The organism is Bradyrhizobium manausense (assembly GCF_018130615.1).
In the GTDB taxonomy this organism is placed as follows: Bacteria; Pseudomonadota; Alphaproteobacteria; order Rhizobiales; family Xanthobacteraceae; genus Bradyrhizobium; species Bradyrhizobium manausense_A.
In genome coordinates this window covers 55,514-111,636 of record NZ_JAFCKB010000024.1, presented here as the reverse complement: position 1 = coordinate 111,636, position 56,123 = coordinate 55,514, and the positions used below count along the sequence as shown (strand labels likewise).

General features: G+C 64.4%; 56 protein-coding genes and 1 pseudogene (2 of these 57 running past the window's edge). 28 read left to right on the top strand and 29 right to left on the bottom strand.

What is annotated here, in order from left to right:
* The 9 genes from JQ587_RS32130 to JQ587_RS32090 form a co-directional block, all read left to right on the top strand.
* Positions 1-789: the 3' portion of an LPS-assembly protein LptD gene (locus JQ587_RS32130; RefSeq protein ID WP_212428008.1), read on the top strand. The gene continues 1,698 nt to the left of window position 1, outside the view; only the last 789 of its 2,487 coding nucleotides appear in the window; the start codon falls outside the window, past its left edge; the stop codon is at positions 787-789.
* Positions 790-831: 42 nt separating this feature from the next.
* On the top strand, positions 832-1,764 hold the full coding sequence (locus JQ587_RS32125; protein WP_212428007.1) for a peptidylprolyl isomerase family protein: 933 nt from the start codon (positions 832-834) through the stop codon (positions 1,762-1,764).
* A complete protein-coding gene (pdxA, locus tag JQ587_RS32120) occupies positions 1,764-2,774 on the top strand; it encodes a 4-hydroxythreonine-4-phosphate dehydrogenase PdxA (RefSeq protein ID WP_212428006.1) in 1,011 nt (336 codons plus the stop codon). The genes JQ587_RS32125 and pdxA overlap by 1 nt, the downstream gene beginning before the upstream one ends.
* Positions 2,774-3,628, top strand: coding sequence for a 16S rRNA (adenine(1518)-N(6)/adenine(1519)-N(6))-dimethyltransferase RsmA (gene rsmA, locus JQ587_RS32115; RefSeq protein ID WP_212428005.1), 855 nt, complete (start codon positions 2,774-2,776; stop codon positions 3,626-3,628). The genes pdxA and rsmA overlap by 1 nt, the downstream gene beginning before the upstream one ends.
* 25 nt (positions 3,629-3,653) lie before the next feature.
* Complete coding sequence (locus tag JQ587_RS32110) at positions 3,654-4,712, top strand: alcohol dehydrogenase (protein WP_212299394.1); 1,059 nt, start codon at positions 3,654-3,656, stop codon at positions 4,710-4,712.
* Between the two features lie 74 nt (positions 4,713-4,786).
* Entirely contained in the window at positions 4,787-5,014 is a 228-nt protein-coding gene (locus tag JQ587_RS32105) for a hypothetical protein (protein ID WP_212428004.1), read from the top strand.
* Between the two features lie 446 nt (positions 5,015-5,460).
* A complete protein-coding gene (locus tag JQ587_RS36810) occupies positions 5,461-5,925 on the top strand; it encodes a hypothetical protein (RefSeq protein WP_249154624.1) in 465 nt (154 codons plus the stop codon).
* 206 nt (positions 5,926-6,131) lie between these two features.
* Positions 6,132-6,323: a hypothetical protein gene (locus tag JQ587_RS32095; RefSeq protein ID WP_200299952.1), complete on the top strand. Its 192-nt coding sequence runs from the start codon at positions 6,132-6,134 to the stop codon at positions 6,321-6,323.
* A 275-nt stretch (positions 6,324-6,598) separates the two neighbouring features.
* Positions 6,599-6,862: a hypothetical protein gene (locus tag JQ587_RS32090; protein WP_212299391.1), complete on the top strand. Its 264-nt coding sequence runs from the start codon at positions 6,599-6,601 to the stop codon at positions 6,860-6,862.
* On the opposite strand, the gene JQ587_RS32085 is transcribed toward JQ587_RS32090, so the two are convergent.
* Both JQ587_RS32085 and JQ587_RS32080 read right to left on the bottom strand, forming a co-directional pair.
* The gene (locus JQ587_RS32085; RefSeq protein WP_212428003.1) at positions 6,854-8,299 is read right to left on the bottom strand and encodes a DUF535 family protein; all 1,446 of its coding nucleotides are present in this window, start codon (positions 8,297-8,299) and stop codon (positions 6,854-6,856) included. The two genes, JQ587_RS32090 and JQ587_RS32085, sit on opposite strands and share 9 nt — an antisense overlap.
* A 159-nt stretch (positions 8,300-8,458) precedes the next feature.
* Positions 8,459-9,199 carry a methyltransferase domain-containing protein gene (locus JQ587_RS32080; protein WP_212428002.1) on the bottom strand — a complete coding sequence of 247 codons (741 nt, stop codon included), beginning with the start codon at positions 9,197-9,199 and terminating at the stop codon, positions 8,459-8,461.
* A gap of 486 nt (positions 9,200-9,685) precedes the next feature.
* On the opposite strand from JQ587_RS32080, the gene JQ587_RS32075 reads away from it, so the two are divergent.
* The 3 genes from JQ587_RS32075 (at position 9,686) to JQ587_RS32065 (ending at position 12,964) form a co-directional block, all read left to right on the top strand.
* Positions 9,686-11,029 (top strand): caspase family protein, encoded by a 1,344-nt coding sequence (locus tag JQ587_RS32075; protein WP_212428001.1) that lies wholly within the window; start codon positions 9,686-9,688, stop codon positions 11,027-11,029.
* Positions 11,030-11,069: 40 nt separating this feature from the next.
* Positions 11,070-11,576: a hypothetical protein gene (locus JQ587_RS32070; RefSeq protein ID WP_212428000.1), complete on the top strand. Its 507-nt coding sequence runs from the start codon at positions 11,070-11,072 to the stop codon at positions 11,574-11,576.
* Between the two features lie 152 nt (positions 11,577-11,728).
* Positions 11,729-12,964, top strand: coding sequence for a hypothetical protein (locus tag JQ587_RS32065; RefSeq protein ID WP_212427999.1), 1,236 nt, complete (start codon positions 11,729-11,731; stop codon positions 12,962-12,964).
* Here the strand turns inward: JQ587_RS32065 and gmk are convergent.
* From gmk to JQ587_RS32020, 9 genes are all read right to left on the bottom strand, one after another.
* Positions 12,897-13,556 carry a guanylate kinase gene (gmk, locus tag JQ587_RS32060; RefSeq protein ID WP_212299376.1) on the bottom strand — a complete coding sequence of 220 codons (660 nt, stop codon included), beginning with the start codon at positions 13,554-13,556 and terminating at the stop codon, positions 12,897-12,899. The genes JQ587_RS32065 and gmk overlap by 68 nt on opposite strands.
* Positions 13,557-13,559: 3 nt before the next feature.
* A complete protein-coding gene (locus tag JQ587_RS32055) occupies positions 13,560-14,447 on the bottom strand; it encodes a YicC/YloC family endoribonuclease (protein ID WP_212428019.1) in 888 nt (295 codons plus the stop codon).
* Positions 14,448-14,585: 138 nt separating this feature from the next.
* Positions 14,586-15,860, bottom strand: a complete 1,275-nt coding sequence (mltG, locus tag JQ587_RS32050; protein ID WP_212427998.1) for an endolytic transglycosylase MltG — start codon at positions 15,858-15,860, stop codon at positions 14,586-14,588.
* A 124-nt stretch (positions 15,861-15,984) separates the two neighbouring features.
* The gene (fabF, locus tag JQ587_RS32045; RefSeq protein WP_212299373.1) at positions 15,985-17,250 is read right to left on the bottom strand and encodes a beta-ketoacyl-ACP synthase II; all 1,266 of its coding nucleotides are present in this window, start codon (positions 17,248-17,250) and stop codon (positions 15,985-15,987) included.
* 108 nt (positions 17,251-17,358) lie between these two features.
* Positions 17,359-17,598 carry an acyl carrier protein gene (locus tag JQ587_RS32040; RefSeq protein ID WP_008130699.1) on the bottom strand — a complete coding sequence of 80 codons (240 nt, stop codon included), beginning with the start codon at positions 17,596-17,598 and terminating at the stop codon, positions 17,359-17,361.
* Between the two features lie 310 nt (positions 17,599-17,908).
* The gene (fabG, locus tag JQ587_RS32035; protein ID WP_212299372.1) at positions 17,909-18,646 is read right to left on the bottom strand and encodes a 3-oxoacyl-[acyl-carrier-protein] reductase; all 738 of its coding nucleotides are present in this window, start codon (positions 18,644-18,646) and stop codon (positions 17,909-17,911) included.
* A gap of 12 nt (positions 18,647-18,658) precedes the next feature.
* Complete coding sequence (gene fabD / locus JQ587_RS32030; RefSeq protein ID WP_212427997.1) at positions 18,659-19,618, bottom strand: ACP S-malonyltransferase; 960 nt, start codon at positions 19,616-19,618, stop codon at positions 18,659-18,661.
* A 329-nt stretch (positions 19,619-19,947) separates the two neighbouring features.
* Complete coding sequence (locus JQ587_RS32025; RefSeq protein ID WP_212427996.1) at positions 19,948-20,973, bottom strand: fatty acid desaturase family protein; 1,026 nt, start codon at positions 20,971-20,973, stop codon at positions 19,948-19,950.
* Between the two features lie 3 nt (positions 20,974-20,976).
* Positions 20,977-21,681, bottom strand: a complete 705-nt coding sequence (locus JQ587_RS32020; protein WP_212427995.1) for a TetR/AcrR family transcriptional regulator C-terminal domain-containing protein — start codon at positions 21,679-21,681, stop codon at positions 20,977-20,979.
* 330 nt (positions 21,682-22,011) lie between these two features.
* Here JQ587_RS32020 and rpsF point away from each other — a divergent pair, with 330 nt between their 5' ends.
* From rpsF to rplI, 5 genes are all read left to right on the top strand, one after another.
* Positions 22,012-22,506 (top strand): 30S ribosomal protein S6, encoded by a 495-nt coding sequence (rpsF, locus tag JQ587_RS32015; RefSeq protein WP_057757987.1) that lies wholly within the window; start codon positions 22,012-22,014, stop codon positions 22,504-22,506.
* A 5-nt stretch (positions 22,507-22,511) separates the two neighbouring features.
* Positions 22,512-22,751 (top strand): 30S ribosomal protein S18, encoded by a 240-nt coding sequence (gene rpsR / locus JQ587_RS32010; protein ID WP_007592020.1) that lies wholly within the window; start codon positions 22,512-22,514, stop codon positions 22,749-22,751.
* A gap of 286 nt (positions 22,752-23,037) precedes the next feature.
* Positions 23,038-23,700 carry a PEP-CTERM sorting domain-containing protein gene (locus JQ587_RS32005; RefSeq protein WP_212427994.1) on the top strand — a complete coding sequence of 221 codons (663 nt, stop codon included), beginning with the start codon at positions 23,038-23,040 and terminating at the stop codon, positions 23,698-23,700.
* 282 nt (positions 23,701-23,982) lie between these two features.
* Positions 23,983-24,951 carry a DUF2232 domain-containing protein gene (locus JQ587_RS32000; protein ID WP_212427993.1) on the top strand — a complete coding sequence of 323 codons (969 nt, stop codon included), beginning with the start codon at positions 23,983-23,985 and terminating at the stop codon, positions 24,949-24,951.
* A 48-nt stretch (positions 24,952-24,999) separates the two neighbouring features.
* Positions 25,000-25,605, top strand: a complete 606-nt coding sequence (rplI, locus tag JQ587_RS31995) for a 50S ribosomal protein L9 (protein WP_212427992.1) — start codon at positions 25,000-25,002, stop codon at positions 25,603-25,605.
* 37 nt (positions 25,606-25,642) lie between these two features.
* On the opposite strand, the pseudogene JQ587_RS36805 reads toward rplI, so the two are convergent.
* Positions 25,643-25,853, bottom strand: a pseudogene (locus JQ587_RS36805) (hotdog family protein); the annotation flags it as partial.
* A 4-nt stretch (positions 25,854-25,857) separates the two neighbouring features.
* Positions 25,858-26,865, bottom strand: coding sequence for a hypothetical protein (locus JQ587_RS31990; RefSeq protein WP_212427991.1), 1,008 nt, complete (start codon positions 26,863-26,865; stop codon positions 25,858-25,860).
* 273 nt (positions 26,866-27,138) lie between these two features.
* Here JQ587_RS31990 and JQ587_RS31985 point away from each other — a divergent pair, with 273 nt between their 5' ends.
* The 3 genes from JQ587_RS31985 (at position 27,139) to alr (ending at position 31,976) form a co-directional block, all read left to right on the top strand.
* A complete protein-coding gene (locus tag JQ587_RS31985; RefSeq protein WP_212299361.1) occupies positions 27,139-28,389 on the top strand; it encodes a cyclopropane fatty acid synthase in 1,251 nt (416 codons plus the stop codon).
* A 751-nt stretch (positions 28,390-29,140) separates the two neighbouring features.
* Positions 29,141-30,652 (top strand): replicative DNA helicase, encoded by a 1,512-nt coding sequence (locus JQ587_RS31980; RefSeq protein ID WP_212299360.1) that lies wholly within the window; start codon positions 29,141-29,143, stop codon positions 30,650-30,652.
* A gap of 40 nt (positions 30,653-30,692) precedes the next feature.
* On the top strand, positions 30,693-31,976 hold the full coding sequence (alr, locus tag JQ587_RS31975; RefSeq protein WP_433995313.1) for an alanine racemase: 1,284 nt from the start codon (positions 30,693-30,695) through the stop codon (positions 31,974-31,976).
* A gap of 12 nt (positions 31,977-31,988) precedes the next feature.
* Here alr and JQ587_RS31970 read toward each other — a convergent pair whose 3' ends face one another.
* Positions 31,989-32,210 (bottom strand): cysteine rich repeat-containing protein, encoded by a 222-nt coding sequence (locus tag JQ587_RS31970; RefSeq protein ID WP_212427989.1) that lies wholly within the window; start codon positions 32,208-32,210, stop codon positions 31,989-31,991.
* A 38-nt stretch (positions 32,211-32,248) separates the two neighbouring features.
* Between JQ587_RS31970 and JQ587_RS31965 the strand changes: the two genes are divergently transcribed.
* A complete protein-coding gene (locus JQ587_RS31965) occupies positions 32,249-33,019 on the top strand; it encodes an exodeoxyribonuclease III (RefSeq protein WP_212299357.1) in 771 nt (256 codons plus the stop codon).
* A gap of 43 nt (positions 33,020-33,062) precedes the next feature.
* Here JQ587_RS31965 and JQ587_RS31960 read toward each other — a convergent pair whose 3' ends face one another.
* Complete coding sequence (locus JQ587_RS31960) at positions 33,063-33,431, bottom strand: GFA family protein (protein WP_212427988.1); 369 nt, start codon at positions 33,429-33,431, stop codon at positions 33,063-33,065.
* Between the two features lie 256 nt (positions 33,432-33,687).
* Here JQ587_RS31960 and JQ587_RS31955 point away from each other — a divergent pair, with 256 nt between their 5' ends.
* Complete coding sequence (locus tag JQ587_RS31955; RefSeq protein ID WP_212427987.1) at positions 33,688-34,413, top strand: sulfite exporter TauE/SafE family protein; 726 nt, start codon at positions 33,688-33,690, stop codon at positions 34,411-34,413.
* Between the two features lie 3 nt (positions 34,414-34,416).
* Here JQ587_RS31955 and JQ587_RS31950 read toward each other — a convergent pair whose 3' ends face one another.
* On the bottom strand, positions 34,417-36,471 hold the full coding sequence (locus JQ587_RS31950; RefSeq protein ID WP_212428018.1) for a putative bifunctional diguanylate cyclase/phosphodiesterase: 2,055 nt from the start codon (positions 36,469-36,471) through the stop codon (positions 34,417-34,419).
* Entirely contained in the window at positions 36,471-37,628 is a 1,158-nt protein-coding gene (locus JQ587_RS31945; protein ID WP_212427986.1) for an ABC transporter substrate-binding protein, read from the bottom strand. Before JQ587_RS31945 ends, JQ587_RS31950 begins: the two co-directional genes overlap by 1 nt.
* 202 nt (positions 37,629-37,830) lie before the next feature.
* Between JQ587_RS31945 and radA the strand changes: the two genes are divergently transcribed.
* The 5 genes from radA (at position 37,831) to JQ587_RS31920 (ending at position 43,975) form a co-directional block, all read left to right on the top strand.
* Entirely contained in the window at positions 37,831-39,279 is a 1,449-nt protein-coding gene (gene radA, locus JQ587_RS31940; RefSeq protein WP_212427985.1) for a DNA repair protein RadA, read from the top strand.
* A gap of 168 nt (positions 39,280-39,447) precedes the next feature.
* Positions 39,448-40,077, top strand: a complete 630-nt coding sequence (locus JQ587_RS31935) for a CvpA family protein (protein ID WP_027535210.1) — start codon at positions 39,448-39,450, stop codon at positions 40,075-40,077.
* A gap of 29 nt (positions 40,078-40,106) precedes the next feature.
* Positions 40,107-41,618 (top strand): amidophosphoribosyltransferase, encoded by a 1,512-nt coding sequence (purF, locus tag JQ587_RS31930; RefSeq protein WP_212299352.1) that lies wholly within the window; start codon positions 40,107-40,109, stop codon positions 41,616-41,618.
* 166 nt (positions 41,619-41,784) lie between these two features.
* Positions 41,785-42,525 carry an SDR family NAD(P)-dependent oxidoreductase gene (locus JQ587_RS31925; protein WP_212299351.1) on the top strand — a complete coding sequence of 247 codons (741 nt, stop codon included), beginning with the start codon at positions 41,785-41,787 and terminating at the stop codon, positions 42,523-42,525.
* 220 nt (positions 42,526-42,745) lie between these two features.
* Complete coding sequence (locus tag JQ587_RS31920; RefSeq protein WP_212427984.1) at positions 42,746-43,975, top strand: ABC transporter substrate-binding protein; 1,230 nt, start codon at positions 42,746-42,748, stop codon at positions 43,973-43,975.
* Positions 43,976-44,053: 78 nt separating this feature from the next.
* On the opposite strand, the gene JQ587_RS31915 is transcribed toward JQ587_RS31920, so the two are convergent.
* From JQ587_RS31915 to JQ587_RS31880, 8 genes are all read right to left on the bottom strand, one after another.
* A complete protein-coding gene (locus JQ587_RS31915; RefSeq protein ID WP_212427983.1) occupies positions 44,054-45,304 on the bottom strand; it encodes a TCR/Tet family MFS transporter in 1,251 nt (416 codons plus the stop codon).
* Positions 45,301-46,683 (bottom strand): ribosome biogenesis GTPase Der, encoded by a 1,383-nt coding sequence (gene der, locus JQ587_RS31910; RefSeq protein ID WP_212427982.1) that lies wholly within the window; start codon positions 46,681-46,683, stop codon positions 45,301-45,303. Before der ends, JQ587_RS31915 begins: the two co-directional genes overlap by 4 nt.
* Positions 46,684-46,733: 50 nt before the next feature.
* The gene (locus JQ587_RS31905) at positions 46,734-47,288 is read right to left on the bottom strand and encodes a hypothetical protein (RefSeq protein WP_212427981.1); all 555 of its coding nucleotides are present in this window, start codon (positions 47,286-47,288) and stop codon (positions 46,734-46,736) included.
* A gap of 60 nt (positions 47,289-47,348) precedes the next feature.
* Positions 47,349-48,002, bottom strand: coding sequence for a tetratricopeptide repeat protein (locus JQ587_RS31900; protein WP_212427980.1), 654 nt, complete (start codon positions 48,000-48,002; stop codon positions 47,349-47,351).
* A gap of 171 nt (positions 48,003-48,173) precedes the next feature.
* Positions 48,174-49,769 carry a class I adenylate-forming enzyme family protein gene (locus tag JQ587_RS31895; RefSeq protein ID WP_212427979.1) on the bottom strand — a complete coding sequence of 532 codons (1,596 nt, stop codon included), beginning with the start codon at positions 49,767-49,769 and terminating at the stop codon, positions 48,174-48,176.
* 73 nt (positions 49,770-49,842) lie between these two features.
* Positions 49,843-50,427, bottom strand: a complete 585-nt coding sequence (locus tag JQ587_RS31890) for an NnrU family protein (RefSeq protein ID WP_212427978.1) — start codon at positions 50,425-50,427, stop codon at positions 49,843-49,845.
* A gap of 71 nt (positions 50,428-50,498) precedes the next feature.
* Positions 50,499-51,077, bottom strand: a complete 579-nt coding sequence (locus JQ587_RS31885; protein ID WP_212427977.1) for a UCP034077 family protein — start codon at positions 51,075-51,077, stop codon at positions 50,499-50,501.
* A 103-nt stretch (positions 51,078-51,180) separates the two neighbouring features.
* Positions 51,181-52,800: a peptide chain release factor 3 gene (locus JQ587_RS31880; RefSeq protein WP_212299342.1), complete on the bottom strand. Its 1,620-nt coding sequence runs from the start codon at positions 52,798-52,800 to the stop codon at positions 51,181-51,183.
* Positions 52,801-52,970: 170 nt separating this feature from the next.
* Here JQ587_RS31880 and sugE point away from each other — a divergent pair, with 170 nt between their 5' ends.
* The gene (sugE, locus tag JQ587_RS31875) at positions 52,971-53,285 is read left to right on the top strand and encodes a quaternary ammonium compound efflux SMR transporter SugE (RefSeq protein ID WP_212299341.1); all 315 of its coding nucleotides are present in this window, start codon (positions 52,971-52,973) and stop codon (positions 53,283-53,285) included.
* Here sugE and JQ587_RS31870 read toward each other — a convergent pair.
* The 4 genes from JQ587_RS31870 to JQ587_RS31855 form a co-directional block, all read right to left on the bottom strand.
* The gene (locus JQ587_RS31870; RefSeq protein ID WP_212299340.1) at positions 53,278-54,282 is read right to left on the bottom strand and encodes an inorganic phosphate transporter; all 1,005 of its coding nucleotides are present in this window, start codon (positions 54,280-54,282) and stop codon (positions 53,278-53,280) included. The two genes, sugE and JQ587_RS31870, sit on opposite strands and share 8 nt — an antisense overlap.
* A 13-nt stretch (positions 54,283-54,295) precedes the next feature.
* The gene (locus JQ587_RS31865; RefSeq protein ID WP_212299339.1) at positions 54,296-54,940 is read right to left on the bottom strand and encodes a DUF47 domain-containing protein; all 645 of its coding nucleotides are present in this window, start codon (positions 54,938-54,940) and stop codon (positions 54,296-54,298) included.
* Positions 54,941-55,096: 156 nt separating this feature from the next.
* Complete coding sequence (locus JQ587_RS31860) at positions 55,097-56,065, bottom strand: branched-chain amino acid ABC transporter permease (RefSeq protein WP_212299338.1); 969 nt, start codon at positions 56,063-56,065, stop codon at positions 55,097-55,099.
* A gap of 1 nt (position 56,066) precedes the next feature.
* Positions 56,067-56,123: the 3' end of a branched-chain amino acid ABC transporter permease gene (locus JQ587_RS31855; RefSeq protein WP_027557529.1), read on the bottom strand. 807 nt of this gene lie beyond the right edge of the window; the window shows 57 of its 864 coding nt (coding positions 808-864); the start codon falls outside the window, past its right edge; the stop codon is at positions 56,067-56,069.

The window sequence follows — 56,123 nt, the reverse complement described above, 5'->3', positions numbered from 1 at the left end:
GGCTCGACGACCATCGAGCCGATCGCGCAGATCATCATCCGCCCGAACGAAACCTATGCCGGCAAGCTTCCGAATGAGGATGCGCAGAGCATGGTGTTCGACGCCTCGAACCTGTTCAGCGTCGACAAGTTCTCCGGCTACGATCGCGTCGAGGGCGGCGGCCGCGCCAATGTCGGCGTGCAGGCGACCACGCAGTTCGACAGGGGCGGCGCCGTCAAGGTGCTGTTCGGCCAGTCCTACCAGCTGTTCGGCATGAACTCCTACGCGGTGCAGGACTCCATCAATACCGGCATCAATTCCGGCCTCGACAAGCCGCGCTCGGATTACGTGGCGAGCGCCGCCTACTCGCCGAACAGCACCTATACGTTCAGCGTCCGCTCCCGCATGGATGAGCAGACCTGGAACGTCCAGCGCTTCGAAGCCGAAGGCCGCGCCAACTTCAATCGCTGGTCGGTCGCCGTGATGTACGGCAATTACGCGCCGCAGCCGGAACTCGGCTACCTGACCCGCCGCGAGGGCATCCTGACGTCGGGCTCGATCAAGGTTGCGACCAATTGGGTGGTGACGGGCTCGGCCCGTTGGGACCTCGAGGCCAACAAGATCAATCAGTATGTGCTCGGCGCCGGCTATGTCGACGATTGCTTCGTGCTGGCGGCGAACTATGTAACTTCGTATAGCTATTCCGCGGGCACCACGCCGCCCGTGCTGAGCCACGCGTTCATGTTCCAGATCGGCCTGCGAACGCTGGCAAACTCCTCGGGGACAAGCGGTTCGAGCTACACGCCGTGACCCGATCGCGTGCCCTGCTCGGCTGACATGCGAGCGACAACCATGACGACCCCATTGCCTGTTTTCCGTCTCCTCCTTCTCGTTCTCGGTACCGTCCTGGCTCTCGCCGGCGCGCCAGCGCGAGCGCAGAACATCGTCGTCATGGTCAACGGCGATCCCATCACCGATTTCGACGTCGAGCAGCGCTCCAAGCTCGAACAGTTGACGACGCAGAAGACCCCGAGCCGGCAGGACGTCATCAACATGCTGATCGACGACAAGATCAAGTTGAAGGAAGGCAAGAAATACGGCGTCGACCCCACTGCTTCCGATGTCAACCAGTCCTACGAAGGCATGGCGCAGCGCATGCGCATCTCGCCCGATCAGCTCACCAAGTCGCTCGAGAGCAAAGGCGTGCGCCCCGACACCATCAAGAGCCGCATGAAGTCCGAAATGGTCTGGACCAGCCTCGTGCGCGGCCGCTTCAAGGAGAAGCTGTTGATCGGCGAGAAGGACGTCGCCGACAAGGTGCGGGAAAGCGGGGACGAGAAGCTCCAGATCGAGGGCACCGAATACAAGATGCAGCCGATCGTGCTGATCGTGCCGCGTGGCTCGTCCTCCGCCTTCCAGGAGACGCGGATGAAGGAAGCCGAGCAATATCGCGCGCGTATCGGAAGCTGCGAGGAAGCCAATTCGCTGTTCCGCTCGACGCCGAACGCCACCATTCGCGAGAGCGTCACCAAGACCACCGCCGACCTGCCCGAGCCGCTCCGCAAGGTGCTCGACGACACGCCGATCGGCCACCTCACCGCCCCCGAGGTGACCAAGGCGGGCATCGAGATGGTCGTGCTGTGCTCGCGCAAGCCGACCACGATCGATACGCCGAAGAAGCGCGAGATCCGCGAGAAGATGTATACGGAGAAGTACGAGAAGACCCAGAGGGCCTATCTCGACGAGCTCCGCAAGGCGGCGATGATCGAATATCGCAACCGCTGATGGCCGCTCCCGCAAAGCCCCTCGCACTGACGCTCGGAGAGCCGGCCGGCATCGGCCCCGACATCACCATCGCGGCGTGGCTCAGGCGCCGCGAGCTCGGGTTGCCCGCATTCTACCTGCTCGGCGACGACGCATTGATCGCGCAGCGCGCCAGCGCCCTCGGTGTTGATATCCGCATCGCGGCCGTGAGCCCGGCCGAAGCCGCAGCCGCCTTCACTGACGCCCTGCCCGTGGTTGCGACCGGCGAGCATGCGACCGCCGCCCCGGGCAAGCCCGATGCTTCGAGCGCGCCGGCTGCACTCGCCTCGATCCGTCAGGCTGTCAGCGACGTGCGCGCCGGCCGTGCCAGCGCCGTCGTCACCAACCCGATCGCCAAGAGCGTGCTCTATCGCGCCGGCTTCCGCCATCCCGGTCACACCGAATTCCTGGCCGAGCTCGCAAGCACGGACGGCCACGTACCGCAGCCTGTGATGATGCTGTGGTCGCCACGGCTCGCGGTCGTGCCGGTGACGATCCACGTATCCTTGCGGGATGCTCTCGCCCAGCTCACCAGCGATCTCATCGTCTCAACCGTGCGCATCGTCGCGACCGAGCTCAGATCTCACTTCGGCATTGCCCGTCCCCGCATTGCGATCTCCGGGCTCAATCCCCATGCCGGCGAGGACGGCTCGCTCGGCCATGAGGAGCAAACCGTGATCGCACCGGCGCTCAAGGCGTTGCGCAACGACGGCATCGACGCCAGGGGCCCGCTGCCCGCCGACACCATGTTCCACGAGGCCGCACGCGACACCTATGATTGCGCGGTCTGCATGTATCACGATCAGGCGCTGATCCCGATCAAGACCGTGGCGTTCGACGATGCCGTCAACGTCACGCTCGGCCTGCCCTTCATCCGCACCTCGCCCGATCACGGCACCGCCTTCGACATTGCCGGCACCGGCAAAGCGAACCCCGCGAGCCTGATTGCCGCGCTGAAGCTGGCGAGCCGCATGGCGGCTGCGACGCCCTGATGAGCGCGATCGACGACCTCCCGCCGCTTCGCGAGGTCATTCGCCAGCACGCGCTGTCGGCGCGCAAATCGCTGGGCCAGAACTTTCTGCTCGATCTCAATCTCACGGCACGCATCGCGCGCGCGGCGGCGCCGCTCGAAGAGAGCACCATCGTCGAGATCGGTCCGGGCCCGGGCGGGTTGACACGCGCGCTGCTCGCGCTCGGCGCCAGACGCGTCATCGCGATCGAGCATGACGAGCGCGCGATTCCCGCCCTGCAGGATATTTCCGCGCGCTATCCCGGCCGGCTCGAGATCGTGCATGGCGATGCCATGAGCTTCGATCCGCGCCCGCTGCTCGCGGGCGAGCGTGCCAAGATTGTCGCGAACCTGCCCTACAACATCGCGACCCAGCTTCTGATCAACTGGCTCACCACCGAGCCTTGGCCGCCCTGGTACGACATGATGGTGCTGATGTTTCAGCGCGAGGTCGGCGAGCGCATCGTCGCGCGCGAGGACGAGGAGGCTTATGGCCGGCTCGGTGTGCTCGCCAACTGGCGCTGCGAGACAAAGATCCTGTTCGACATTTCTCCATCCGCCTTCGTGCCACCGCCGAAAGTCACCTCCTCCGTCGTGCGCCTCAAGCCGCGCGCGGAGCCTCTGCCCTGCGATCGCAAGATGCTCGAACAGGTCGCAGCCGCCGCGTTCGGCCAGCGCCGGAAAATGCTGCGGCAGAGCCTGAAATCGCTCGGTGTCGATCCCACACGGCTTGCGCAAGCGGCCGGCGTCGATGCGACGCGGCGCGCCGAGACCATTCCGATCTCCGGCTTTGTTGCCATGGCGCGTGAATTGGCGGATATACGCAGCGAAACCTGACAATTCATATTCCGGAGGAAAGAAAATGGCGTTGATGCGTCGGCAGTCGCTGGTCAAGTTCGATGCGCCCTTGTGCGAGACCATCGTCGATACGCCGAAGCCGCAGGGACGTGAGGTGCTGGTGCGCATCGAGCGCTGCGGCCTCTGCCATTCCGACCTGCACATCCAGGACGGCTACGCCGATCTCGGCGGCGGCAAGAAGCTCGACACCACGCGCGGCATGTCGCTGCCGTTCACGCTCGGCCACGAGATCGCCGGCGTCGTCGACGAAGTCGGGCCCGACGTGCCGGCGAGCCTCGTCGGAACCAAGAAGGCGGTGTTTCCCTGGATCGGCTGCGGCCAGTGCCGCGACTGCAAGAATGGCGACGAAAATCTTTGCGCCAAGCAGCGTTTCCTCGGCGTCTCCATCGACGGCGGCTTCGCCACCCACGTGCTGGTGCCCGACGCGAAATATCTGCTCGATTACGATCCCCTGCCCGTCAACCAGGCCGCAACCCTGATGTGCTCCGGCGTTACCGCCTACGGTGCGCTCAAGCGCCTGGTCGACCGTCCGCGTCAGCGCAACTTGCTGCTGGTCGGTCTCGGCGGCGTCGGCATGATGGGCCTGTCGTTCGCGCAGGCGATGTTCAAGCAGCCGATCACGGTTGCCGATCTGTCGCCGGCCGCGCGCGACACCGCGCTGAAGAACGGCGCGGCCAACGCCTACGATCCGTCCGAGCCCGACGTGATCAAGCGTATCCTGAAGGAGACCGACGGCGGTTTCGACGAGGTCGTCGATTTCGCCGGCAACGAGAAATCGATGGCTTTTGCGGTCGCGGTCGCCGCGCGCGGCGGCAAGGTCGTGGTCTCCGGCCTGATGGGCGGCCAGTTCACGCTGCCGATGGTGCAATGGGTCTACAAGCGCCTCACCGTCGAAGGCTTCATGGTCGGCACGCTCGCGGAAGCCCACGAACTGATGGCGCTCGCCCGCGCCGGCAAGATCAAGCCGACGCCGATGCGTGAAGAGCCGATGGGCGATGTCCAGAAGTGGATCGACGAGCTCCGCGCCGGCAAGGTCGTCGGCCGCATCGTGCTGAAGAACTGAGTTTCAGCCGGCCGCGAGAGGCTCGTCTCGCGGCCGCGCACGGAACGGCTGCGCCCGCATCGCGTTGGCAGCGCATGTCCATTCGCTGCACCGTCGAGAGCGCATTCTTCATCGCCTGGAGCTTCCTCGAGAAGACCGGCGAGCTCGGCCCGCCTGACGCGTCCGCCAACATTCTTCTCGATGCGATCGAGGCGCAGCTCAAGACCGGCGAGCGCCGGCCGCTGATGCTCGCCAACAAAGCGATCGACGCATACCGGAACTCGAACCGCCCGCTGGCCGCGCGCGAAGCCCGCCTCGGCTAGCGGCGTCAGGCAACGCCTTCGGACCTGCCGGCCTGGCGGCGTGACGTAGGAGGCCAGCGATCCGTCGGGCAGAGCGGGTGCGACTCGCGCATGCCCTATGTTCACTCCTGAGCGCGTGCTCCGGTATAGAATTCCGTAGTTCTCCGGCCGTGAACAGAGTTCGAGGCGTGGCAAGCATGCAACGCGGACTGCGCCCCAGCGCCTTAAAACCCTCAAGACGCATCGTCGCAAGCCACCGCGGCGTCATCTTGACCCTTGACCTGCCTGTGCCAGGCCGGCGGCTGCCGCCCGCGTAAGGAATCGTTAATGCGAATTACCGGGCACGCCTCGATGGCATCGAGCCGATGGGTTCATACTGGCGATGGCGACGCGGCCGTCTCGTTAACGCGTTGACCGCGAATCAGCAGTCGGATTGGTGGCCGACATCGATCGTTTGAGTTCCGAGGATGGACCCGCATGCGCCCGACTTTTCGCGTCCAGCCGTGCTGAACACCGATAGTCGTCCTTTCCCCGAAACTTACGTTAATCGAAAGCACAACTTGCATTGGCGCGCGAACCGCCGTTCAATGGTCCTGCAAATCGCCAGCACATTTCTTTTCTTTGCCTTTGGTTTTTCAATGCAGACCGTGCTCACCGTCCTCGGCATCTGGCTCCTGATCAACGTGCTCTTCGTCGTGATCTTGATCCCACCGCGCAAGCCGCGGAAGCTGGATCAGGCGCGCGCTTCAAGCGGACTCGCGTCTGTTCCGATCGACCGGAGTGCCTATGCCTTCGATGAGGATGAGAAGATCTCGCTGCGCCACACCATCTTTGCCATTGCGATGGGGACGCTGTTCTCCCTGACGCCGCTTCTGCTGGAAGCCATCGACGGCATCAAGCAGACGATCGGAAAGTACCGCAAGCGCGGCTAGCGGCGCGCGAGGGTAACGAACGATCCCCCGAGACGGTTCGCAGAGAGCCCCGTGCCGGGACAGCGTGACGCCAGCTGACGGATCCTCGTCCCGCAAGCAGGAGGTCCTCAAGCACGAGCGCCTGATCACTTCGGACTTCGGCTTGGAACACCCTGCGCGTCCCGTGCGTTGGCCTCCCGTCAAGGCAACGACGGAGTCTGAATTGCATGACGAAGCCGCTGACAAAAACGGTGCAGCCAGTTCCCGACGAGAACCAGAGCCACAAGGGCGCCGGCAGTGCGCCGACAGTTCCCGTCGACACCACCAAGGGCCATCGCGACGACGAGAAACAAAACATCCGTGAGCAGGCCGCGCACGGCAACCTTACCCAAAACACCAGCAACAGGCGCATGGGATAGCCAGATACCAGGGGGATCGAACACAGGAGACACGACCTTGATCAATCCGGGAAAATGGTACGATCCGATCTCCGAGCGTTGGATCCCGCCGCGCGAACTCCACTCCAAAGCAACATCCCCCCACGCGACCGAAAACCACGTCCTCGAGCTTCAGAGGACGGTCGAGATCCAGCGCATCTGGCGCTTGCTGGTCGATTGCTGCGCAAGCAAGTGACGCTCTTGCGCGTGCGTGACGGCGGAGAAGCGCGCCGTCCGCCGCATGATTGTCTCCCCGCATGACTGATCCCGCATCACCCGCCAGACCCGTCGCAATCGCAATCCGCTATCTCGCGGCCCTTGCCGGCTGCGCCTGCCTGCTGCTCACCGCCATCTGCTTCGCCATCGCGTGCCAGGTCTTCATCCAGACCGGCGTGTTTGCGCAGTCCTACGCAATTGTGGGATTGATCAGCGGCGTGCTGGGACTGTTGGCGCTGAAGCTGGCGAGCGTATGGAAATCGACCCTCGCAGCGCCTTCTCGGTCCCCGCCGCGATCATCTTGAGCCTTGCGGCTGTGGTGCGTTGCGCGGCGATTCCCCCCTCCTCCGAACTGCGGACAATTCGACCGAGACCAAGAGGAGTCGCGGAATGATGATGACGATCGCGGCCATGGCACTGAACACAAGCATGTCCAGCGCATCGTCCCAGTCGTCGACCGCAAGACTGAATCTCGGGGGCAGGTGCAGATAATTGAGCCCAACGACACATGCCGCGCATACGACCAGCGTGACACGAGTCCCAAGGCAAAGCGAACTCAGGAACACCAGGATAAAGTAGAGCTTGAATATTCTACCGAGCGCGCGACCTGAATCCAGCTCGAGATCCAAAGCGAATCCAACGGAGAGGATAACCATCGCCACCAATATGCGTACAGCCAGGGGACTCTGCCTCAACGCGGCCAATGCCCGAATGCGCCTTGCGGTCGACTCGGGGATATTTCCCTTCAGTATCCAGTAAGTGGCATGAACGAAGGCTAAACCCACAGCGAACCCGATCCAGGTTCCTCCGAAGAGATTGGTCGCAGCCAAGACAAAGATGGCGCTTGCATAGGCAAGCATCCGCAACAGCATATCCAGACCACCCGTTTCGGCCTGGGCGTGACTCTCGCCGACCGCCGGACGCAGCTTCTCCGGCTGGCGTGTCGCAAGACATTCGAACAGCCGCTGCTCGATGTCCGCGAACATCGCGGCTCGTTTCTTGTACAAGCTTCTTTTCTTCGCCGGAATCTCGTCTTCGGACTTCATCGAAACGCCGACTGGCAACGCGTAAAAGCCATCGCCATCATATGTGCCACCGCGCTCCTGCCAGACTTCATCATAGGCGAGAGAAAACCCTCCGCTCACTCCCGTAAGAGGATGATTGTCCTGCGAAACGGCAAGGATCCGATGGACCCCGACGACCTTGCAAAAGACCTTGAAGACTTCCAGCGTGAAGTCGCGCGGGCGCGCGCCATGCGCGTTCTTCGTGAAGCGCCTGTAACGCTCGAGGACGTCCTCCTCACCTTCGACCTGGCGCCGCCCCTGGATGCCGCCGATAAACGCCGTCCGTATTCCGTCATCGGTCCGCAACGAGAAGCTTACGCTGAAGATTCGGTCATCTCGCTCCCAGATGCTGAGCGCAAGTTGGCCGTCCCGCAGAAGCCACCGTGGCTGATCGAGACTGATCCGATATTCAGGTGAAAATGGCAGCTCGATAAGATCGGCAACCGCTTCAGGCTCAACGTCGGCGATCCCGCCGATCGCGGCGACCGTCTCGACATGGCTTTGAGCAGTACGCGTCTTCGTCGCGGCATCCCAATTGGCCGCAATGAAACGACCATAGACGATCTCGATGATCTCCGGGCGAGCGCGAAGATAGCGGCCGAAACCACTGGTTCGCGATGCAAAGATCCATGGCAACAGGAGATTTGCGTGCCTCAGCAAGGCAAACGCGAGCGCCAAGCTCGTTGCGACTCTTGCACGGGCCAATCGCGACAAATAGTGAGAAAGCATAACCTTACAAAACCAGAAGAGAGAAAAAAGCCTCACCGCGTGATCCGCACGCAGAACTTCAAATGGCCAACGATTCAAACGTCACAAAAGGCACGAAGGTAATTGGTGTCAGGGCTGACAGGTCAACGCGACCCAACCGCTCCCCTCGGTCATGAATTGCCAACCGCAACTCGTAAATTCGATCAGGTGCACAGGGTTCGCATAGACCACGACAAGCTGGCGGCGATCCTCCCGGTACGACTCCCGCAAGTGAAGGGCGACCTTCCCGACCACGTGTGAGCCGAACGGGTTGTAGAGGTAAATGAGTAACGCGCCGGACGGGAGGACAAACTGCGTGGCATCGCCCACCACGACCTCGATGTCACCACGCAGACCGCGCAACGCAGCAGCGTTAACGTTGTTGCGTGCGGCCGCGACGAACGACGGCACGAAATCGACTCCGATGATCGTCTTGAATGGGAATTGAGCGGCAAGCAGCAGTGCTCTTCCTTTGCCGCATCCGAGGTCGACGAAGGTATAGTCGGAAATCGGCAAATTCAGAGCATCCATGATCTGCCTGAATTGGAGCGGATCGGACGCGATGTGCGCAAGACCGTGCTTTGCGTTCTCGCCGACAATGCCGTGCTCACCAGCGAGATTCTGCACACCTGCCGTATCAGTACCGAACTTCCGATCAAATTCGGCGTCCGCTTCCAACTTCTGCTTTCGCCACGCCGCCAGTTCGCGTCCACCAAGACCAACACGCCTGAGCAGCCGCACAATCAGCTCGCGCAGTCCGAATTCCGAGCGGATCACCAGCGCGCGCTGTAGGTGGAATGACAAAGAACCGACGAGGCTTTGCTTATTCATCAATTATCTCGGGTCGGCATGAATGCTGAACAGTGACCCAGATGATCGATCGCGGCAAGATAGGCGGCGCGACCAACCACAACCCTAGTTAATCTCTATCGACTTAGATGTCTCGATGTCATGTTGGTGTAAGGTTCCAGCAATTGCGCCACCGTCCAGACGAGACTACCGGCGCCGGCGCGATCGGCTGCGCTCGCGCGATGCGGTTGACGGCTAAGCATTGAATTACCTTTGGTCCGTCGGGCCAGCAAAACACCTCGTCACCTCTCAATCAAAATATTCCAATTTATCGAATTTCGGATTTATCCCACAATCGCGACGTCCCGACCCTGCCAAAAAGGGGCGTTTCGCAAAGCGGCCGCGGGAATGTGAACCATGCGCCCTTCCCGGCCCGATGCGCCTCTGATGTCACCGGCAAGAACGTCGCACCGCTTTTCGCCCACGCAGCCAGCTGGTAGATTGGCATTGTTGTCTTGGGGAATTTTGATGCACGCGAGGATTTTCAATCGCGTCCTGATGCTGGCAGCACTGGTTGCGGCCACGCTCACCGTCGCGCAACCAGCAGCGGCCGAGAAGCGCATCGCCCTAGTGGTCGGCAACTCCGCCTACAAGAACGTCACGCCGCTCGACAATCCCTCCAAGGACGCGAGCCTGATGGCGGAGACGCTTGGCTCGCTCGGCTTCACGCTGGTCGGCGGGCGCGCCCAGCTCGATCTCGACAAGGGCGCGATGGACCTCGTGGTACAGAGCTTCGGCCGGCAGGTGCAGGGCGCCGACGTCGCGCTGTTCTATTATGCCGGTCACGGCGTCCAGGTCGCCGGCTCGAATTACCTGGTGCCGGTCGGTGCCAATCCGACGCGCGAGGCCGACGTCGATTTCCAGATGACCGACGTCAACCTGGTGCTGCGGCAGATGCAGGGCTCCGGCACGCGGCTCAACCTCGTCATCCTCGATGCCTGTCGCAACAACCCCTTTGGCTCACGCGGCCTTCGTTCCTCCGAGGGCGGCCTTGCACAGATGCGCGCGCCCGAGGGCACGCTGATCTCCTACGCGACGCAGCCCGGCAACGTCGCGCAGGACGGCAGCGACGGCCACAGCCCCTACACCAAGGCGCTTGCCGCGACGATCCGCACCGCGGGCCTCGACGTGTTCCAGACCTTCAACCAGGTCGGCCTCGCGGTGAAGCGCGCTACGTCAGGTGCGCAGCAGCCCTGGGTGTCGTCCTCGCCGATCGACGGCACCTTCTACTTCGTGCCGCCGACCCAAACAGCGCCGCCGCAGGTCGCGGCAATGCAGCCCGATCCATTGCCGGCGGACCGGCTGCGCGCCGATCCCGACCGCGTTCCGCTGCGCGACGCCGCGCTGCTCAGCGAATTGAGCGAGCGGCTCTATGAACTCAATTTCGATCCGGATACGCCGGACGGGCTGACCCGTGCGATCACGAAGCTGCAACAGCGGATTTCCATGGCGCCGACGGGCGAGCCAACCGAAGGTCTGCTGCTGCGGATGCGCAAGATGGAGGACCTCAAGCCGTGGGGCTCAATCGTCTACGGTCCCGACAGCAGCAAATGGGGCATCTCGTGGAATCATGCCTCGCGGCGCGCGGCGGTGGCGGATGCGCGCGGCAATTGCGGAGGCGCCAAATGTCCAATCGAACTCTCCTTCTATGGCAAGAGCTGCGGCGCGTTCGCGATCTCCGACAAGTCCTGGTCGCTGGTCCAGCGCGACAGCGTACAGCGCGCGAAGGACGCCGCGCTTGACGAGTGCGGCAAGGCTGGCAAAGCTTGCCGCATTGTTGGAAGCGTTTGTGCCGACGGCTCCGGCCGCTGATTTCGCCGCTGTCTTTTTCATGATGATGGATTTCTGGCTCATGTCGAACAATGCAAGCCGTTTTGCCCTCGCCGCGCTTCTGCTCGCTCTCGCCTCCCCATCGGCCTTCGCGCAATCCGGCAGCGCCGGCGGCTCGATCGGCAATGACGAAAAATCGCTGTCCGGCTCGCGCCAGGATAGTTCTTCAGGCCGCTCCGCAGAACCCGCGCCATCGGCGCGCCGGAGCAAGCCAGCCGCCGACGAACAACGCTCGTCGTCGCGACGTGGCGGTGGTGTTGGTGGCGGCGGCAGCTTCGACGGCGCCTGGGCCGTCACCAGTGTCGGCTGTGGCGGCACGTCCAGCGGCGCGACCGTCGTGACCTCGGGCCGCGTGATCGGCCAAGGCGTCAGCGGAACCGTCAGCGCGAATGGCTCGGTGCGCACGTTTGGACAGGGTGAAGGCGGCATCACCTATACCGGTGCCGGCCGCCTGTCCGGGCGCGGCGGTTCCGGCACCTTCCACCGCTCCGACGGCTGCTCGGGAACCTGGACCGCGAGCAAGCAATAGCGCCGGCAAAAAGCCTGAAATCGCGACGGAACGAACGCCGCGCAGGCCCGATTCAGGCCACATCCTCTCCGGATTTGCGGCTCATTGCCACCTAACTCTTTGTCGAGAAAGGGAAGGTAACAAGTTGCGTCATGCGTAACCGGGAGACCAGGATGGGCAACCGCACCGCAAAGTTCATATCCGCGCTAGTCGGCAGCGTCATTGCCGGCGCACCGCTGGCCGCTGTTTCGCAGAACGCCCCAAGCGCACCCAGCGCCGCGAGCACGGCGAATGCCGCGAGCGACTGCCTGACCTCGCCGAAGGATGCCACGCCGCAGGGGCAGCATTGGCATTATCGCGTCGAGCGCGGAACCAAACGGCAATGCTGGTATCTGCGTGCCGAAGGCGGCAAGGCCACACCGAGCGCGCAGGCGACCGACGCAACGAACGCGGCTCCGACTGCACCGCCATCGGTACAGGATGCGCGTGCTGAATATGTCGGACCGCAAACCAGCCCCGCAGCGAATGCACCGCCGCCGGCACCGGCCGCAACTGCGCAAGCTCCGGGCGCCACCACGGATGGCAATGCGCCGCAGCCCGCTGTCGCCACGCGCTGGCCCGATGCCGCCCCGGCAGCCGTTTCGCCCGCGCCGCAATCTGCGCCCGTCTCTGCAGCTGCAGCACCGGCCGACGCGCAGCCAAGCGCACAGCCGTCCGCATCCCCTGCCCCGGTGGCACTCGCCGCGGCGGATAGTGCGGCCGACAAGCCGACCGGGTCGGTGCAGATGCTGCTGCTCGTCATCGGCGGCGCACTGACGCTCGCCGGCCTGCTCGCCAGCGTGATCTATCGCTTCGCGGGTGGGCGTGGGCGTGTGCAGGCCGCCGATCGCCGCGTGAACTGGGACCATCAGCAGGATCACGACGACAGCCGCGCGCCGTGGCTCAATGCAGTACCGCCACGCGTGGAACGCCCGCGTCCGGTAGACTTCGACGCCGTGCGTCCGCAAGCCCGGCCGATCGCCGCATTCGGCGACGCCATCGGAAGGATCGCTGCGCAAGGTCGTCCCGCCGAGGTTGCGGCCGTAGAGCCCGACGAGACCGAGATCGACTATTTCGACCGCGAACTGGAAATCGAGGCGACGGCACCGCAGCTCGCGGCCGAGAGCCATGACGACGAAGATACCTTCGGTCACGTGGATGCGCATCAAGAGCCCGTCCGCAACGCGGACGCGCATGAAGACGATGCACGCGACGAAAACGCCGTGGACATCGACATCATCACGGCGATGCTGGAACGGCTGGCGGTCGAAGGGCCGCGGCTGGCGCAGCCAAGCCTTGAGCTTAGCCTTGAAGCTGACCTTGCAGCCCTCGCACGAAGCTCACGAGGCCGGTCCGCCGCTCGCGCTTGAGGCGCTCGGCCTTCAGGATCGACTGCACCTCGGCGAAGGCATCGTCAACATTGTGGTTGATGACGATGTAGTCGTACTCGGCCCAGTGGCTCATCTCGTGACTGGCGCGGCTCATCCGCTTACGGATGACCTCGTCGGAATCCTGCGCGCGCGAATGCAGGCGCTTCTCGAGATCGGCAGCTGAGGGGGGCAGGATGAAGACGCTGACGACATCCGCGCGCGCCTTCTCGCGCAGTTGCTGCGTGCCCTGCCAGTCGATATCGAACAGCACATCCTGACCGGCCGATAGCGCAGCCTCGACGGGGCTGCGCGGCGTGCCGTAGCTGTTGTCGAACACGGTCGCCCATTCCAGGAGCTCATCGCCCTTCACCATGGCGTCGAACTTGGGCTTGTCGACGAACAGATAGTCGCGGCCGTCGACCTCGCCGGGCCGCATCGCCCGCGTGGTCGCCGACACCGACATGCGCAGGCCCGGCATGCGATCGATCAACAAGCGTGACAGCGTGGTCTTGCCTGCGCCCGATGGCGAGGACAGCACGAACATCAATCCGCGCCGCTCGACACCGTCAGTTCCGTGACCGCTCGTCGTCATCGATCACTCCAGATTCTGGACCTGTTCGCGGAATTGCTCGACCACGTTCTTCATGGCGAGCCCCGTGTTGGTCAGCTCGATGTCGTTCGACTTCGAGCAGCAGGTGTTGACTTCGCGGTGAAACTCCTGCGCCAGGAAGTCGAGCTTGCGGCCGATCGGGCCGCCCTTGCCGATCAGCTCGCGCGCCTGCGCGATGTGCGACGCGATACGGTCGAGCTCCTCGCGGATGTCGGCCTTGGTCGCGATCAGGATCGCCTCCTGCATCAGGCGGTCGGAATCGAACCGGTCGGACGTATCCAGCAGCGCGGCGATCTGCTCGGCGAGCCTCGCCTTGATCGCCTCCGGCTTGCGCCCCGGCGAGCCTTCCGCCTTCTTCGCGAGCTGCTCGACCTCGTCGACCCGCTGGGTCAGGATCTGCCCGAGCGAGGTGCCCTCGCGCTTGCGCATTGCCACAAGTTCATCGAGCGCCTTGTCGAACGCGTCAGCAGCCGCGGCACGCGCGGCCTTGTCCTCTTCCTCATCGCCCTCGGGCTCGGCGACCTCGACGACGCCCTTGATGGCGAGCAGGCCGTCGATGCTCGGCGCGACCGCGTCGACCTTACCCGCGATCACCGCGGCGGCCTTGAGCACGGCGTTGAGCACGTCCTCATTGACGCGGACAGAGGCGGCGGCATTGGCGCGCTTGACGTTGAGATTGGCGTAGACGGTGCCGCGCGACAAAAGCTCGCCGGCGCGCTTCTTGGCGTGGGCCTCGAGCTCGTCGAACCCCTGCGGCAGCCGCACCCGCAAGTCAAAGCCCTTGGCGTTGACCGACTTCAATTCCCATTCGAACGTATACGGCCCGCTTGCGCCGTGGCTTCGGGCAAAGCCGGTCATGGACGACAGCGCCATCAGGTCAAATTCTCCGACAAACATGGGATTCGCGAGGCCATCAGGCCACGCGAATCTTAAGACTATTTTGCAGGAAAGTGGAATCCGCAAAGTCCGCAGGCAGGTCTGCTCTGCACCGGGCCTGAGGCCGGACCACGCCTAGCGCTGGATCACCGGCGGCGACGGCTGCACCGCGCCCTGCCGGGCGGGGGCGGGATTGCCGGGCCGCGCCGGCGGCTTCTTCTGCTGGGTCGGCCGGGCTGGCGTGGTTGCGGTCGGCGCCGTGTCTGCGGCCGCGGGCGCTGCGACGGCCGGCGCCTGCGCGTCGTCGGCCGGCTCGACCGTATCGTTCTGGATCTGCTTCTCCATCGCGCGCAGCTTGGCGACGTTCTTCTGGTGCGCGTCGTAGGTCTCGGTGAAGGCATGCCCGCCGGAGCCGTCGGCGACGAAATAGAGGTCGCGGGTGCGGGCCGGATTGGCGGCGGCCTCCAGCGAGGCGCGGCCAGGATTGGAGATCGGGCCCGGCGGCAGGCCCTCGATCACATAGGTGTTGTAGGGCGACGGCTGCGTGATCTCGCTGCGCTTGATCGGGCGCCCCAGTGTGCCCTTGCCGCCGACGAGGCCGTAGATGATGGTCGGATCGGACTGCAGCTTGATCTTCTGCTTGAGACGATTGACGAACACGGCAGCGACCCGGCTGCGCTCGTCCGGCTTGCCGGTCTCCTTCTCGACGATCGAGGCGAGCGTCTCCAGCTGCTCCGGCGTCTTGACCGGCAGGTCCTGGCTGCGGCGCTCCCATATCTCCGCGAGCACGCGCTTGTGTGCCTGCTGCATGCGCTGGATCACCTGGTCGCGCGGGGTCCCGCGCGGGAACTTGTAGGTCTCGGGCAGCAGCGTGCCCTCGCGCGGCAGCTCGCGCACGCTGCCGGTGAAGATGTCGTTGTCGGACAACCGCGCCACGATCTGCTCGGAGGTCAGCCCTTCCGGAATCGTGACGGCGTGCTGCACCACCTTGCCCTCGACGATGGTGGCGATGACGTCGCGCAAGGAGGCGTTCTTCTGGAACGAATATTCACCCGGCTTCAGGTCCGAGCTCGCCTTCAACGCGGCCACCGCGGCGATGAACACCCACGGATTGACATCGGTCACGCTTTCCTTGTTCAGGGTCTCGGCGATGTCACGCTTGCCGGCGCGCTGCGGGATGTTGACGATCTTGTCTTCCTTCAACGGTCCCGGTGCCTCGAGCACCTGCCGGCCGTAATAATAGGCGCCACCGGCACCGAGCATGGCGATCAACAGCAGGGTGATGATGGCGTTGCCGACCACGACGAAGGGGTTGCGCGCCCGCTCCGAACGCTTCGGCGGCGGCGGGACCTGCTCGGGCTCGAGCGCTGCCCGCGGACTCCGGGGCGAAATGGGCGGCCTTTCACTCATCGAAGCAACCTGAATCCTGCCGGTTCAATCGCAGCCTGACAATCGCTTGCCGAGCCAATGCACGCGCCCACAGACATGACTATCGCCGAATACGGCAAAACGGTGGATTCGTCGCAAATACAAACTATTGGGCCAGACGCCGGACGATCACCGACGCATTGGTACCGCCGAAACCAAAAGAATTCGACAACGCGACGTTCACGTCACGCTTCTTCGCCTTATGCGGCACGAGATCGATCGCGGTCTCCACCGACGGTGTATCCAAATTGATGGTTGGCGGAACGACATTATCGCGAATCGCGAGGATGGCGAAGATCGCCTCGATCGCGCCGGCCGCACCGAGCAGGTGGCCGGTCGACGATTTGGTCGAGGACATCGCGACCTTGGAGGCGGCATTGCCGAGCAGGCGCTCCACCGCACCGAGCTCGATCTCGTCGCCAAGCGGCGTCGAGGTGCCGTGCGCGTTGATGTAGTCGAGGTCGGATGCCGCCAGGCCGGCGCGCTTGAGCGCGGCCGACATGCTGCGGAAGCCGCCATCGCCGTCGGGCGACGGCGATGTAATGTGATAGGCGTCACCCGACAGGCCATAGCCGATCACCTCGGCGTAAATCCTGGCCCCGCGGCGCTGCGCATGCTCGAGCTCTTCGAGCACGAGGACGCCGGCGCCCTCGCCCATCACGAAACCGTCGCGATCCTTGTCATAGGGGCGCGAGGCCTTCTCGGGCGTGTCGTTGAAGCCGGTCGACAGCGCGCGCGCGGCGTTGAAGCCGGCAATGCCGATGCGGCTGATCGGCGACTCGGCGCCGCCGGCGACCATCACGTCGGCATCGCCGAGTGCGATCAGGCGGGCGGCATCACCGACCGCATGGGCGCCGGTCGAGCAAGCCGTCACCACCGAATGGTTCGGCCCCTTGAGGCCGTGCGCGATCGAGACGTAGCCGGAGGCGAGATTGATCAGGCGGCCGGGAATGAAGAACGGCGACACCCGGCGCGGGCCGCGCTCCTTCAGGAGAATGGCGGTGTCGGCAATGCCGTTGAGGCCGCCGATGCCGGACCCGATCATGGTGCCGGTCGCGCATTTGTCCTCTTCGGTCTCGGGATGCCAGTTGGCATCGTCGAGCGCCTGGCCGGCTGCGGCCATGCCGAAGATGATGAAGTCGTCGACCTTGCGCTGGTCCTTCGGCTCCATCCACTTGTCGGGATTGAAGGTGTCGTTGCTGCCGTCGCCACGCACGACGGTGCAGGCGTATTTGGTCTGCAGATCGGAGACATCGAAGCTCTCGATCCTGCGCGCACCGCTTTCGCCGTTGAGGATGCGTTTCCAGGTCGGCTCGACGCCGCAGCCGAGTGGCGACACCATACCGAGACCAGTGACGACAACCCGCCTCATATCCGAAAACTCCGCATCGAAAGATTCACGGCCAATAACAAGAAACCGGCTGACCGCTGGGAAGCGGCCCGTCCGGTTTCAATGTTGTCCCCGCGAAAATGAAGAGCCTTAGCTCTTCGCGTTCTTCTCGAGAAACTTCGTGGCGTCGCCGACGGTGAGAATCGTCTCAGCGGCGTCGTCCGGAATCTCGCACCCGAATTCTTCTTCGAACGCCATCACCAGCTCGACGGTGTCCAGACTGTCGGCGCCGAGGTCGTCGATGAAGCTCGCTGCGTCGACAACCTTCTCGGGTTCAACACCAAGGTGTTCGACCACGATCTTCTTAACCCGTTCGCCAATGTCACTCATTGCATAACCTCGTGTTGTTCCCTGTAGACCCGACCCCCCGGGACGATACGAGCCGTCGTGGTCGTTGACTGCCTTCGCTTACGAACTTTGATTTGGCCCCACCTTAATCGATGGAGGCCCGGCGAACGACGGCCAAGGCTCCGCATCGCCAATATACAGGGTTTCAAAAACCTGCAATGGCGTTCTTTGCCCATCCGTTGAGCGCCCGGTTATCATACTTCAATTGCCTTGACTACACGCCTCAATTCGCTCCGGAAACGGCCGTTTGCCGCATCTGGCCCCGCCCATGTGGGCAGTGCGGAACGAGGTATCAGATCATGGCCATGCCACCGTTGACGTGGATGGTCTGGCCAGTGACATAGGCTGCTTCGTTCGAACTCAGGTAGACGGCGGCTGCCGCAATGTCCTCGGGCGTCCCCAGGCGGTTGGCCGGAACCTTAGTCAGAATCGTCTCGCGCTGCTTGTCGTTGAGCGCATCCGTCATCGGCGTCTTGATGAAGCCGGGTGCGATGCAATTGGCCGTGACGCCGCGCTTGGCATACTCGGCGCCGAGCGTCTTGATCATGCCGATCAGGCCGGCCTTCGACGCGGTGTAATTGCCCTGCCCGGGATTGCCGGTAACGCCGACCACCGAGGTAATGGCGATGATACGGCCGAAGCGCTTGCGCATCATCAATTTGGTGGCGGCTCGCGCCAGGCGGAATGTCGCGGTCAGATTGACGTTGATGACCTCGTCCCAGTCCTCGTCACGCAGCTGAACGAACAGATTGTCGCGCGTGATGCCGGCGTTGGCGATGAGAATGTCGACCTGGCCCATTGCCGCTTCCGCAGCCGGCACCAGCGCCTCGACTTCATCAGCCTTGGAGAGATTGCAGGGCAGCACATGGGTGCGCTCGCCGAGCTTGCCGGCAAGCTCGTCCAGCACTTCCTTGCGCGTTCCCGAGATCGAAACGGTCGCGCCCTGCGCATGCAGCGCCTGCGCAATGGCACCGCCGATGCCGCCGGTCGCGCCGGTGACGAGCGCCTTTTTGCCAGTCAGATCGAACATTGAAAAACTCCTCTAGCCCTGCTTCGCAGCGGCCAACGCATCCTTCGCGGCGGCAATATCGTTCGGACCGCCGACTGACACGCCGACGGCGCCGTCGGCAATGCGCTTGACTAAACCCGTCAGCACCTTGCCCGCGCCGATCTCGAAGAAACGGGTGACGCCCTGCCCCGCCATATAGGCAACCGACTCGCGCCAGCGCACCGTCCCCGTAACCTGCTCGACCAGGCGGCGGCGGATTTCGTCGGGATCGGTGATGGCGCTTGCCAGCACGTTCGACACCAAAGGCGCGGCCGGCGCCTTGATCGTGACCTTGGATAGCGCTTCGGCCATTGCATCCGCCGCGGGCTGCATCAGCTGGCAATGGAACGGTGCGGACACCGGCAGCAGCATCGCGCGCTTGGCGCCCTTGGTCTTGGCGATCTCGACGGCGCGGTCGACCGCGGCCTTGTCGCCGGAGACGACCACTTGTCCGCCACCATTGTCGTTGGCAGCCTGGCAGACTTGACCCTGCGCCGCCTCCTTGGCGACCTCCATGGCCGCGTCGTAATTGAGGCCAAGCAGCGCGGCCATGGCGCCGGCGCCGACGGGCACGGCTTTCTGCATTGCGAGACCGCGGGTGCGAAGCAGGCGCGCGGTGTCGGAGATCGTCAGGCTACCGGCCGCGGCCAGCGCCGAATATTCGCCGAGCGAGTGGCCCGCCACGAAAGCCGCATCCCGCCCCACGGAAAATCCGGCTTCAGCTTCCAGCACGCGCAGGGTGGCCACAGACACCGCCATCAAGGCCGGCTGGGCGTTTTCGGTGAGCTGAAGGGTTTCGGCCGGGCCATCCCAGATCGTGGCCGTCAGCTTCTCCCCAAGCGCGGCATCGACCTCGTCGAACACGGCGCGTGCCACCGGAAAGGCGTCCGCCAGGGCCTTGCCCATGCCAACCGCCTGGGAACCCTGCCCCGGAAATGTGAATGCTGCCGTCATCGGCGCTCCCTGGATCGCTCGAGCCGTGTGCTTCGAGAACCCGGCAGCCGATTACGTCCCGGCCCGCGCCTTGGTTCCCGACCATGCTCCGAAAGGGGCCGTAGACCCGTCTAGGGCAAAAATGTCAAGCCGAGATGGGGTAACACCCGCCCGGTACCTGGTGTCATCCCGCGAAGGCGGGGATCCATATCCCCAGGATGCAGTTGTGGCGCGACGCTGCAACTACGAATCCCCGCAGCCACGACTGCCTGTGGTGATGGGGCCCGGGCTCGCGCTTCGCGCGCCCCGGGGACGACGAGCGGAAAACGAGGCGCGAGCGCCTGTCCGCCTCAAAACCCGCCGGCCTTCTGATCCGCACCGACCTCGGCCCCGGCCTGCGCGCGACGCGCGCTGTTCACGAGCTGGCCCGGACGGTCATCCCGATCAGGCTTTGCGGTCGCGAGCCGCAGCACCGCAGCGTAGCCCGGCTGCACCTCCATCCGGCCGGCATGGCGGCTCTCGCTCAGCAGGCGATGCACCTTCGGCAGATTGTAGCAGGGCACGTAGAACAGCAGATGATGTTCGAGGTGGTAGTTCACGTAATACGGCGCGATGAAGAGACGCTCGAGAAAGTTGGCGTGCGTGGTGCGCGTGTTGCGCAAGGGATCGCTGCTGTCAGGGACGACGGCGTGCTCGGCGATGTTGCGGATGCGGGTGATGACCATCATCCAGGTGAGCAGCGGCACCAGCCATAGCAACGGATAAGCCCACCACGCGCCGGCCGCCGCGCACGCGGCAAACATCGCGGCGTTGACGAGGCATTGCGGGCCGAGCTTGTCCCAGAAATGCGCGGCGCGCTGCCGCCACGACCAGTCCTTCGGTCCAAGCGCGTTGAGCAATTGCGCCTTGCGCTGCTGGTAGCCGGTCTGCCCGGTGATGTCGCGAATGAACTTGCGGCGATAGCTGAGCCTCGTGATCGGAAACGGCGCCGACAGCACCAGGTCAGGGTCGTCCTCCTGCTGGGTGCGTGCATGGTGCTGCAGGTGGTAGCGCCGATAGCTGCGCGTCTCGGCAAAGAGCGGATAGGCACAGAGCCATTGGCTGAGGGCCAGGTTGGTCTTCTCGTCAGCGGACAGACAGCCATGGGCGCCGTCATGCATGAGGATCGCAAGTCCAAGCTGGCGCGAGCCGATGACAGCGACGGCAAAAATATACGTGATCGGATTGGGCCGCCACGCGACGAGCGCGATCGCGCCAATGATCAGTGCCCAGGCGTGTGCGATCATCGCGACACCCTTCCAGGTCACGCGCTGGCGCACGTCAGCCAACTCATCGTCGGTCAGGAAATCGCGGGCTCGCATGCGAAGCGCGGTCATGGCCTACCCCTCTTCGTTCGATCGGCTTGAAGCATCGCGCTCGTCGACGAGACGCAGGCGCCCGGTGTCACCGCCAGATTTTGCCTGCTCGCCGAGCACACGCAGCATTTCGGCACACAACGCCTCGGGCGAGCGCCCCATGGCGTAGCCTTCGAGCATGACCCCGATGGCGACGGCCCAGAACCGCCGCGAGCTTTCGTCCGGCGCGCGCAGCGAGCGCCAGCCATGGCGCGCCACCTGGCCCGCATAGGCGCGCGCGCCTTCACCGTGCAGGCGTTCGATGGTGCGCTCGACCAGCGGCGCGAGATCCTGGCGCCGCCGCGTCAGCGTCAATGCCTCGGCGAAGAAGGCGATCGAATCGCTCGCGGTCACGGTCTCGGCCAAAGCGTGGGTGTACTCGCGCGGCGTGCGCGCCTTCAGCGCCGCCTGCTCGGTCGCGCGCGCCAGATACAGGAGATCGCGGCAGGCGCATTCGACGAACAGGGCTTCCTTGGTGCGGAAGTAATAGGTGATCTGGCTCGGGAATGCGTCGGCGGCGGCTGCGATGTCCGTGATCGCGGTGCCCGACAGCCCCCGCTCCCGAAATAACGGGCTCGCGGCATCCAGCAGCATGGAACGCATCTTGCGGCCGGCCGAGCGAGTCGCCCGCGCCGCATGCTTGGGGTCACCCGCCGCCTCAAGCGGTTCCTGAGCCGACTTTTCCGCCATCGGATCCTCCCTGACTTATTTGTATGATATACAAACAAATGGATCAAGCCGAATATGGTAAGGGAGGACCGGTCGCCAGCCCGCACCGGGACGAAAGCGCGGCGGCAAACCTTGCCAAGCCGGCCAAAATCCGTATAACGCGCGCATCCGCAGACCCCGGCCGGGAGCTGAACGGACGGTCTCAGCAAGTCATTCGTGATTTTGGTGTGGCAGGGCCAGTCGGCCCGTCGTCCCGTGTTTCCGCCTTCTGAGCTTAATCCCAGAGTCCTTTCCGAAGGTCTCTTAAGGGCTTGACGCCGGGCGATGCGCTAACACGAGGAAAGGACGACAATGGCTCTCTATGAGCATGTTTTTCTCGCGCGCCAAGACGCGAGCACGCAGCAGGTCGAAGAGCTGACTGCGCAGATGACCGGCATCGTCGAGGGTCTCGGCGGCAAGGTCACCAAGACCGAGAATTGGGGCGTTCGCTCCCTCACCTACCGCATGAACAAGAATCGCAAGGCGCACTTCGTGCTGCTCAACATCGACGCGCCGTCCGCGGCGATCGCCGAGATCGAGCGCCAGGAGCGCATCAGCGAGGATGTGATCCGCTATCTCAGCGTCCGCGTCGAAGAGCTCGAGGAAGGCCCGTCCGCGATGATGCGCAAGGCCGACCGCGATCGCGAGCGTGACGACCGTGGCGGCGGCTTCCGCGGTGAGCGCGAAGGTGGTTTCCGTGGTGACCGCGAAGGCGGTTTCCGCGGCGGTGATCGTGACGGCGGCTTCCGCGGCGATCGCGGCCCGCGCCGCCCGCGCGACGAAGCTGAAACGACGGATGGGGAGTAAGAACAATGGCTGAAGCTGGTGCACGCCGCCCGTTTTTCCGTCGCCGCAAGAGCTGCCCGTTCACGGGAGCCAATGCGCCGAAGATCGACTACAAGGACTCCAAGCTCTTGATGCGTTACGTCTCCGAGCGCGGCAAGATCGTGCCGAGCCGCATCACCGCGGTGTCCGCGAAGAAGCAGCGTGAGCTCGCCCGCGCCATCAAGCGCGCGCGCTTCCTGGGCCTGCTGCCCTACGTCATTCGCTGACAGGACCAATTCGACCGGCGGCTGTCGGGCCGCCGGTTGCCCTGCTCTGCATTGGCGAGATTTGAATTGGAGAGCCGCCCTCGGGGCGGCTTTTCTTTTGAAGGTTTGCCCGAACATGATTTTGTCGGGATCTCGGATCCCGCATCCGAGGCCTGCGTCGCTTCGCATGCGCCTCGCGACTTGCGGCGCGGAAAGCAATACTTCTGGCGCGCCGCGCAATTGACAGGAATTGCAACGATAAAATACTGCGCATCTTGCTGATCCGACCAAATTGAATGGAGGCAGAATGCGCACCGTATTTTTAGATGACGTGAGGATTTTCGCGACCAGGATTCTCACGCTTGCCTCGTTGAAGCACGCGGCAACGGCGTTGTTCATGTCGGCGATACTGGTGAACGTCTCTGCGTCACCGTCCACGGCCTCGACCTGGAACAACCAAACCCTGACCTTCAATTATTACTTTCCGAATTACGGAGATGTATTCCCGGGCAGCCCGATCACCTTTGTTGCCGACGGGTCACAGCACCTCAGCACGTTTGCCAACAAATTTCCGGCGACGTTCTCGGTCGTCGGGATTGGACCCGATGAGGTGCAGATCAGCTACTACTACCCGATAGCCGACTATCCGAAAGGCGTGGGGCTGAGCGTCTATCCGTTCAACGGATTCAACATTTCGGGTCCCAATGGACTGTCGCCGATCATCTCAGCGTTCGTGGATTCAAACAGCAACGTGACCGGTTTGACCGATTCCGATATCGCCTTCACGGCCAACTCGGTCTCGGTCAACCTGGCAGGGGTCGGATTTCCGGCCGGCTCGGCCGGTCTGATCGACATCCAGTTTGCAAGCGCGGTGCCGGAGCCGTCGACCTGGGCCATGATGATGCTCGGGTTTTGTGGTTTCGGTTTTCTCCTCCATCGCCGCAAGAGCTCAGCGTTGGGCGCAGCCTGATCACGTCAAGCCGGGAACCTTCGACGACCCGCACGACGCCGCCCATCAAATTGGGGCGTTGAATATCCGGCCGAAAATGGATAGAAGGCCGGCATTGGTTTGGGGCTCCCGTTGGGAGCCTCAATCGTTTGCGACTGCCGAGAGGTAGTTCGCAGGGCTGAGCGAGCTGAGGTTTCTGCTGCGGTTTCTGCTACATAGCATTGATCGGCCTGCATAAACTTCTGATAATACTAGCGTTTCCGCTGGTCTCGCTCTAACCGCTCGAAGGGAGCGGGACAGCTGATGATGGTATTTGGACTGATAGCCCTGATCGCCGGCGCCGCGTCGGCCCTGATGTTCGCCTCGATGGCGTCAGGGGCGCCGATCTCGCTCGTCCTGGTTTACCTCGCTCCTCTGCCCCTGATGCTTGCCGCGATCGCCTGGGGACCGCTCTGCGGCGCGATTGCCGGCCTTGTCGCAACGCTCCTTATCGCCACGGCGCTCAGCCCGCCCCTCGCGCTCGGTTACGGTCTTGCGTTCGCGCTGCCGGCCTGGTGGCTTGGCCATCTCGCCATGCTGGGAAGGCCAGCGGCTGACGGCGTCGCAGACAGCGATGCGGCGCCGCTGCAGGTCGAATGGTATCCGCTTGGACGCATCCTGCTCTGGATTGCAGCGCTGGCCACGCTGCTGACCGCTGGATCTCTGTTTTCGCTAGGAAGCGATGCGCCGGCCATTAGTGAGGCGATGCGCCGCGGCTTCGCCAAGGTTCTTTCACTGGTGAGCGAGACGACCGTTACCGAGAGTGATCCCGTTGTCGGCTTGATGGTGGCAGTCATTCCGGTTCTGGTAGCCGCATCGCAGATGGCGACCCTGACCTTGAATCTCTGGCTTGCTGCCAAGGTCGCGGCTGTCTCAGGGCGGCTGCATCGGCCCTGGCCCGACCTCAGCGGCACGAGCTTGCCGCCAATGACCCTCGTGGCACTCTGCGTCGCGCTTGCCTTCAGCTTCTTCGGCGGAATGACCGGCCTGCTCGCGGTCGTCGTCACGACCGTCTTGATGATGGCCTATGCGCTGATCGGCCTTGCCGTTCTGCACACCATCACGCGCGACCTCGCCAATCGCGCGTTCTGGCTCGCTGCCACCTACGTCATCATCCTCATGTTCAGCGTGAGCCTTGTCCTGCTGACCGGCCTTGGGCTCGCGGACGCCGTGTTCGGCTTCCGCGAGCGCTTCCTGCGCAACCGGCAACCGCCGCCATTGCCGATATCTTAAGTCCAACCCGAAAACTGAAAACCCAGAGCATCTCAAAGGAGAACGAATATGGAAGTCATTTTGCTGGAACGCGTGAGCAAGCTCGGCCAGATGGGCGAAGTCGTGAAGGTTCGCGACGGCTATGCCCGCAATTTCCTGCTCAAGCGCGGCAAGGCGCTGCGCGCCACCGCCGACAACCGCGCCAAGTACGACGGCATGAAGGCCGATCTCGAAGCTCGCAATCTTGCCTCGAAGGGCGAGGCGTCCAAGGTCGCCGAGAAGATCGAGGGCAAGAACATCATCGTGATCCGTCAGGCGTCTGAAGCCGGCCAGCTGTTCGGCTCGGTCACGGTGCGTGACGTGGTTGCTGCTTTCGAGGCCGACGGCGTGTCGCTCGCCCGTCCGCAGGTGCAGCTCGATGCGCCGATCAAGACCATCGGCAAGCACTCGATCACCGTCGCGGTTCACCCCGAGGTCGAGGTCGAGGTCACCGTCACGGTTGCGCGCAGCCAGGACGAGGCCGAGCGCATCAACCGCGGCGAGGACATCTCCACCCGCAACGAGGACCGCGACGCGGCCGCCGAGGCGATCGCCGCCGCCGGCGAATTCTTCGATCCGGAAGCCCAGCACGACGACGTTGCGCCGGCTCCGGCTTCGGACGAGACTGAGAAGTAAGCCTCGCATTCATGCAAGGCTGCGGAGCCCGGCTGCCTCAGGCAGCCGGGCTTTTCGTTTTTGCGCCGACATCCTCGCTCAGCATCGCAATCGAGGCGAGCGCCGTTGCCGTGTGCTTCTCGACACCGTTGCTGACGCAGAAACATGTCGGCCGCGACCACGGAGACCTGACGGCCCGGCTTGATCACCCTGGCACGACGGATCAGCTTGTCGCCAACCGCTGGCGACAGCAGATTGAGCTTGTATTTCTGCTTATCGCGAGATCGGAGGAGCCGGCGGACCGGAGGACTCGGCGGGTGCTGGCGACGGCGCCGCGGCGGGCGCGGGCTCAGCCGGCTTGGCTGCCGGCTCGGCCGGTTTGGCAACGGCCGCTTCCGTCGGCTTCGGCGCAGCCGGTTCAGCCGGCTTCTCGACCGGCTTGGCGGAGGCCGCCGGGGCCGGCGTTACCTGCGGCACCGGATCCGGGCGCAAAGCCGGCGTGTCGCTGCTGCTCGGCTCGACCTTGGCGCTCTCAGGCCTGGCTTCCGCCGGCCTCTCGGCGGGCTTGGACTCGTCACGACCGGCATCGACCTTGGCACTCTCGTTCTTCGGTTCTGCCTTGGTGTCGGTCTTCGGTTCAGCCTTCGGCTCAGTCTTGGGCTCGATCTTGGAATCGACCTTGGGCTCAACCTTCGGCGGGGCTGCGTCTTCGGTCTCCGGCTTGCCGCGCTTGCTCAGCCGCTTACCCTTGCGGCCCGCAGACGGCTGCTCGGTGGTGGCCTCAGGCTTCGCGCCTTCCTTGCCCTCCTCGCTCGGCCGCGCGGCGCGCTTCTGACGACCCTCAGCCGCCGGATTCGCAGCGCCCTCGCCCTCCGGCTTGGCAGCCTCCTGCGAGCGCTGGCGGCGCCCCTGGTGCTCAGGCGGCTGCCCAGGATTCGTGTTGGCGTCCTTCTCCCTGGCGCCGTCCTTCTTGTCCTTGCCGCCATCCTTGGACTGGTAGCGGGCGTCGGTAGCACCGTTGGAAATGAGGTAGGAGGCCAGCACGCCGGCCATGTCGGAGCTGGTGGTGTAATGCTGACGCAGGAAGCCGGGCAGCGAGCCCGGCGCGACCGTTTTCAAGAGCCCCCGCGGGCTCTTGTGGCAGGCGTTGCAGGTCTGCGCGAAGATCTGGGATGGGGCCTTGCCGGCCTCGAGGTTCGTCGCCTGCGCCAGGACGGCATCGGAGGCGCCGAAGCCAATCAGAAACAGCACCGTGGCGAGACTGAGCGCTCGGCTCGACATTCCCATCATCTCCATTGAATTCCGACAGATACGGCCGGCACCCGGCGCGGCGGCGGTCACCTTTTAGCCGATTGCGCTGCGAATGGAAGCGCACTCATCAAGCATGTGAACACGCGATTTTCGAATATCGGCTTTGAACACAATGCAATAGCCGGACGGGAATAGGCTGCCTAGATTTACATGCGAACGCATGGGAACCATTGTACACTCCATGCGTCGGTGTGACGGCCGGGTAGTCGCATCTTTTCGGGTTCGCTCGAGAGGTTGGTGTCTATGGACCGCTTGTTGCGTAGGTTCTTGTCTCAATTCATCCGCCGCGGGTCGATGACGGTCACGACGGCGGGAGGATTGAAATTCAGCGTCGGCGACGGCTCGGGTGAGCCGGTGGAAGTCCGCTTCGTCACGGCCGACGCACAAAGGAGAGTTCTCATCAATCCCGAGCTTGGGCTTGGCGAGGCCTATATGAATGGCGAGTTCGTCGTCCAGCGCGGCAGCGTAGCTGATGCCCTCGCGATCCTGCTCGATCAAGCCGACCTGTTGCCGCATTGGGCAAGGCCGTGGTGGCACCTGCGCTATCTCACCCGCCACCTGAAGCAGTTCAATCCGCGAATACGCTCACGCAACAATGTCGCGCATCATTACGACCTCGATGCGAGGCTCTATTCGCTCTTTCTCGACGCCGACAAGCAATATAGCTGCGCCTATTTCGAGACGCAGGACGCCACGCTCGACGACGCGCAACTCGCCAAGAAACGGCACGTCGCTGCAAAGCTGCTGGTCAGAAGCGGCCAGCGCCTGCTCGACATCGGCTCGGGTTGGGGCGGGCTCGGCCTCTATCTCGCCGAGATCGCCGGCGCCGACGTCACCGGCGTGACATTGTCGACGGAGCAGTTGCAGGTTGCGAACGCGCGCGCAGCCGAAAAGGGTCTGGCGCGACAGGCACGTTTCCTGCTGCAGGACTATCGCGACATCGACGGCCCCTTCGACCGCATCGTCTCGGTCGGCATGTTCGAGCATGTCGGAGCCAGGTTCTACGACACGTATTTCCAGCGCTGCGCCGAACTGCTCAGCAAGGACGGCGTCATGCTGCTGCACTCGATTGGCCGTTCGCAGGGCCCGGATTCGACCAATCCATGGATCGCCAAGTACATCTTCCCCGGCGGCTACATCCCGTCGCTGTCGGAGGTGCTGCCCGCGATCGAGCGCGCCGGGCTGTTGGTCTGCGACATCGAGATTCTGCGCCTGCATTATGCAGAGACGCTCAAGGCCTGGCGGGAACGCTTCATGGCGCGCCGGGAGGAAGCCGTGCAGCTGTACGACGAGCGCTTCGCGCTGATGTGGGAATTTTATCTCGCCGCCTGCGAGATGACGTTCCGCAAGCAGGACATGATGAACTTCCAGGTTCAGCTCGCGCGCCGCCAGGGTGTGGTCCCGATGACCCGCGATTATATTGCAGGTGAAGAAGCCCGGCTGCGCGCCCTCGAGAGCGGTGCCAAGCCGAAGCTGAAACTCGCTGGTGAATGAATCCTAATGACGCAGGGTCGAAATCGGCGATACCCGGAAAGACGCCGGTAACGCTAGCTGGGCGCGCAATCCCGCGAGGGTTTCGGGTGCGACCGGCTGACGCCGGATTTCAGGCTGTTCGGCGTGCTCCATGGCCGCGATCAGCCCGGACAGCCAAAGCCGGCTGCCTGCCTCGCTTCGCCAAATCTGGCGCTGCCGTTCTGGCCGCATCGCTTGCCTCGTTCCCTGTTGGCGGGTCGCTGGAGACAATCCCCGGCTCCACCGCCTGTTCCCTGTCCTACTCCCGAAAGAATCCGGGGAGATGTGATCTGGTTCACATTCCTCTCGACGGGCCTGCCTTAGACCGTCGCCATGAGCAAAGAGACCCAAACCTCATTCGACGTGCAGGACGACCTCCGCACCGATTACGCGCTGATCGCCACCGGCGTCGGCGCGGCCCTGGTGGCGCTGGTCTACCTCCTGCTGGTCTGAACCCGCACTTGGTGCGCCAGTGCGTCCTGTCGCGCGCTCTTAAATAGGTCTGCACGGCAATTCATTAGGTTCACCGCATCCGGATTTTTCCGTGGCGCGATCGCGGCCACTTTGGCTCGAGTTCCGCAAAAATCCGTCAAGCGCGGCGCATGCTGCGGCTGCTAATCATCCACCGCTTTTAAGATCGGTTGATAGCGACGAGCTTTTGCTTCCGCTTTGGACTGAGGCGGCGCTTTATCCCGGCCCCGCATCCGCCCCAGAAAATTGCTATCGCTCGACCATGGCCCTGACTGATTCGAACGTCCTCAAACTTGCTCCCGAACCGGGAACCCCCGCCTATCGGAGCGCGCCGCACAACATCGAGGCGGAACAGAGCCTTCTGGGCGCGATCCTGGTCAACAATGATGCCTTCTACCGGGTCTCCGACTTCCTGGAGCCGAAGCACTATTTCGAGCCGCTGCACCAGACGATCTACGAGACCGCCGGCAGCCTAATCCGGATGGGCAAGATCGCCACGCCCGTGACGCTGAAGACGTTCCTGCCTGCGGATACCGACGTCGGCGGCATGACCATCGGCCAGTATCTTGCGCGGCTCGCAGCCGAAGCCACCACCATTATCAATGCGCAGGATTATGGGCGTACCATCTACGATCTTGCGCTGCGGCGGGACCTCATCGGCATCGGCGAGGACATGGTCAACGTCGCCTATGACGCCCCCGTCGACTTCGCGCCGCGGGCGCAGATCGAGGACGCCGAGCGCCGGCTCTACGAGCTTGCCGAATCCGGTCGCTATGACGGCGGCTTCCAGAAATTCTCGCAGGCACTGGCGGTCGCGGTCGATCTCGCGGCAAAGGCGTTCCAGCGCGACGGCAAGCTGTCCGGCATCTCGACGGGCATGCGCGACCTCGACACCAAGATGGGTGGGCTGCAGCACTCCGATCTCATCATCGTCGCGGGCCGTCCCGGCATGGGCAAGACCTCGCTTGCGACCAACATCGCCTACAACGTCGCACGAGCCTACGTTCCGGAACTCCAGGCCGACGGCACCACCAAGGCCGCCAATGGCGGCGTCATCGGCTTCTTCTCCTGCGAAATGTCGGCCGACCAGCTCGCCACGCGTATCGTGGCCGAGCGCACCGGCGTTCCCTCCTCCCACATCCGCCGCGGCGGTATCTCGGAAGCCGATTTCGACAAGATCCGGGAGGTCTCGATCGAGCTGCAGTCGCTGCCCTTCTATGTCGACGCGACCGGCGGCCTGTCGATCGCGCAATTGATGGCGCGCGCACGCCGGCTGAAGCGTCAGAAGGGCCTCGATCTGCTCGTGATCGACTACATCCAGCTGCTCTCGGGCTCGGGCAAGCGCTCCAGCGACAGCCGCGTGCAGGAAATCACGGAGATCACGACCAGCCTGAAGGCGCTTGCCAAGGAACTCAACGTTCCCGTGATCGCGCTGTCTCAGCTCTCGCGTCAGGTCGAATCCCGAGACGACAAACGGCCGCAGCTTTCAGACTTGCGTGAATCCGGCTCGATCGAGCAGGACGCCGACGTCGTGCTGTTCGTGTATCGCGAGGAATACTACCTCGCGATGAAGGAGCCCCGTCCAGGCACGCCCGAGCACGAGAAGTGGCAGCTTGACATGAGTCTTGCGCACGGAAAGGCCGAGGTCATCATCGGCAAGCAGCGCCACGGCCCGACCGGCACCGTCGATCTGGCGTTCGAAGCCTCGGTCACGCGGTTCGGCGACCTCGCGCCGGACAGTCAGCTGCCGGCACGCAGCGGCAACGACTACTGAGTTTCTTGAACCCGGCCTGCCTCTTGCGTAAAACGGCGCCATGACAATGGCGTCCGACCCAAACATGCCCCCGCAATCCGGCCTCCTCTCCGCGGAGGCCAATCAGGCTGCCGCGCTCGCAGCCTACGGCGGCGTGCTCACCGTCGATCTCGACGCCATCATCGCCAACTGGCGCAGGCTCGAGAAAACGGCGGTGCCGGCTGAGTGCTCGGCGGTGATCAAGGCCGACGCCTATGGCTGCGGCACTGCCGAGGTCGCGCACGCGCTGAACAAGGCCGGCTGCAAGACCTTCTTCGTCGCCACCATCGAGGAGGCGCGCACCGCCCGCGGGGCGGTGCCGGATGCCGCGATCTACGTGCTCGGCGGCTATTTCCAGAACACCGGCGAGCACTACGCCAAGATCAACTGCCGTCCCGTGATCGGCGACCTCAATGAACTCGCCGAATGGGACGTGTTCTGCCGCCGCACCGGCTGGTCCGGCGGCGCCGCGATCCACATCGACACCGGCATGAACCGGCTCGGGCTCACACTTGCGGAGGCGCAGGCGATCATCCCCCGCATCAATGCCGGCGATCACGGCATCACGCTGGTGATGAGCCACCTGGTCTCGGCCGAGCAGCTCAACAGCCCCGTCAACGCCAAGCAGCTTGCAGCCTTCCGCGGCATCGCCAGCGAATTCTCCGGCGTGCCGGCAGCGCTGGCCAATTCGTCAGGCATCTTCCTCGGTGCGCCCTTCCAGTTCGATCTGGTACGGCCGGGTGCCGCGCTCTATGGCGTCAATCCGACGCCGGAGGCTGACAACCCGATGCAACAGGTCGTCGACCTGAAGGCGCGCATCGTGCAGATCCGCAGCATCGAGCGCGGCGAAACCGTCGGCTACGGCGGCACCTGGACGGCGCGGCGGCCAACGAAGCTCGCGATCATTGCGGTTGGCTATGCCGATGGCTATTTCCGCGCCGCCAGCTCCAACGACGGCACCCGTGGTGCCGAGGTGATCGTTGCCGGCAAGCGCTGCCCGGTCGCGGGCCGCGTCTCGATGGATTTGATCGCGATCGACATCACCGATCTGCCACCGAACGCGGCGCGGCGCGGCCACATGGTGACGCTGCTCGGCGAGGGCATCACCGTCGACGAACTCGCGCATCATTTCGGCACGATCGGTTACGAGGTGCTCACCAGCCTCGGTCACCGCTACGCCCGCGTCTACAAGGGCGGCAACGTGGTCGAGCCGCTGGCGAAGCCCGAGCCCGCACAAGCGGCCGAGCAGCCGCTCTCACCGCCAACGATCGAGCAGCCGTCGGCCCCGCCGCCGCTGCCGAGCTGACAGACGCACCGCTTATTTCTTCTGCCTGCTATCCAGCGCCGCCTTGCAGGTCGCGCTGAGCTGGTCGCGCTTGCCGTTAAGACAGGCGACGATACGGCCGCCGCCCGGCGCGATGCCGGCGCAGAATTTGTCATAGTCCGCCTTGCACGCACCGCGCGGATCGGCCGATTGTGCGGAAGCGGCCCCGGAGAACGCGACGGCGAACGCAATAGCGGCAAAGCTCAGTTTGGACATTGTATCTCCGGGTACGAGGCAGGAGCCGGTAGCTCTACATGAAGATTGCGACATTCAACATCAACAACATCAACCGCCGTCTGCCCAATCTGCTCGCATGGATGCGCGCGGCGAAGCCCGATGTTGTCGCGCTTCAGGAATTGAAGGCAAGTGATGGCGAATTTCCGGCAGCCGCGATCGAAAAGGCCGGCTACGGCGCAGTGTGGCGCGGACAGAAGACCTGGAACGGCGTCGCTATCCTCGCCCGCGACGCCGAGCCCGTGCTGACGCGCGACCGCCTGCCGGGACGCCCCGATGACCACGAGGCGCGCTACATCGAGGCCGCCGTGCGCGGCGTCATCGTCACGAGCATTTACCTGCCGAACGGCAATCCGCAGCCCGGGCCGAAATTTGACTACAAGCTCGACTGGTTTGCGCGACTGAAGCGCCACGCCAAAACCTTCATCAAGCAGGATCTGCCCGTGGTGCTCGCCGGCGACTACAACGTCGCACCAACGGAGATCGACATCTATCCGACGCGCTCGTGGGACAAGGATGCCTTGATCCAGCCGAAGAGCCGCGCGGCGTTTGCGTCACTCATCGAACAAGGCTGGTGCGACGCGATCCGCGAGACGCACGGAGACAAGCGCATCTACACGTTCTGGGATTACAAGCGGAACCGCTGGCCGCGCGATGCGGGGCTGCGGCTCGACCATCTGCTGCTGAGCCCTGCCCTCGTCTCACGCCTGGCGAAGGCCGATGTCGACAAGAGGATTCGCGGCGAGGACGGCGCGAGCGATCATGCGCCGGCCTGGGTGGTGTTGAGATAAGCCGGGTGCCGTGATATCCGAAATGCAGCAGAGCCGATCGTGCTCACCACAAGTTCTTGCCGTCGATCACGCTCACCGGCACCGCGTCGAGATCGAAATCGTCGAACAGGCGTGCATTGACACCGACCTTGGGCCTCTCGAAATCGGGTTTTCCGGTCGACCAGTCCGGCGATTCCGAGAACGTCCCGCAGCCGCAGCTCGCGCAGAAATGATGCTTGACGGTGCGGCTGCCCCAGAGATAGGTCGCGACATTATCGGCGGGTGACAGCAGGCGAAACTGCGCCGGCGTGTAATAGGCCCACAGCGCGCCGCGCTTGGCGCAGAGCGAGCAGGTGCAGCGCGTCACGCTCGAAGGCGCCTCCGTCACCTCGAACACCGTCTCACCACAATGACAGCTTGCCTCGACCGGCATGACCCACTCCCTGTTTTGTCAGGGGCGGTCATAGCCCGCCCCTGCTGCCAACATGCTGTCAGCAGTGCGGCACCAAGAAAAATCATGAAAAACAACCCCATGCACAGTAGCCAACTCCCGCCAGATCAGCAGACTGCTGTTATTCCGAAATTTTGTTTGACTTGTCGGGCAAAACACTGGCAGGATGTCTCGTGGACGAGCTCCCGTGCGCAGCGAGCACTGATCGGGAACCCGTCAATTTCCCGGAGCCCACCTCTTGGCCTTCCTCTTCGTCCTCAGCGTCGGCCTGATCGCAGGCACCATTTCCGGCATCGTCGGCACAGGCTCGTCGATCATGCTGATGCCGGTGCTGGTCTATGCCTACGGACCGAAAGAGGCCGTGCCGATCATGGCGGTCGCCTCCGTGATGGCGAACTTTTCGCGGATTCTGGCGTGGTGGCGCGAGGTCGACTGGCGGGCGTGCGCAGCCTATTCGGTCACGGGCATCCCGGCTGCGGTGCTGGGCGCGCGGACCCTGCTCGCCCTGCCCTCGCACGCGGTCGATCTCGCTATCGGCGTCTTCCTGATCGCGATGGTGCCGGTGCGGCATTGGCTGGCACGGCACGACCTCAAGGCCAATCTCTGGCATCTCGCAATCGGCGGTGCGGTCATCGGCTATCTCACCGGCATCGTGGTCTCGACCGGGCCGCTCAGCGTGCCGCTGTTCCTGTTCTACGGCCTCTCCAAGGGCGCCTTCCTCGCGACCGAAGCCGCCGCCTCTCTTGGCCTCTACTTCGCAAAATCAGTGACGTTCGAGCGCTTCGGCGCGCTGACGCTGGACGTCTTCATCAAAGGCCTGATCGCGGGCTCCTCCCTGATGGCCGGCGCCTTCGTCGCCAAGCGCTTCGTGATGCACCTGAAGCCGGAGATGTTTCGCCTGGTGATGGACGCGATCATGATCGCGGCCGGCCTCTCGATGCTCTGGAACGCGACGCAGCCGTAGCACTCAGGCGGCGAATTCCGGCGCAATCGACGGGCTGTCGGCCAGCACGCGCTCTTCGCCAGCGCCGGCTTCGGCAAGCCCGCGCAACACCGCATCGAGCGGCTGCGGCCTGTGATACAGGAAGCCCTGGCCGAGCCTCACACCCATCTCGCGCATGGCCCGCGCCTGCTCGGCGCGCTCGATGCCTTCCGCGACCAACGTCAGTCCGAGCGTGCCCGCGAGCGAGGCGATGACGCCGACGATCGCCTTGTCCTCGGCACTATCGGGAATTTCGTGGATGAACGCCTTGTCGATCTTGACCTTGTCGAGGGGAAAGCGCCGCAAATGCGCGAGTGAGCTGTAGCCCGTGCCGAAATCGTCGAGCGCGATGGTGGCGCCGAGGCGCCGCAACCGGCGCAGCGTATCGGATGCGCTGGCGATATTGTTGATCAGCGACCCCTCGGTGATCTCGAGTTCGAGCGACGAGGCGGCGATGCCGAACCGCTCGCAGGTCTCGCGCAACTCGGCGGCGAACGAATGATCGGCCAGCTCGGACGGCGGCAGATTGATCGCGATCCGGATCTGAGGCCTGCCTGCAGTGGCGAGCTGCTGCAGCGCGCGGCAGGCATCGGTCAGCACGTAGCGTGTCAGGCGCGCGTTGTTGCCGCTGCGTTCGATCAGCGGCAGGAATTCGCCGGGGCTGATCACACCATGCTCGGGGTGACGCCAACGAATGAGCGCCTCCAGACCGATGACGTCCTGAGTCATCATGTCGACCTGGCTCTGATACCAGACCTCGAATTGCCGCTCAGAAAAGCCCGCGGGAATGGCGAGTTCGAGATCCCTGCGCCGGCGATAGTCGCGCTGGAGCGCTTCGTCCAGCACAGCAACCGTGCCGGGCGCCTTGCTCTTGGCGTGGTAGAGCGCGATGTCGGCCAGCGCCGGCAAATGCGACAGCTCAGGATCACCGGCACGGCGCACGGCAAGCCCGATACTGGCACGCGGCACGACCTGCTTGTCATGGAGCAGGATCGGCGCGGAAATCGCCTCCAGCAATTGCCGAGCGAAGACTTGCGCGGCCGCTTCATTGCTGACTTCCGGGCGAATGACCACGAACTCGTCACCGCCGAGCCGCGCGACCCAATCCTCCCATTCGACCATGCCACGAAGCCGCTCGGAGATATGAACCAGGAACTTGTCGCCGGCATCGTGGCCGAAGGTGTCGTTGACGCCCTTGAAATCATCGAGATCGATGAAGCAGAACGCAATCAGCGCGTCCGGCGAGCCGGCATCGCGGCTCAAGGTCACCAGGCGTTCGGACAGTGAGCGGCGGTTGGGAAGCCCGGTGAGCGGATCGTGCGAAGCCATATGCCCGAGCCGGTCGAGCGCACCTGAGGTCGTATGCTGCATCGCGTTGAAGGCGCTCGCCAGCTGGCCGAATTCGTTCGACGATTTGACGTCGGCCGGATAGGCGCGGCCGTCCTGCTTGCTGCGCTGGATCGCCGACATCATTGCGGCCAGCGGCCTGCCGATGAAGATGTTGGCAGAGATCCGCATCGCGATCATGGTCGCGAGCGTCCCGAGCAGGCCCACGACCAGAAGCAGTCCCAGCCTGCTGCCGGTGTCCGCATAGAGCGTCGCGTAGGAATAGGCGATCACGATGCGGCCGGCCTGAACGGCGATGTTGCCGTTGCTGTAGGCGACCGGACGCGAGACCTCGGTAAGAGCCTGCACCGAGGGCCGTGCCACCACGCGGGCGATCACGGCGCCCGTGTCATCGTAGACGGCGGCGGCCACGATGGTCTCGTCGTGCATCACCTCGTTGAGCACCCCCGTGACCTGGTCATAGCGCATCTTCCAGAGCGGCTCGGCGATCAATTCGGCGCGGCTCTCAGCGACGCGCGCAATGCGGGCATCGAGCTGCCTGATCTGCGACCAGAAGCTCGAGACCTCGACGCCGGCGGATGCGAGCAGTTGCACCAGCAGCAGAACGGGCACGGTGGCCCAGATCATCGCACGGACGACCGAGCGCGATGGCGCAGGCTTCGTCGGGCCGTTCATCCCGTCACCGTGCCGCATCATTCACCGGCGCTGCTTGGGGGCGACAACGATGAGATCAGCGTGTCCACCGAAAAGTCGTGTTGGCCGCAACGCCCCGGTTTGGCCCTGAACCGCGCGAAGTCGATCCGGTCGAAGGCCCGGCTCTTGATCAGCCCGGCGACGGAGCCGAGATTGTCGCGCGTGATCGCCGACGTCTTGACCTCGACATGCGGCGAGCCCGCTGCAAAGTCGCATCCGTCGGCATAGTCGCGCAGCAGCACGATCGACCAGCCGCCGAGCAGGAAATGACCGCCATCGGTCAGGAGCAGACGACCGGCTTTGATTTCGCGTAGCGCGTCCTCCGACCAGTTGAGGCCGACCACCTGGATGCTCTCGCCGGGTGTGATGCCGGCGGCCGCGACGGCCTTGAGCGCGCCCAGCGCCATCGGATCGTTGCCAGCCCAGATCCCTGCGGGACGAATGCCCTTGCGCTGCGCCCAGCTGAGATAATTGGCCGCGACCTGCTCGGCTTCCGATTGTGTCCAGTTCGCGAACAGCATCCGGTCCACGACGACGTCGGGCGCCGCCGCGACCGCGAGCTGGAGGCCGGCATTACGGGCGATCGAGGCCGGCGTGATCTCGTCACCACCGATCCCGAGCAGATGAATCTTGCCGTCCGGGCTTTGCCATTTTTCGTTGCGCGCCGCGCCAATCAGCGCATTCGCCATCCGCGCGCCCGCGGTCGTCAGATCGGTCGTGATGTCGCCGAGCCAGTTCTTGAGCGTCCGGCGCGGCGGTCCGAGACGCACCGCATCCTCGCCGATCAACGTGTTCGACAGCAGAAGCGTCTTGACGCCCGCGGCCTCGGCCGCCTCCAGGATCGGAACGGCGGCGGACTCCTCGTTCGAGAGAATGAGGAAATCGGGCTTGTCGGGCCGAGCGACCACGCCGAGGCCAAGCTCCTGCATCGTGCGGTAGTTGCGTTCGCTGGTCAGCACCTCGACATTGGCATTGAGCTTGCGGCCGGCGGCCTGCATGGTCTGCGCCACCATGTCCCAGTAGACCTCACCGGTCTTGCCCGGGTTCACGAAGACGATATTGAGCGGCTTTGCATCGGCCGCAATCACGCGACCGGCTGGTGCGAGAACGCCAAAGGCCATGCCCACAGCGAGCAATATGCGTAAGACTGCCATCATTCGTTTCGCCACCCCGTCCTGGTTCCGAAACTGGACTTGCGTCCGCTAACATTTGGCAAAGTCCGGCGCGGCGGGGCGGCGTAGGGCTAACGAAGGGTGTATCGGCCGCGGTGAATTGCGCTAATTGGGGCGCTGACGGCTGCCCGCGCAGCCTGCCGTTCCGTGCTATCAGCACATCAGAAACCTCCGACTCGCTGTCCCCATGGCCAAGAACACGCTTTCCTTCGTCTGTCAGAACTGCGGCGCGGCCTATAACCGCTGGCAGGGCAAGTGCGAGTCCTGCGGCGAGTGGAATACGCTGGCCGAGGAAGATACCAGCGGCAGCGTGCCGGTCTCGATCCGCTCCAAGCGCAAGGGCCGGACGTTTGCGCTGGAGAGCCTTGCCGGCAAGAGCCCGGATGCGCCGCGCATGTCGTCGGGCATGACCGAGCTCGATCGCGTCACCGGCGGCGGCTTCGTCCGCGGCTCGGTGCTGCTGGTCGGCGGCGATCCCGGCATCGGCAAGTCGACGCTGCTGACGCAGGCAACCAGCATGATGGCGCGCGCCGGCCACCGCATCGTCTACATCTCCGGCGAAGAAGCCATCGCTCAGGTGCGGCTGCGTGCCGAGCGGCTCGGACTGTCGGATGCGCCGGTGCAGCTCGCCGCCGAGACCTCGGTCGAGGACATCGTCTCGACCTTGTCGGAAGGCGCCGTCCCCCGGCTGATCGTCATCGACTCGATCCAGACCATGTGGACCGACACGGTGGAATCGGCCCCCGGCACGGTGACGCAGGTGCGCGCCTCGGCACAGGCGCTTATCCGTTTTGCCAAGAAGACGGGTGCCGCCATCATCCTCGTCGGCCACGTCACCAAGGACGGCCAGATTGCGGGCCCCCGCGTCGTCGAGCACATGGTCGATGCCGTGATGTCGTTCGAAGGCGAAGGCTCGCAGCAATTTCGCATCCTGCGCGCCGTGAAGAACCGTTTTGGTCCGACCGACGAGATCGGCGTGTTCGAGATGACCGGCCTTGGCCTGCGCGAGGTCACCAACCCGTCGGAGCTGTTCCTGTCCGAGCGCGACCTCGGCACGCCCGGCACCGCAGTCTTTGCGGGCATCGAGGGCACACGGCCCGTTCTGGTCGAATTGCAGGCGCTGGTGGCCCCGACCTCGCTCGGCACCCCGCGCCGGGCCGTGGTCGGCTGGGACCAGAGCCGGCTTTCGATGGTGCTGGCGGTGCTGGAGGCGCATTGCGGCGTCAAGCTGTCCGGCCATGACGTCTATCTGAATGTAGCGGGCGGCCTGCGCATCCACGAGCCGGCGGCCGACATGGCCGCCGCGGCCGCGCTGGTGTCCTCCCTGGTTAATGCGCAGTTACCCACCGATGCGGTCTATTTCGGTGAGATTTCGCTCTCCGGCGTCATCCGCCCGGTGGCGCAGACCCCGGCGCGGCTCAAGGAAGCGGCAAAACTCGGTTTCAAGCGTGCCGTGCTGCCCGAATCGGCCCGTGGAGGAGATGCCGGCGGTGATGCCGGACTGACCTTGAACGCGGTCAACAGCCTCACGACTCTGGTCGCTGAAATCGCCGCCAAGGGCTCCCGCCGCGGCGACTCGAACTCGCCAGCGGAGAAAAATGCCACACCGGCAAGATTCCGCCGTGGAGAGGGGTAGCCGGAGGTGACGTCCAGCGCCTCCGCCGCTATACAGCCGTCACAAAAGCAGCATGGGATTGCGTGGTTACGGCCTTGCCGGAAGCACCGTCTGCCCGTCACTTAGGGCGGCGGCCAAACACCGATTCGCTGAGCACCCTTTGAGAGTACGAGCGGACCAGACCAGCCGATGCCAGTAACACTCCTCGATCTGATCCTGCTCGGTGTGATGCTGATCTCGGGCCTGCTTGCCATGGTCCGCGGCTTCATGCGCGAAATCCTCTCGATCGCGGCCTGGGGCACCGCAGCGATCGTGACGCTGTACTCCTTCTCCAAGCTGCTGCCGACCGCCAAGACCTATTTCAACAACGATACGGTCGCGAGCGTGGTCGTGGTCGCCGGCGTGTTCGTCGGCACCCTGGTCGTGGTTTCCGTGATCACGGTCCGCATCTCCGACATGATCCTGGATTCGCGCATCGGCGCGCTGGACCGCACCCTCGGCTTCCTGTTTGGGCTGGCTCGCGGGCTTTTGATCGTCGTGGTCGCGTTCCTGTTCTTCACTTGGCTGGTGCCGGACAAGCAGCGCCCGGACTGGGTCACGGGGGCCAAATCCCGCGTGGTGCTCCAGGGAACCGGGGATTGGCTGATGTCCCTCTTGCCGGATGACCCCGAGAACACCATCTTGAAGAGATTCAAGAAAAACAAACCAGATGATGATCAAGCTGATACCGAGCAGCAGCCTTCGGGCAGTGGCGACGGGTACAGTAAACCTGCTCGTGACAGCCTGAAGAAGCTGATCGAGAAACCTGCGGCGCGTTGATTTTAGCCCTAAAGAGAGGCGCGGACGAGATGCGACACCCTGACCAGGACGCCCAATTTGAACTCGATCTCGGCTCCGCCGCGCTAGAGCTTCAGGACGACCTGGAGGGAGATACGGTCCGCGAGGAATGCGGCGTATTCGGCATCTACGGACACCCGGACGCCGCCGCCATCACGGCGCTCGGCCTTCACGCCCTTCAGCACCGCGGCCAGGAAGCCGCCGGCATCGTCTCCTATGACGGCAGCCGCTTTCACTCCGAACGCCGCCTCGGCCTCGTCGGCGACACCTTCTCCCGCCGTGAGGTGATCGACCGTTTGCCCGGCAGCATGGCGGTCGGCCACGTCCGCTACGCCACGACCGGCGCCACCATCCTGCGCAACGTGCAGCCGCTGTTCGCCGAGCTCAATGCCGGCGGCCTCGCGGTCGCTCACAACGGCAACCTCTCCAACGGCCTGACCCTGCGCCGCGAGCTCGTCAAGAACGGCGCGATGATGCAGTCGACGTCCGACACCGAGGTGATCCTGCACCTGGTGGCGCGCTCCAGGCGCAGCCGCTTCATCGAGCGCTATATCGACGCGCTGCGCGAGATCGAAGGCGCCTATGCGCTGGTCTCGCTCACCAACAAGAAGCTGGTCGGCGCGCGCGATCCGCGCGGCATCCGTCCGCTCGTGCTCGGCGAGCTCGACGGCTGCCCGATCCTGACGTCGGAGACTTGCGCGCTCGACATCATCGGCGCGCGCTTCGTGCGCGACATCGAACCCGGCGAAGTCATCGTGTTCGACGAGAACGGCCAGGACATCCACAAGCCGTTCCCGCCGATGGCGCCGCGCCCCTGCATCTTCGAGTACATCTATTTCTCCCGTCCGGATTCCATCGTCCACGGCCGCTCGGTCTACGAGGTGCGCAAGGCCTTCGGCGCGCAGCTCGCGCGCGAGAGCCATGTGCCGATCGACGTCGTGGTGCCGGTGCCGGATTCCGGCGTGCCCGCCGCGATTGGCTACAGCCAGCATTCCGGCGTACCGTTCGAGCTCGGCATCATCCGCAACCACTATGTCGGCCGCACCTTCATCCAGCCGACGCAGGCGATCCGCGAATCCGGCGTGCGCATGAAGCACTCGGCCAACCGCGCTGCGATCGAGGGCAAGCGGATCATCCTGATCGACGACTCGCTGGTGCGCGGCACCACCTCGAAGAAGATCGTGCGCATGATGCGCGATGCCGGCGCCAAGGAAGTGCATTTCCGCCTCGCCTCGCCGCCGATCCTCTATCCCGACTACTACGGCATCGACCTGCCCGACCGCGGCGGCCTGCTGGCCGCGACGCATTCGCTGGAGGAAATGCGCGAGCTCATCGGCGCCGACTCGCTCGCCTTCCTGTCGATCGACGGCATGTACCGCGCGATGGGCGAGCCGGGCCGCGACCCCGCCAATCCGAAGTTTGCGGATCACTGCTTCACCGGCGCCTATCCGACCCATCTCACCGACCAGACCCAGACCGAGCCGCAACCGCGGCAGCTGTCGCTGCTGGCGGAAGCGAGCTAAGCTCTCGTCGTCCCGGCCTAGTGCGCAATTGCGCACGGGTGCCGGGACCCATAGCCACAGCTCCCTGTGGTGTGAAGAAGGTTGCAACGACCATCTTCGTCGATCATGACGGTCACGGCGTATGGGTTCCGGCCTTCGCCGGGACGACGCTGGATAGAGCCTTCCGATGACCAAACCTCTCGCCAACCGCATCGCTCTCGTCACCGGCGCCTCGCGCGGCATCGGTTTTGCCACGGCCCTCGCGCTGGCGAAGGCCGGCGCGCATATCGTTGCCACTGCGCGCACGCAAGGCGGCCTCGAGGAGCTCGACGACGAGATCAGGAAACTGGGCGGCAGCGCCACGCTGGTGCCGCTCAACCTCACCGATTCCGACGGCATCGCGCGGCTTGGCGCCGGCCTGCACGAGCGCTACGGCAAGCTCGACATCCTCGTCGGCAATGCCGGCGTGCTCGGCCCCTCCTCGCCGGTCGGCCATATCGAGCTGAAGACGTTCAACGACGTCATGGCCGTCAACGTCTCCGCGAACTTCCAGCTGATCCGCTGCATGGAGCCGCTGCTGAAGCAGTCCGATGCGGGGCGCGCCGTGTTCGTCACCTCGGGCGCCGCCAACAAGGCGACCGCCTATGTCAGTCCCTACGCCGCCTCCAAGGCCGCGCTGGAGACGCTGGCCCGCGCCTGGGCGCAGGAGACCGCGAACACCAAGCTGCGCGTCAACCTGTTCAACCCGGGTCCGGTCCGCACCCGCATGCGCGCAACGCTGATGCCGGGCGAAGACCCGGCGACGCTCGACACGCCCGAGCAGGTTGCCGAATTCATCGTCCCGATGTGCGCGCCCGACTGGACCGAGACGGGCAAGTTCTACGACTACAAGACGCGCACGCTGATGAGCTTCCGCGCGCCGGAGTGATCGCCTCGACCGGCAAGCGCCAGATATTCAAGCTGACCTCGGACGCGCTGAAATAGCGCCTCAACGCATTTTTTCCAAAAGTTAACCGGGTGACGCGAGGACGCAGCGTCATCCGGCTTTAGGCGCATTGCCGGGGCCTGCGGGACACGGTACAGCCATCAGCTGGAACAAGGCTCCGCAAGAGAGCCGTCCGCATATTTGACAATGGAGGAAACCTTTTATGACGACGATGTTCGCGCGCCGCTCTGCGGCCTTTCTGGCCTGTGCCGCCGCTCTCGGGATTGCATCATCCGCTTCCGCCCAGGACAAGACCGTCACGATCGGCGTGCTCAACGACATGTCCAGCCTCTACGCCGACATCGGGGGTCCCGGCTCCGTGGTGGCGGTCAAGATGGCGGTGGAGGATTCCGGTCTTGCTGCCAAGGGCTGGAAGATCGAGGTCGTCAGCGGCGATCACCAGAACAAGCCTGATGTCGGCGTCAACATCGCGCGGCAGTGGATCGACACCCAGAAGGTCGACATGATCACCGACACGCCGAACTCCGGCGTGGCGCTGGCGGTCAGCAACGTCGCCAAGGAAAAGAACGTCGTCCTGCTCAACAATGGCGGCGCCAGCGCCGATCTCACCGGCAAGGCCTGCAACGCCAATACCATCTCCTACACCTACGACACCTACATGCTGGCCAACGGCACCGGCAAGGCGCTGACCAAGGCCGGCGGCAACAGCTGGTTCTTCCTGACGGCCGACTATGCCTTCGGCGCCGCGCTCGAGCGCGACACCAGCGCGGTCGTCACCGCGAATGGCGGCAAGGTGCTCGGCGGCGTCAAGCATCCGCTCAACACCTCCGATTTCTCGTCCTTCCTGCTCCAGGCACAGAACTCGAAAGCCAAGATCGTCGGGCTTGCCAACGCCGGCGGCGACACCACCAATTCGATCAAGCAGGCGGCCGAGTTCGGCATCGTCGAAGGCGGCCAGAAGCTCGCAGCTCTGCTGCTCTTCATCAACGACGTCCACTCGCTCGGTCTCAAGACCGCGCACGGCCTGACCTTCACCGAATCCTTCTACTGGGACCTGAACGACAACACCCGTGCCTGGTCGAAGCGCTTCCAGGAAAAGACCGCCAACAAGGCGATGCCGTCGATGACCCAGGCCGGCAATTATGCCGGCGTAATCCATTACCTCAAGGCGCTCGAGGCGCTCGGTGGCAATCCGCATGACGGCGCCAAGGTCGTTGCCAAGATGAAGGAAATCCCGACCGACGATCCGCTGTTCGGCAAGGGCCCGCTCCGCGAGGACGGCCGCCGCATCATCCCGGCCTATCTGTTCGAGGTGAAGAAGCCGGAGGAGTCGAAGGGACCGTGGGACTATTACAAGCTGGTCGCGAACATTCCGGCGGAAGATGCCGCCAGGCCGCTCAAGGACAGCGAGTGCCCGCTGGTGAAGAAGTGACCGCGTAGCGATCGTACACTATCTCCTCGACGTCATGGCCGGGACAAGCCGGGACAAGCCCGGCCATGACGAAAACGTTCACGTCTTCGCCGTCGCCAACACCCGCACCGCGATGGCCACGCACACCACCATCAAGGCTGCGGCCAGCAAGAACGGCGCGCCGGGCAAATGCAGCGGCGCGCTGCTGCCGATAAAATATGAAAATGTCAGCGTGAACAGGAACGGGCCTACGAGCTGCGACACGCTCTGTACGCTTCCAGTCGCGCCCTGCAACTGGCCCTGCTGATCGGGAGCGACCAGCCGCGTCATCAGCGACTGGAGTGCGGCGCCCGAGATTCCCCACAGCGACATCACGGGAATGCCGAGCCAGAACAGCGGTCCGGTCGGCGCGCTGCCGAAGATCACAAATCCGACGGCGCCACAGCACAATCCCAGCAACAGGGCTCCGCGCTCGCCAAGCAGGCGCACGATCGGGCTGATCGCGAGCCCCTGCACCACCATGGTGCAGACGCCGACCATCGCGAGAGTCAATCCAACGGTCTTCGAATCCCAGCCATAGCGATAGGTGGCATAGAGCACGAATGTCGAGGGCAGCACGACATGTGCGACCTGCGCGATGAAATTGACGACCGACAGCGCCGTCAGCTCTGCATTGGACCGCAACAGATGCACCGCGCCGACCGGATTGGCGCTGATCCAGCGGAACGCCGCGCGCTTTTCCGACGCCAGCGATTCCGGCAGGATCAGCAGGCCGTAGATCGCATTGGCAAAGCTCAGGGCTGCCGACGCCCAGAACGGCAGTCGCGGATCGATGTCACCGAGCAGGCCGCCCAGCGCCGGGCCGAGGATGAATCCGGCGCCGAAAGCCGCGCCAATTTTACCGAACACCGCCGCGCGCCGCTCCGGCGGCGTGATGTCGGCGATATAGGCAAAGGCGGTCGAGATACTGGCCGAGGTGATGCCGGAGATCACGCGGCCGACGAACAGCCAGATCAGCGACGGCGCGAGCGCCATCAGCACGTAGTCGGCGGCAAGCCCGAAGTTCGACAGCAGCACCACCGGCCGGCGGCCGAAACGATCCGACAGCGCGCCAAGCAACGGCGAGAACACGAATTGCATCAGCGCCCAGGCCGTGCCGAACAGGCCGAAGATGCGCGCCGCATGCGCGGTGTCGTTGCCGACAAAACTCTCGATCAGCTTGGGCAGGATCGGCATGATCACGCCGAGCGCGAGCATGTCGAGCAGGATGGTGACGAAGATGAAGGCAACCGCCCCGCGCCGGACCGGCGCTGCGCTCTGCGCTATCGCCTCGCCGGCCTCGCCGCTCACGACGGCCGCTTGCGCTTGTGGGCGAATGGGTTGGCCTTCTCGCGCAGGGTGATGCGCACCGGCGTGCCCGGCAGATCGAAAGCCTCGCGCATCGAATTGACGAGGTAGCGCAGGTAAGACTGCGGCACCGCGTCCGCGCGCGAGCAGAACAACACGAAGCTCGGCGGGCGCGCCTTGGTCTGGGTGATGTAGTTCAGCTTCAGCCGGCGGCCGGAGACCGCGGGCGGCGGATTGGCCTGGATCGCCTGCTCGAACCAGCGATTGAGTGCGGAGGTCGGCACGCGCCTGTTCCAGAGCGCATAGGCATCCTGGATCGCCTGCATCAGGCGATCGATGCCCTCGCCCATCAGACCGGAGACGGCAACGATCGGCACGCCTTTGAGCTGCGGCAGCCAATGGTCGGCGTCGCGACGCAGCGTCGAGATCGCGCCGCCGCCCTTGGTCTCCATCAGATCCCATTTATTGACGGCGAGCACGACCGCGCGGCCCTCGCGCTCGATCAGGTCGGTGATGCGCAGATCCTGCTCCTCGAAGCGGTTCTGCGAGTCCATCATTATCACGACGACTTCGGCAAAGCGCACCGCGCGCAGCGCATCGGCGACGGAGAGCTTTTCCAGCTTCTCCTCGATGCGCGAGCGGCGGCGAAGACCTGCGGTGTCGAACACGCGAAAATCGCGGCCCTTCCAGTTGATCTCCACCGCGATGGAATCGCGCGTGGTCCCGGCTTCCGGGCTCGTCAGCAGGCGCTCCTCGCCGAGCAGATGGTTGATCAGCGTCGACTTGCCGGCATTGGGACGGCCGACGATGGCGACCCGGATCGGGCGCGTTGCGGCCTCTTCCTCGGTGAGCGGCTCGTCGTCCTCGGCCTCATCCTCCTCGACGGGCGCCGGCATCAGCTTGGCGAGCGCGTCGTAGAGCTCGCCCATGCCTTCGCCATGCTCGGCGGATATCTGGATGGGATCGCCAAGGCCGAGCGCAAAGGATTCCATCGCGCCGGCATCGCCATGCTTGCCTTCGCTCTTGTTGGCGATCAGCAGCACCGGCTTGTTGGCCTTGCGGGCGAAATCGGCGAAGGCGCGATCGGTCGGCGTGAGGCCGATGCGGGCATCGATCACGAAGAACAGCGCATCGGCCTGCGCGATCGCAGTCTCGGTCTGCTCCTGCATGCGCGCGGTCAGCGAGCCCTTGGCGCCCTCGTCAAGACCGGCGGTATCGACGATGGTGAAATCGAGATCGCCGAGCCTGGCTTCACCCTCGCGGCGGTCGCGGGTGACGCCGGGCAGATCGTCGACAAGCGCGAGCTTCTGTCCGACCAGGCGGTTGAACAGCGTCGACTTGCCGACATTGGGCCGGCCGATAATGGCAATCGTAAAGGACATTGGTCATTCGTGCGCCGTCGAGGTAGCGCCTGTCAATTCAGTGAAAAATATCAGCGCGAGAAACTGCCGCTGGGCATCGGCGCCGGGAAGGCGCCCTGCGTCTGCTGTTGCTGGGTGGTCTGCGCCGGCTGCTGTGCGGGTTGCTGGTCCGGCGGCGGTGCGGTGGTGCGCTTGCGGACGATCTTGTGCTTGGGCGGCGGAGCGGCCTGAGCTGGCGCCGCCTCGGGCTGCGCCTCGCCGTCGACCTCGCCGGCCGGCGCCTCAGCAGGTGCAACAGCGGCCGCGGCCGGCTGCTTGCTCTTCTTGCCCTTGGCGGATTTCGACGGTTTGGCCGCCTCAGCGGGCGGTGGCTCGGCCGGCAACGCTGCGACGGCGGGCGCGTTCGGATCCTGCTGCGCGCCCTTGTACATGTCCTTCGGCACGCCCTGCTCAAGACCCGGCACGCCCTCGGGGAAGACCGGCTTGCGGTCGCCCGGCAGCTTCTTCTTGGTGTCGAGGAAGTCGAGCAGATCGCTCGGATCGAATCCGCCGCTGGAGCAGCCGCCCAGGAGGCCCGTAAAGGCGATCAGGACGGCAGCTGCGATCAAACGTGGCGTACGGCGCATATCGGTATCTCGTCTCAGCTCTCGGGGCCGTCAGCTCTCAAGCTTCAGTTGCTCTCAACTTCAGCTCTTGGCGACGGGCGGCAGCAAAGCCTGCAGCGCCTCGGCGCGCGAGCGCAGGCCCGGCGGCGTTTCGCCATCCTCGGCGATCGCGTCGAGCCATTTGCGGGCCGCGCTCATGTCGTTGTTGCGCCAGGCCGACAGCGCGAGCACCTCGCGCGCGCTGTGGCGAAAGGTCGATTTGGGTTCGGCAGACGTTTCCAGCCGCTGCTGGATGTCGGCGTAGCTCGCACTGTCCACCAGCAGACTGGCGGCGCGAACCTTGGCGAGATCCCGCCACTCACTGCCGACGCCGCTGTCGGCGGCGATGTCGTCATACATCTTGGCCGCGGCCTTGGGATCGCGGGCCGACACCTCGGCCGCAGCGCGGAGCCGCGCCAGGGTGCGATAGCCAGACGGAGCCTTGGCGGCCAGATCGGCGAACGCCGTCTCGGCCTCGGCGTGCTTGCCCTGCTCCGACAGCTCAACGGCCTTCTCGAAGGTCGCTCCGGCCTCGGCGGCCTTCTTGGCCTCCAGATACTGGTAACCGCGCCAGCCGCCCACGGCCGCCACGATCAGCACCATCAGGGCGATGAAGTAGAGCGAATATTTGTCCCACAGCTTCTTGAGCTGTTCCCGACGTACTTCCTCGTCGACTTCGTCAAATAATTCAGACACTTAAGCTAATCCCATGCCCGGCCGGGAGCGCGCGCCAGAGTGTGCGCGTCAAAAGCCCGTCCCCACGTCGCGGCGGCGATACCCTATCGATATGGCGGTGGCAAGGCAAAGCAAGCCCGATCAAGGCGTTAACGCGCGATCCGGGATATCCCGGTGCCCCACCGACCCGAGTCAGGCCCCGACCAGCAGCTCCCGCAGCTGGCGCTTCACCACCTTGCCATTGGCATTGCGCGGCAGCGGCTCGGCGGTAACCGTCATCGTCTCCGGGACCTTGTAGTCGGACAGCCGCTCGGCGCACCAGGCCCGCAGATCGTCGCTGCCGACCTGCATCCGCGTGACCACGACGGCATGGACGCGCTCGCCGAGCACCGGGCACGGCTTTGCGATGATCGCGCTCTCGACCACGGCGGGATGACCGGCCAGCACGGACTCGACCTCGGCCGAATAGATCTTGAGGCCGCCGCGGTTGATCATGTCCTTCTGCCGGTCGAACACGCGGACGAACCCTTCGGCATCGACCGAGCCGAGATCGCCGGAATGCCAGAAGCCTGCGGTAAAACTCTCGGCCGTCGCTTTCGCGTTGTTCCAGTAGCCCTTGATGACGGAGGCGCTCTGGATCCAGAGCTCGCCGATGTCGCCGGGCGGTAGCTCGCGCCCGTCCGTCCCCATCGCCACGATACGCGCGCCCGGACATGGCAGGCCGACGCTGTCGATATGGCTCTCCGTCAGCTCGCCCGGCATGATCGTCGACGGCGACGTCGTCTCGGTCGCACCGTAGCAGTTCGCAAGCTTGAGGCCTGGGATCGTCGCCTTGAGCTTCTCGATGGTCGCAACCGGCATCGGCGCGCCGCCGAAACCGCCGATGCGCCAGCTCGAGAGATCATAGCTGTCGAAATCCGGCTGCAGCAGGCAAAGATTATACATCGCCGGCACCATCACCGTATAGGTGACGCGCTCGCGCGCGGCGAGCTTGAGATAATCCGCCGCCTTGAATTCCGGCATGATGATCAGCGCGCCAGCGCAGCGAATCATCGTCGTGATGTTGGCGACGGCGCCGGTGACGTGACCGAGCGGAACGGCCGCAATCGAGCGGTCGGCCGCCGTCAATTGCAGGCAGGATACGAACACCATCGAGGAATGCACGATGTTGCAATGGGCGAGCATCGCGCCCTTTGGCTTGCCTGTGGTGCCCGAGGTGTAGAGGATCATTGCGGTATCCTCCTCGCCCACATCGACCGGCACAGGGGCCGGCGCGTTGTCGGCGAGCACCGCGAAGCACGACACAGCCGGATCGCCGTCGATGGCGATGCGATGGACCACGTCAGGCACGTCCTGCGCATCGGGCAGCCGCTCGGCGAGCGCCGCTTCGTGGATCAGGATTTTGGCACCGCAATCGCTGAGCACATAGGCGATCTCCGGCTTCTGCTGGCGCGTGCTGAGCAGCACCGTGACCAGCCCCTCATGCGCGGCTGCGAACAGCAGCAGCGGAAACTCGATGCGGTTACCGAGCAGGATCGCGACGCGATCACCGCGTTGCAGGCCAAGCTTGCGAAAGCCCGATGCAATCCGCGCGGCCTGCTCCACGGCCTGCCGCCAGCTCAGCCGGACATTGCCCCAGACGAGCGCTTCACCATCGCCGTTGCGCACGACAGCCTCCGAGATCATCGCCCAGAGACTTGCCGGCCGATCAGCGAAGGCCGGGACCACCCGGTCGCCAAAACGCGCCTCGAACCGCATCGGCGGAATCTGAGATTGCCACCAGTCCATCGGAGGGTCCTTGTCTTGTTGCTCTTGTCACCTTCCGCGCATGGGCATCGAGGTGAAGTCTTGCGCTGATCGGCTAGCCGCTCATCACGGGAACACCGATCACGACAGGATGGAACGCGAACGCCAGCGCCAGATAGGCGACGATACCAACCGCAACCGCGATCAGATCGTTGGTGACACCGCCCACCGGAATCGGCGGACCGCCGGCGTCCTTGCGATGCTTCAACGAAATGCGGTCATACACGCCCCAGCCCAGGAACGAGCCGAACAGGATGATGGAGCCGAGATCGCCATTGGCGAGCAGATGCGCCGCGGCCCACAGCTTGACGCCGGCGAGCATGGGATGCTTCAGCGTCGCATAGATGCGGCCGCGCAGATAGGACGCGACCACCAGGATCACGGCAGGCAGCATTAGCGCGACCGTGATGTGCTTCATCGCTTTCGGCGGATACCAGACATCGATCCAGCCGGTCGCGCGGTAATGGCCAAAGCCCCAGACGATCAGCGCCAGTCCCGCAAGCGAGACGACCGAATAGAGGATCTTGTAGGTCCCCTCGCCCAGCCGCGCGATCGCCTGCGCGCGCGCATCACGTTTCGTTGTAAATACATGGGCGGCGAAAAACAGCACCAGCCCCAGGATCATGACCAGCAGACCCACGACATCCTCCCCTCATGCAGCGCCCCCGGGTATGGCGTATCATCGATTGGCCGCCGGTCGCAACTGATGCGCTACTTGCCGGTCTCGCGGTTATCGACATAGCGGATCGCGATCGGCCGCCCGGCGACCGCACCGCCGAGTCCGCTGGTGAATTTCAGAGGCAGGCACGCCTTCAGCGATGAATTGATCGCATCAAGGTAGGCTGTGCGGGTATCAACAGGGATGCCCGCAGTCGCGTATGTCAGGCGCGGCGGGCCGATCAGGCCCCCTGCCTTGTTGAAACTGAAGCGCACCGACATCTGCATTCCCGTCCGCGCATTGTCCGACGGCGGCGACCAGCAGGTGCGCAGCTCGGCGAAGAGATCGCCGATCGTATCGAGGTCGTGGTCTGGCTTCTGGTATTTGGCCCGGTCAGCTTCAGCCGGCACGCTCTCGACCGTGAGCTGGAGGTTCTGTCCGTAGGGATAATCGATCTCGGGAATACAGGGTCCGGGCTCGAGCGGGCTGCAATAGGACGGCGTGCAGGGCCGGCTATCGAGAACGCTGCACGGCTCATGCGCAAACGGGATCGGATTGATCTGGCGGCGCTGCGCGTCGGCGGCGAGCGTCGAGATCGCCAACAGTATGAGAACGAGAATGCAGCGCCACATGCTTCGAACTCGCGATGTCACGTGAGGGAAACGTGGCACCGGCCGCGATAGCGTCAAGCCCACCGCCGTTCACATGCTCGCGCTCGAACAGCCGGGGAGCGCGCTACCCCTTCTTCTTGACGTCCTTGACGTTGGTGAACTCGATGCCCTCGGCGCGTTCCCTGGTGTAGCCGAGGTAGAATTCGTTCCGGGCCAGATACACGGGATCGCCATCGACGTCGTCGGCGATGCTGGAGGTGTTGGCGGCGATGAAAGTATCGAGCTTCTTGCGATCCTCCGAGGAGACCCAGCGCGCGAGCTGGAACTCGCTCACCTCGAACTCGACCGGCAGCGAATATTCCGCCTCGAGCCGCGCCTTGAGCACGTCGAGCTGCAGCGCGCCGACCACGCCGACCAGCGCCGGCGCTCCGTCGCGCGGACGGAATACCTGAACCACGCCCTCTTCCGACATCTGCTGAAGCGCTTCCTTGAGCTTCTTGGCCTTCATCGCGTCGGTAAGACGAACACGGCGGACGATTTCCGGCGCGAAGCTCGGCACGCCGACGAAATTGAAATCCTCGCCTTCGGTCAGCGTGTCGCCGATCCGCAGCGTGCCGTGATTGGGAATGCCGACGACGTCGCCGGCAAAGGCTTCGTCCGCGACCGAACGGTCCTGGGCAAAGAAGAATTGCGGGCTCGACAGCGGCATGCTCTTGCCGGTGCGCACGAGCTTGGCCTTCATGCCGCGGCTGAGCTTGCCGGAGCAGAGGCGCGCGAACGCAATGCGGTCGCGGTGGTTCGGATCCATGTTGGCCTGGATCTTGAAAACGAAGGCGCTCATGCGCGGATCGGTGGCTTCGACCTTGCGCTGATCGCTGTCCTGCGCGCGCGGCTCGGGCGCAAACCTGCCAAGGCCCTCCAAGAGGTCACCGACGCCAAAATTGCGCAGCGCGCTGCCGAAATAGACCGGCGTCAGATGCCCCTCCCGAAACGCCTCGAGCTCGAACGGCTTTGAGGCCTCGGTCACGAGCTCGAGCTCGTCCTTTACCGCTCCGACGTCGAGATTGGCGTTGAGCTTGGCCAGCTCCTCGATCTCGATCTGCTGCGCGGCTCCGGTCTTGGCGCCGCCGCCTTCCAGCAGGCGCACGCCGCCATTGACGACGTCGTAGGTGCCGAGGAAGTCGCGACCGCGGCCGACCGGCCAGGTCATCGGCGTGGTGTCGAGCGCCAGCGTCTTCTCGATCTCGTCGAGCAGCTCGAAAACATCGCGGCTCTCGCGATCCATCTTGTTGATGAACGTGATGATCGGGATGTCGCGGAGGCGACAGACCTCGAACAGCTTGCGGGTTCGCGCTTCGATGCCCTTGGCGGCGTCGATCACCATGACGGCGGAATCGACCGCCGTGAGCGTGCGGTAGGTGTCTTCCGAAAAGTCCTCGTGGCCCGGCGTGTCCAGCAGGTTGAAGACGAGGCCCTCGAACTCGAAGGTCATCACCGAGGTCACGACCGAGATGCCGCGTTCGCGCTCGATCTTCATCCAGTCCGAACGCGTGTTGCGCCGCTCGCCCTTGGCCTTGACCTGACCGGCCAGGTTGATGGCGCCGCCGAACAGCAGCAGCTTCTCGGTCAGCGTCGTCTTGCCGGCGTCCGGGTGCGAGATGATCGCAAAGGTGCGTCGGCGCGCCACTTCGGTGGCAAGCGGGGAACGGGCCGGCGAGTCGGCTGTGGTGGCGATGTCGGACATGGCGGGAGCGTTTGGCAGGGAAAATGGGCCCAATCAAGCCTCATTTGGTGATTGCGGAGCCCTTCAGCCAGCCCCATATCGGGCTTCTAGTAGGTCTTTGGGGAGGACGACCTCCCTGCTTGTCAGCATATTGGCCTCGGGGACGGCCCTGCCTTGAATGGAGGGTCGTCATGGCCTGGAGCATCCTGTTCGTCGCCGGGCTTCTCGAGATCACCTGGGCGATCGGCCTGAAATACACCGAAGGCTTCAGCAAGCTGGTTCCCTCCGCCATCACGCTGGCGGCCATGGCCGGCAGCGTCATCCTGCTTGGACTTGCCCTCAAGTCGTTGCCCGTCGGAACGGCCTATGCAGTCTGGACCGGCATCGGGGCGGTCGGCACTGCGACGCTGGGCATCATGCTGTTCGGCGAGCCCGCCACGGCGCTCCGCCTCGCCAGTATCGGGCTGATCGTGGCCGGCATCGTCGGGCTGAAGCTCGTTACTTGAAGATCTGCACGGCCCACCAGCTCAGCGCCGCGACGATGGCCGAGGCCGGGATCGTGATCACCCAGGCATAGACGATCGAGCTCGCCACGTTCCAGCGCACCGCCGAAACGCGACGGGCCGCACCGACGCCGACGATGGCACCGGTGATGGTATGCGTGGTCGAGACGGGAACGCCGAGGAAGGTCGCCATGAACAGGGTCGCTGCGCCCCCCGTCTCGGCGCAGAACCCCTGCATCGGCGTCAGCTTGGTGATGCGCAGGCCCATGGTGCGAACGATGCGCCAGCCGCCCATCAGCGTGCCCAGCGCCATCGCCGCCTGGCACGACAGCACCACCCAGAACGGCACCGTGAATTCGCCGCCGAGATGGCCCTGCGAATAGAGCAGCACGGCGATGATGCCCATGGTCTTCTGCGCGTCGTTGCCGCCGTGGCCGAGCGAATAAAGCGAGGCGGAGGCGAATTGCAGGATGCGGAAGGCGCGATCGACGGCGAACGGTGTCGAGCGCACCGAGGCCCAGGACACGATCGCGACCAGCATCATCGCAAGCAGGAAGCCGACCAGCGGCGACAGCACGATCGCCAGAACCGCCTTGGTCAATCCGCTCCAGACCGCCGCCGATATTCCGGCCTTGGCCATGCCGCCGCCGACGAGGCCGCCGATCAGCGCATGCGACGACGACGACGGAATGCCGAGCGCCCAAGTCACGAGATTCCAGACGATGGCGCCGACCAGCGCCGCGAAGATCACCTGGGCATCGACGATCGCGGGATCGATGATGCCGGTGCCGATGGTCTGGGCGACGTGAAGCCCGAACACCATGAACGCGACGAAATTGAAGAACGCAGCCCAGATGACTGCGAATTGCGGTCGCAGCACCCGGGTCGAGACGATGGTCGCGATCGAATTGGCGGCGTCGTGCAAGCCGTTCAGGAAGTCGAACAGCAGCGCGACGGCGATCAGTCCGACCAGGATGGGAAGACCCAACGCAGCATCCACGGCCCGGCCCTGCCTAAACTTGCTCGATGACGATGCTGTTGATCTCGTTCGCGACGTCGTCGAAGCGATCGGCCACCTTTTCAAGGTGATCGTAGATCTCGACGCCGACGATGAAATCCATCGCGCTGCCGTTGCGGTGCTTGAGGAACAGCTCCTTCAGACCGATGTCGTGGAGATCGTCGACACGGCCCTCGAGCTTGGTCAGTTCCTCCGTGATCGCGGTCAGCATCGCAACGTTCGGGCCGATCGCCTGCATCAAGGGCAGCGCACGTCCGACCAGATTGGCGCATTCGATCAGAAGCGCGCCGATTTCGCGCATCGGCGGCTCGAAGGTGCGGACCTCGAACAGCATCACGGCTTTCGCCGTCTGCTGCATCTGGTCGATGGCATCGTCGAGCGAGGTGATGAGGTTCTTGATGTCGCCGCGGTCGAACGGCGTGATGAAGGTGCGCCGCACCGCCGTCAGCACCTCGCGCGTGATGTTGTCGGCATCGTTCTCGAACTGGCTGACGCGCTGGCAATAGACCGGCGTCTCCTCGCCGCCGTTCAGCACCCCCTGAAGCGCGATCGCGCCCTGGATCACGGTCTGGGCATGGCGGTCGAACAGGTCGAAGAACCGTTCTTCCTTGGGCAGGAAAGCGCGAAACCAACGCATCATGGGAATAGTCTACCGGTTGGAAATGACCCGGCCCGAATGAGCCGTCACGAAACCGTCATAGACCATTTTGGCTCCGCGCGCGTGCAAACTCGCGCCCGCGGCGCCGGATCATCCACCGGATTCGGTCGGCAATAAATCTTCTGCGATATCAATCGCTTAAAGCGATCTCCGGAAGTAATGCGCGATTTCGCCGATGACGCCACGGCGGAAGGTGAGCACGCAGATCACGAAGATCGAGCCCTGGATCACCGTCACCCACTGACCGAAGCCCGCCAGATATTGCTGCATGGCGATGATCACGAAGGCGCCGACCACGGGACCGAAGATGGTGCCGAGGCCGCCGACCAATGTCATCAGCACCACTTCGCCCGACATCGACCAATGCACGTCGGTGAGCGAGGCGTTCTGCGCCACGAATACCTTCAGCGCACCGGCAAAGCCGGCCAGCGTTCCGGACAGCACAAATGCCAGGAACTTGTACTGGTCGGTGCGGTAACCGAGCGAGATCGCGCGCGGCTCGTTCTCGCGGATCGACTTCAGAACCTCGCCGAACGGCGAGTTGATGATGCGGTAGATCAGCAGGAAGCCCGCGAGGAAGCCGGCCAGCACGACGTAATAGAGCACCGTCGGCTTGGACAGGTCGAGCACGCCGAACATGTGCCCCTGCGGAATGCCCTGGATGCCGTCCTCGCCATGGGTGAACGGCGCCTGGAGGTAGATGAAATACAGGAGCTGCGACAGCGCCAGCGTGATCATCGAAAAATAGATGCCCTGGCGGCGGATCGAGATGTAGCCGGTGATGAGCGACAGCCCGAATGCCGCGGCGATGCCGACGAGGATGCCGAGCTCGGGCGGCAGCCCCCACACCTTCAGCGCGTGCGCGCTGCAATAGCCGGCGGTGCCCATGAACATCGCGTGGCCGAACGACAACAGGCCGCCATAGCCGATCAGGAGATTGAAGGCGCAGGCGAGCAGCGCAAAGCACAGCGCCTGCATCACGAAGAACGGATAGACCCCGGTAAAGGGCACCGACGCCAGCAGCAGCGCCATCACCACGAAGGCGATCATCTCGTCACGCATCGCGCGCGGGCTCATCGGCAGCGTGTCGTCCGTCAAGGCTGTCATCTCAGGCTGCCCTTCCCGTCAATCCCGTTGGCTTCACCAAGAGCACCAGCACCATCAG

Excerpts from the sequence above, each read along its gene's own strand:
- JQ587_RS32125 (WP_212428007.1), top strand. The coding sequence starts at position 832 with ATGACGACCCCATTGCCTGTTTTCCGTCTCCTCCTTCTCGTTCTCGGT.
- pdxA (WP_212428006.1), top strand. The coding sequence starts at position 1,764 with ATGGCCGCTCCCGCAAAGCCCCTCGCACTGACGCTCGGAGAGCCGGCC.
- rsmA (WP_212428005.1), top strand. The coding sequence starts at position 2,774 with ATGAGCGCGATCGACGACCTCCCGCCGCTTCGCGAGGTCATTCGCCAG.
- JQ587_RS32110 (WP_212299394.1), top strand. The coding sequence starts at position 3,654 with ATGGCGTTGATGCGTCGGCAGTCGCTGGTCAAGTTCGATGCGCCCTTG.
- JQ587_RS32105 (WP_212428004.1), top strand. The coding sequence starts at position 4,787 with ATGTCCATTCGCTGCACCGTCGAGAGCGCATTCTTCATCGCCTGGAGC.
- JQ587_RS36810 (WP_249154624.1), top strand. The coding sequence starts at position 5,461 with ATGGACCCGCATGCGCCCGACTTTTCGCGTCCAGCCGTGCTGAACACC.
- JQ587_RS32095 (WP_200299952.1), top strand. The coding sequence starts at position 6,132 with ATGACGAAGCCGCTGACAAAAACGGTGCAGCCAGTTCCCGACGAGAAC.
- JQ587_RS32090 (WP_212299391.1), top strand. The coding sequence starts at position 6,599 with ATGACTGATCCCGCATCACCCGCCAGACCCGTCGCAATCGCAATCCGC.
- JQ587_RS32080 (WP_212428002.1), bottom strand. The coding sequence starts at position 9,199 with ATGAATAAGCAAAGCCTCGTCGGTTCTTTGTCATTCCACCTACAGCGC.
- JQ587_RS32075 (WP_212428001.1), top strand. The coding sequence starts at position 9,686 with ATGCACGCGAGGATTTTCAATCGCGTCCTGATGCTGGCAGCACTGGTT.
- JQ587_RS32070 (WP_212428000.1), top strand. The coding sequence starts at position 11,070 with ATGTCGAACAATGCAAGCCGTTTTGCCCTCGCCGCGCTTCTGCTCGCT.
- JQ587_RS32065 (WP_212427999.1), top strand. The coding sequence starts at position 11,729 with ATGGGCAACCGCACCGCAAAGTTCATATCCGCGCTAGTCGGCAGCGTC.
- gmk (WP_212299376.1), bottom strand. The coding sequence starts at position 13,556 with ATGACGACGAGCGGTCACGGAACTGACGGTGTCGAGCGGCGCGGATTG.
- JQ587_RS32055 (WP_212428019.1), bottom strand. The coding sequence starts at position 14,447 with ATGGCGCTGTCGTCCATGACCGGCTTTGCCCGAAGCCACGGCGCAAGC.
- mltG (WP_212427998.1), bottom strand. The coding sequence starts at position 15,860 with ATGAGTGAAAGGCCGCCCATTTCGCCCCGGAGTCCGCGGGCAGCGCTC.
- fabF (WP_212299373.1), bottom strand. The coding sequence starts at position 17,250 with ATGAGGCGGGTTGTCGTCACTGGTCTCGGTATGGTGTCGCCACTCGGC.
- JQ587_RS32040 (WP_008130699.1), bottom strand. The coding sequence starts at position 17,598 with ATGAGTGACATTGGCGAACGGGTTAAGAAGATCGTGGTCGAACACCTT.
- fabG (WP_212299372.1), bottom strand. The coding sequence starts at position 18,646 with ATGTTCGATCTGACTGGCAAAAAGGCGCTCGTCACCGGCGCGACCGGC.
- fabD (WP_212427997.1), bottom strand. The coding sequence starts at position 19,618 with ATGACGGCAGCATTCACATTTCCGGGGCAGGGTTCCCAGGCGGTTGGC.
- JQ587_RS32025 (WP_212427996.1), bottom strand. The coding sequence starts at position 20,973 with ATGACCGCGCTTCGCATGCGAGCCCGCGATTTCCTGACCGACGATGAG.
- JQ587_RS32020 (WP_212427995.1), bottom strand. The coding sequence starts at position 21,681 with ATGGCGGAAAAGTCGGCTCAGGAACCGCTTGAGGCGGCGGGTGACCCC.
- rpsF (WP_057757987.1), top strand. The coding sequence starts at position 22,012 with ATGGCTCTCTATGAGCATGTTTTTCTCGCGCGCCAAGACGCGAGCACG.
- rpsR (WP_007592020.1), top strand. The coding sequence starts at position 22,512 with ATGGCTGAAGCTGGTGCACGCCGCCCGTTTTTCCGTCGCCGCAAGAGC.
- JQ587_RS32005 (WP_212427994.1), top strand. The coding sequence starts at position 23,038 with ATGCGCACCGTATTTTTAGATGACGTGAGGATTTTCGCGACCAGGATT.
- JQ587_RS32000 (WP_212427993.1), top strand. The coding sequence starts at position 23,983 with ATGATGGTATTTGGACTGATAGCCCTGATCGCCGGCGCCGCGTCGGCC.
- rplI (WP_212427992.1), top strand. The coding sequence starts at position 25,000 with ATGGAAGTCATTTTGCTGGAACGCGTGAGCAAGCTCGGCCAGATGGGC.
- JQ587_RS31990 (WP_212427991.1), bottom strand. The coding sequence starts at position 26,865 with ATGTCGAGCCGAGCGCTCAGTCTCGCCACGGTGCTGTTTCTGATTGGC.
- JQ587_RS31985 (WP_212299361.1), top strand. The coding sequence starts at position 27,139 with ATGGACCGCTTGTTGCGTAGGTTCTTGTCTCAATTCATCCGCCGCGGG.
- JQ587_RS31980 (WP_212299360.1), top strand. The coding sequence starts at position 29,141 with ATGGCCCTGACTGATTCGAACGTCCTCAAACTTGCTCCCGAACCGGGA.
- alr (WP_433995313.1), top strand. The coding sequence starts at position 30,693 with ATGACAATGGCGTCCGACCCAAACATGCCCCCGCAATCCGGCCTCCTC.
- JQ587_RS31970 (WP_212427989.1), bottom strand. The coding sequence starts at position 32,210 with ATGTCCAAACTGAGCTTTGCCGCTATTGCGTTCGCCGTCGCGTTCTCC.
- JQ587_RS31965 (WP_212299357.1), top strand. The coding sequence starts at position 32,249 with ATGAAGATTGCGACATTCAACATCAACAACATCAACCGCCGTCTGCCC.
- JQ587_RS31960 (WP_212427988.1), bottom strand. The coding sequence starts at position 33,431 with ATGCCGGTCGAGGCAAGCTGTCATTGTGGTGAGACGGTGTTCGAGGTG.
- JQ587_RS31950 (WP_212428018.1), bottom strand. The coding sequence starts at position 36,471 with ATGCGGCACGGTGACGGGATGAACGGCCCGACGAAGCCTGCGCCATCG.
- JQ587_RS31945 (WP_212427986.1), bottom strand. The coding sequence starts at position 37,628 with ATGATGGCAGTCTTACGCATATTGCTCGCTGTGGGCATGGCCTTTGGC.
- radA (WP_212427985.1), top strand. The coding sequence starts at position 37,831 with ATGGCCAAGAACACGCTTTCCTTCGTCTGTCAGAACTGCGGCGCGGCC.
- JQ587_RS31935 (WP_027535210.1), top strand. The coding sequence starts at position 39,448 with ATGCCAGTAACACTCCTCGATCTGATCCTGCTCGGTGTGATGCTGATC.
- purF (WP_212299352.1), top strand. The coding sequence starts at position 40,107 with ATGCGACACCCTGACCAGGACGCCCAATTTGAACTCGATCTCGGCTCC.
- JQ587_RS31925 (WP_212299351.1), top strand. The coding sequence starts at position 41,785 with ATGACCAAACCTCTCGCCAACCGCATCGCTCTCGTCACCGGCGCCTCG.
- JQ587_RS31920 (WP_212427984.1), top strand. The coding sequence starts at position 42,746 with ATGACGACGATGTTCGCGCGCCGCTCTGCGGCCTTTCTGGCCTGTGCC.
- der (WP_212427982.1), bottom strand. The coding sequence starts at position 46,683 with ATGTCCTTTACGATTGCCATTATCGGCCGGCCCAATGTCGGCAAGTCG.
- JQ587_RS31905 (WP_212427981.1), bottom strand. The coding sequence starts at position 47,288 with ATGCGCCGTACGCCACGTTTGATCGCAGCTGCCGTCCTGATCGCCTTT.
- JQ587_RS31895 (WP_212427979.1), bottom strand. The coding sequence starts at position 49,769 with ATGGACTGGTGGCAATCTCAGATTCCGCCGATGCGGTTCGAGGCGCGT.
- JQ587_RS31885 (WP_212427977.1), bottom strand. The coding sequence starts at position 51,077 with ATGTGGCGCTGCATTCTCGTTCTCATACTGTTGGCGATCTCGACGCTC.
- JQ587_RS31880 (WP_212299342.1), bottom strand. The coding sequence starts at position 52,800 with ATGTCCGACATCGCCACCACAGCCGACTCGCCGGCCCGTTCCCCGCTT.
- sugE (WP_212299341.1), top strand. The coding sequence starts at position 52,971 with ATGGCCTGGAGCATCCTGTTCGTCGCCGGGCTTCTCGAGATCACCTGG.
- JQ587_RS31865 (WP_212299339.1), bottom strand. The coding sequence starts at position 54,940 with ATGATGCGTTGGTTTCGCGCTTTCCTGCCCAAGGAAGAACGGTTCTTC.
- JQ587_RS31860 (WP_212299338.1), bottom strand. The coding sequence starts at position 56,065 with ATGACAGCCTTGACGGACGACACGCTGCCGATGAGCCCGCGCGCGATG.